We start from the raw sequence: 55,961 nt of genomic DNA on the forward strand, positions 1-55,961 counted from the left end.
GAATATACTCGACTAGTGATCTTTTCCTCACCTCGTTGTGAGATGTTGATCACTAGTCGAGTATGACCTGTCTTCCCGCACCGAGCAGCAGGCCAGCGCGCTGGAGGAAACTGCCGCCACCATGGAGCAGCTGACCAGCACCGTGCGGCAGAACGCCGACAATGCGCGCCAGGCTAACCAGCTTGCGGCTCAGGCGTCGGAAGTGGCGGCGCGCGGCGGGCAGGTGGTGTCGCAGGTGGTCGATACCATGGCCTCGATCAACAATTCCTCGCGCAAGGTGGTGGACATCATTTCCGTGATCGACGGCATCGCGTTCCAGACCAATATCCTGGCACTGAATGCCGCAGTGGAAGCGGCGCGCGCCGGCGAGCAGGGGCGCGGTTTTGCGGTGGTGGCAAGCGAGGTGCGCAACCTGGCGCAACGCAGCGCGGCGGCGGCAAAAGAGATCAAGGAGCTGATCGGCAGTTCGGTGGGCGAAGTGGAGGCGGGCAGTGCGCTGGTGGCGCAGGCCGGCACCACGATGGGCGAGGTGGTGGCCAGCGTGCGCCGCGTGAGCGATATCGTCAACGAGATCAGCGCGGCCAGCGGTGAGCAGAGCAACGGCATCGGCCAGGTCAACCAGGCCATCAGCCAGATGGATGGGGTAACGCAGCAAAATGCCGCGCTGGTCGAACAGGCAGCCGCTGCGGCGGAAAGCCTGCAGCAGCAGGCGGCAACGCTGGTGGCCCTGGTCGGTGAATTCCGCATGGGGCAAGCGGTGCGCGCTCCTGCCAGCGCGGGTACTAGCCTGGCCCTTTCCGAGAGGCGCCCAGCATGACCGGGGCAACACTAATCAGAAGCGGCTGGAGGGCCAGCTCTTCTTGTCACCCTTGTCGGCTTTGCCGGGCGCCACGAACTCGCGCACCGACAGCATGCGCTCGGCGCCGACGGTATTGACCGCAAAGCCATTGCGCCCGGCCGCCTTGACGCAGTAGAGCGCCTGGTCGGCGGCCAGCATCACCTTGTCGACATCGGCCGGCAGCTCGGTGGTGAGGGCGATGCCGATGCTGGCGCTGACGTTCAGCGGGCGGCCGTTGACTTCGAACGGCGCTTGCATCGCCGCCACGATTTTCTCGCCCAGCAGGTTGACGTCGTGGCCGGCCTCCAGGTGCTCGAAGACGATCACGAATTCGTCGCCGGCGATGCGCGCCACGGTGTCGGTGCTGCGCACCGCATCGCGCATGCGGTCGGCGAACTGAATCAGCACCGCGTCGCCGGCCTGGTGGCCGAAGTTGTCGTTGATCCCCTTGAAGTAATCGATGTCGATCACGGCCAGGCCGATCTGCTGGCCGGCGCGGATGGCGCGTTTCAGCGCTTGCGGGAAGAACTCGTCGAACATGCGGCGGTTGTGGGCCCCGGTCAGCGGGTCGGTAGTGGCCAGTCGCTGCAAGTTGCGCTCGGCCATCTGCTGCTGGCGCGCGACCTGGTAAAAGGCGCGGCTCAGGTGGCCGAATTCATCGGGCTTGCCGGAGTTGAACTGCTCGATATCGATATTGCCACGGCCGAAGGCGCGTACCTGGCCGTGCAGCGCGTACAGGGGCGCCAGCAGGGCGCGCAGCAGCAGCCAGGCGCCCAGGCCCGCCACCAGGGCCACGACCGAAGCGGCCGCCAGGGCACGCCAGCGCAGCGTGGCCATCGAAGCAAATACATCTCGGATGGGGAAGGAGACCGCGACCGTCCAGTCGGCCTTTTGCAGGCGCTTATGGGCCAGCAGGACCGGCTTGCCTTCGTCGAGGGCGTCATCGCGCCAGCCGTCCGCAGCCGCCAGCACCGCCGCGCCCAAGGTCCCCGGCGCGGCGGCCTGGGTCAGCACGCGGTTCTGGTCGGGATGGTAGAGGGTGGTGCCGTCGGCGGTCAGGATGAACAGATAGCCTTCAGCCTTGCCGCGCAGGGCGTTCAACTGGCCGGCGAAGGCTGGGCGTTGCAGGTCGACGGTGCCGACCAGCACGTAGTCAAGGCTGCCGTCGCGGCCGAACACCGGTTGCGTGATGGCCAGCACCGGACGGCCCGACAGCACGCTGCGGAACGGGGCCGAAACGATGCCTTCCTGGGCCGTCACGGTATCGCGGAAGTATTGGCGGTTTTTGCTGTTGAGCTTGCCGATCATGCGGCGGTCCTGCAGATTGGCGACCAGCTTGCCGTCGGCATCATAAGCGGTGACGTTGAAGAATTCATCGCGCAACGCCCCGCGCAGCTCGAGCTGGGCCTGGACTTTGCTGGCCGCGATCGGCTCGGCCTGCATGCTCTCGGCCAGGACGCGCAACACTTGCAATTTGGAAGTTAAATCCCGGTCAAGGTACGCCGCCGCGCTCGACAGCATCGACATCTCCTGCGCAGCAATCACCTTGCGCATCTCCTGCTCAGCCACCAGCAGTGAAACGCCGGCGATCAATGCAGTGGCAAACATGACGATCAGCACCAGCAGGGCGGTGATCTTGAATTTGAAGGTCTGGAGTCGTGGAATTTGGCGCACAACCATCTCTTGAAGAGGGAGAGTGCCAGGCGAGGGTTTGGCCAGAAGGAAACGTTGCGCGGGGTCAAGGCGCAGGCGAAGTATAAATCAAAGACAGCCGCCCAAGCTACTGCCGCGCATGCCCCGTTGTCACGTGGCAACTCAGCAATAGCAGCTTGAAAGTCGGGGTCAGCTCCGGCAATCGGACATTTTGCTCTGCACGAAGCGCAAAGCTCCTCGAGAAGCCGGAGCTGTCCCCGACTTTCATATGTTAACATCGCGGGCTTGACAGTATGGCCGGAGATCCACGTGCAGCATCCGATTCGCTTCTATGACAAACCTGCTGGCGGCCTAGGCTCGCTGAACGGCACCGCTAAAGCCCTGCGCAGCAACAGCCCGCTGCCGGCGTTGAAAGTCCTGCCGCAGCTGAACCAGCCGGGCGGGGTGGATTGCCCTGGCTGCGCCTATCCGGATTCACCCAAGGATAAGGCGGTCGATTTCTGCGAGCAGGGTGCATGGGCGGTTGCGCATGAATCGACGGCGCGCCGCGCGACGCCGGAATTTTTCGCGGCCAATCCGTTGGCAACGCTGCGCACCCGCGCGGAGTGGGAGCTGGAAGGTTTCGGCCGCTTGACCGCACCGATGCTGTACCACCGCGCCAGCGATACCTACCGTGAGATCGAGTGGGCGGAGGCGTTCAAGCTGGCTGCCGGTGCCTTGCGTGCGCTCGATGCTCCGGGCCGTGCGGTGTTCTACGCGTCCGGCCGCAGCAGCAATGAGGCGGCTTTCCCTTACCAGCTGTTTGCGCGCGCCTTCGGCACCAACAACATGCCCGACTCGTCGAACTATTGCCACGAGTCGTCCGGTATGGCGCTGGGGACCACCATCGGCGTGGGCAAGTCGACCGTCACGCGTGAGGATTTCGAACACGCGGAGGCGATTTTCGTGTTCGGCCAGAATCCTGCGACCAACCATCCGCGCATGCTCGGTGACTTGCGCGAGGCTGCGCTGCGCGGCTGCCGCATTGCTGCCTTCAACCCGATGCTGGAGCCGGGCTTGCGCGGTTTTGCCGATCCGCAATCGCCGGTCGAAACCCTGACGGGGCGCGGCACGCGCATCGCCAGCGAGTATTTCCAGGTGCGCGTCGGCGGCGACCTGGCGGCCATCACCGGCATGTGCAAGGCCGTGCTGGAAGCGGAGGAGGCGGGCGGCAAGGTGCTGGAGCGCGACTTTATCGCGCGCCATACCAGCGGTTTCGAGGAATTTGCCGCCACCGTGCGCGCCCAGTCTTGGCAGCAGGTAGAGCAGGATAGCGGCCTGTCGCGCGAGCAGATCGAAAAGGCGGCGGCAATCTATATCGCGTCCAAAGCCACCATTGCTACCTGGTGCATGGGGCTGACCCAGCATGAGTACGCGATCGAAACCATCCAGATGCTGGTCAACCTGATGCTCTTGCGCGGTAACGTTGGCAAGCCGGGTGCGGGCCTGATGCCGGTGCGCGGCCATTCGAACGTGCAGGGCGACCGCACGGTGGGCGTGACCAACCGGCCGAAAAGGGAGTGGCTGGATGGGCTTGAGCGCGTTTTCGGCTTTACGCCGCCGGCGCAGCACGGGCTCGACGCGGTGGCCGCCATCAACGGCATCATGGACGGTTCGGTGCATGCCTTCCTTGGCCTGGGCGGCAACTTTGCCGTGGCCGGGCCGGATACGCCGCGCGTGCTGCAAGCGATGGAGGGCCTGCAGTTGACGGTGCATATCGCCACCAAGCTGAATCGCACCCACCTGCATCCTGGCCAGGTCGGCTTGCTGCTGCCTTGTCTTAGCCGTACCGAGCGCGATGAGCAGGAGGGCGGCCGCCAATTCGTCAGCGTGGAAGATACGGCCAGCATGGTGCACGCTTCGGCCGGGCGCAGCGATCCGGCCAGCGCCAAGCTGCGTTCGGAGCCGCATATCGTGACCGAACTGGCGCGCCACACGCTGGCCGCAGGCGCGGAAGTATCGGGCATCGACTGGCAAGCCATGGGCCGCGACTACAGCGTTACGCGTGCGCTGATCGAGCAGGTCGCGCAGACTGCGGTGGCGGGCTTCGAAAAATACAATGACCGCATCGCGCAACCGCGCGGCTTCCACCTTCCAAACAGCGCGCGCAACCGCGACTGGAAGACTGCCAGCGGCAAGGCGCAATTCAGCGCCATTGCGCTGCCGCAGGACACAATCATGGGCCGCGCCCGCGCTGCCTTCGGCGACGATGTGCTGTGCCTGGCCACCGTGCGCGCGCACCGGCAGTACAACACCACCGTTTACCGCGACACCACGGGCGAGGTGGACCGCTACCGCGGCGTGCACCATACGCGCAAGGTGCTGTTCATTTCAGAGGGAACCGTGGCGCGCCTTGGCCTGCGCGACGGCCAACTGGTCGACGTGCATGCGGCCGCGCCGGACGGCATTGCGCGCAAATGCGCCGGCTACCAGCTGGTGCAGTACGACGTGCCGGATGGCGATGTGTTCGGCTATTTCCCGGAACTGACGCCGCTGATCTCTCCGGCGCTGGTGGCGCGCGGTTCGGCCACGCCCGCCTTCAAGGAAGTGCCGGTGCTGCTCAAACCCGCGGAATAATCGGTTCTTCGTGGTGCATCGGCGCATCCAGCGGGATGGTGATGCGGAAGGTGGTGCCCCGCGCCGGGCATTGCTGTCGACGTGGATCTTGCCGCCAAGGACGGTGGTGACTATGTTGTGCACGATGTTCAGTCCCAGTCCCCGAACTGCCTTCGCTCATGCGGGTGGTGAAGAAGGGATCGAAGATACGATTGAGGTGGCCGGACGCGATGCCGGCACCGTCGTCGCTGATGATGATTTCGGCGTGTACGCCGGCAGGGCACCGGCACCGAGATCGATAGCCGCCCGTGGTCACGATCGCGGAAGCCGTGCACGATGGCGTTGTTCACCAAGGCTGCCAGCACCTGGCCCAAGGGGCCTGGATAGCTGTCCATCGCCACCAGCGAGGGCCACGTCCACGGTAACTTCGTAAGGGGTCTTGCGCAGCACGGGAGATAGGGTGTTCAATGTTTTCCTGGATCACGGCACCGAGGTCCGAAGCGGCGGCGCTGCGAGCTGGCACGGTCCACTGCGACTTGCTTGAAGCTCGATACCAGGCTGGCGGCACGCTCGATATTGCGCGTCAGGAGCAGGCCGATGCCGTCCGCTTCGTCGAGGAACTGATGCATGTCCGAGCGGCGCAAGCCTCCTTCGAAAACGTTGGCCCAGCGCCTGGATCTTTGTCGTGCATGGTGCTGGCCGCGACCAGGCTGTTGCCGATCGGCGTATTGAGTTCATGTGCAATGCCCGCCACCATCGAGCCCAGGGCCGCCAGCCGTTCGCTGCGCGCCAGTTCATCCTGCGCGTGCCGTGCGGCTTCGGTGCGTTTCGGCCACGCGCCGTTCCAGCGACTCGTTGAGGACAGCCAGTTCCTGGTACAGCACGGCCCGCTCCGACAGGCCGGCCAGGATGTTCTCGGCGCATTTCATTGATCTTGTGTGGCCAGCAGGTCCAGCTCCGTATTGCCGCCATGTTTCAGCTCCAGCGGCTTGCTGCCAAGGTTGTCGATGTTCAGGTGGCCGACATAGTCGCTCAGCTGCTGCAGCGGCTTGCCCAGCCAGTGCCGCACCACCAGCACGAAGATGAACCACAGCGCCAGGGTCTTGATCACGGAGTTCACCAGGATCAGGACGAAGCCGTACTGCACCTGGTTGACCACGATGCGCCGGTTCGAGTAGACGGTCCATTTGCCGATTTCCTGCGCAGTGCCGTTTTCAAGCGGGTAGGAAATCGGGAATTCGCGGCTGAAGATCTGGCCGAACAGGCCGTCGTCGCGCCACCGGCGGCGCCAGTCGCCCGTCGGGTTGGGCTTGCATATGCCTGCCGCCTTCATCGAGCACGGTGCCGACCGCGCGTACCAGCTTGCCCTGGTCGTCGACCACCTTGATGCCGACCACGATCGGCAGCTCCATCATGCCGGCCAGGGATGCCGCGCATGATGTCGTCGTTGAAGCGCCACATGGCGTCGGCGATGCCGGGGCCGAAGGTGTGCTGCAATCGCTTCGATTTCGCTTTCGACGCGGCTGCGCGTATGTTTGTACTCCGCGGTGAGCTGGACGACGGTCACCACCACCGTGACGATGAAATAGCAGCCGAAGATAATGCGCAGCAGGCGCGCGGCGATCGAGCGGGTGTCATTTGAACCAGCGCTCCTCGATCTGCTATGTAGCGTGGCGAATTGAGCAGCTTGTCGTAGCCCTGGTTGAAGCGCGCCAGCATTTCGCGGCTATCCGGCGCGCTCTTGCTGAAGGCGATGAACAGGTCGGGCGTAGCGACGGTCCCCACCAGCGCGAAAACGGCCGCCGAACTCACTCGGCTTGCTGCGAAACAGGGCGTTGGCGATGCGTTCTTCGGCCGCCATGTACTCGATGCGGTCGGCCATCAGCAATGCGGAAGCCATACTCGTTCTTGTCCACCACGCGGCGCCGGATGCGGGTGTTGACGTCGAATGCCTCGCCGTACTCGTAATCGCGTTGTACGCCGACCGTGTGCCCCTCCAGGTCTTTGCTGCGCAGGCCGCGCTGGCGCGAGCCCGCCCGCGCGTAGATATTCATGCGGGTGGAAAACAGCGGCATCCGGGGCCACAGGTAGAGCGGCCTGATCAGGCTGTTCGGGGACGGCGTCGAAGCATGCCGTCAGTTGGCCGCTGCGTGTTTCGGCCAATGCAGCGGGAATAGGGCAGGGCCCGGAATTCTGCCGTGACGCCCCGCCAGGGCAAAGGCTTCGCGCACGACGTCGACTGCGAATCCCTGGGCGTGCTGCTGAGGCGCCGAAGAATAAGGCGCCCCAATCATCCTCCGCTCCGACCACCACCGTGGGGCCGGCGCATGCGTGCGATGCGGCAAGCAGTACCGCAAGAATAGAGGAGCGGAACACACGGCACATGTTGAGTGACACCGTAGGGGAGGCGGGCTGCATTCAGGCAAGTATAAACTTTGCGTTCGCTAGCGTTTAACTATTTGGGGCGCCTGTTGTAACCGAACCATAGAACGCTGCCAGGCGCCCATGGAAGATGCCTCGAGTTTAGGTTTATTGCAAAAATGTAATACAGATTAAGGAAAAATAATCGTACAATGTGAAGTTTTTCAACGATAGAAAAGTTGTAAGTTTGCCGTGTCGACAGTTGTTTTCCTACTTTCAGGCCCGTCTCGGGGGCCCACTTCTCCGTAGCGGGTTCCGCACTCACGCTGGCGCTGGCCGAAGTCCGGCCAACGGCCAATCCACAGGCTTTTTCGCTCACTTTCCAGGGGCCTGCCCGTGCCGGAACTGGAGCAGCAAACCGTCATCCTGGAACGCCCCGGTGATGACGATCTGGCCATTTTTATCGTCCCCGCCAGCCGTAACAGCGCCGGGCTGCAGTACCACGCCGTATTTAACAATTAACCGTCACCAGGGAGACCATATGGCAGAGCCATACTTGGCCGAGATCAAGCTCGTCTCGTTCAACTACCCGCCGAAAGGTTGGGCTTTTTGCAATGGGCAATTTTTGCCGATCAACCAGAACCAGGCCCTGTTTTCACTGCTGGGGACTACCTACGGCGGGAATGGGCAAACCACCTTTGCGCTGCCGGACCTGCGCGGGCCGCGTGCCCGCGCATATCGGCGCAGGCATTTACCAGGGCCAGGCCAGTGGTGGGCGTTTGCGCATACCTTGACCCAGGCGGGAAATTGCCTGGCCACATCCACCGCCTGAATGCCAGCACGGCAGTTGCAACGACCAGCGATCCGAACGGCTCACTGCTGGCGCCGCAAGGGCCGGCTGCACGCGCGGATGCCTTCAATGGCTTGCCGAACGTGGGCCTGGTGTCGAACCAGGTGTCGAGCACCGGCGGCTCGCAGCCGCACGAGAATACCCTAACCCTACCTGGGCGCTGAATTTCATCATCGCGCGCTGCAGGGCATTTTCCCTAGCCAGAATTGAACGGAGCCGACCATGTCTAGTCCTTTTATTGGCGAAATCCGCATGTTTGGCGGCAATTTCGCGCCGACCGGCTGGGGCCTTTTGCGATGGCCAGCTGCTGCCGATCTCAGAAAACGACACCCTGTTCACTCTGATCGGCACCACCTATGGCGGCGACGGGCAGTCCACCTTCGCACTGCCCGATATGCGCAGCCGCGTGCCCGCTGCATGCCGGCAGCCTGCAAGGCCGTAGTTTCGTCATCGGCGAGACGGGCGGCGCTGAGAGCGTCACCCTGACTTCGCAGCAACTCCCGAACCACAGCCACACCATCATCGGCAGCAGCGAACGTGGTAGCGGCGCCTTCACCAACCTGACCGGCTACCCCGGCAGCGACGGTGGCCGCAGGCACGGCAATGTACGGCACCACGGACAACAATGTGTTGCCGATGGCGGCAGGAGCCATCACACCGGCAGGCGGATCGCAACCGCACGACAACATGGCGCCTTACCTTGGCGTCAATTTTCATCATTTCGCTGTACGGCGTATTCCCGCAGCAGTCTTGAGGACCTTTCGATGGATTCACCATTTGTTGCGGAAATCCGCATGTTTGCAAGCAACTTCGCGCCGACCGGCTGGGCCACCTGCGATGGCCAACTGCTGCCGATCTCGCAGAACACGGCGCTGTTTTCCCTGCTGGGCACCACCTATGGCGGCGACGGCAAATCGACTTTTGCCTTGCCCGACCTGAACGGCCGCTCGCCGCTGCATCCCGGGCAAGGTACAGGCCTGTCCGCTGCGCGACCTGGGCGAACAGGGCGGCAGCGACACGGTCAGCCTGCTCGAATCGGAAATGCCGTTCCACTCCCACAACCTGCAAGCGACCACCGTCACAGCCAACCAGCTGGCGCCAGGCGCTTCCAGCGGCTTTGCCAAGTCGGGATCGATGAACCAGATCTACAGCAAAACCACCACCGGCATGCTGCCGATGCGCCCCGAAGTGCTGGCAGTGGCAGGCAGCGGCCAACCGCATAACAACCGCCAGCCTTACCTTGGCCTGTTGTTCTGCAATCGCGCTGCAGGGCGTGTTCCCGCCGCGTTCCTGATGCAGCTCACGCTGCGCAGCGAGGCTGCGGCGGACCGCGCTTTCCTGCGCACGCTGTTCGGCGCAGTCCGCGTGCGCGAACTGGGGGCTGGCCGGCATGGACGAAGCCCTGCTGCAGCCTTTGCTCGACATGCAGTTCGAGGCGCAGCGGCAGTCGTACCTGCAAGCCTATCCGGCGGCGCGCTTCGACATCATCGAAGTCGACGGGGTTGCTGCCGGGCGGCACATTGTGGCGCAAGCGGGCGACGCCCTGCATCTGGTCGACATCGCACTGTTGCCGGCATGGTGTGGACAAGGCATCGGCAGCACGCAACTGCGCGCCTTGCAGTGGGAAGCAGCCGGCGCGGGCTTGCCGCTGCGCTTACAATGTAGCACTGAATAACCGGGCCGAGGCGCTGTATTGCCCGCCTCGGCTTCAAAGAAACTGGGATGTCCGGCATGCACCGGGCCATGGAATGGGAGAACGACAATGAATGACCGAGTAACTTCGCGGACGCACCTTGCTGAAAGCAGGCGGCGGTTCTTTGCTGGCTGCGGGCCTTGGCTTGCGCGCACCGGCAGTCCTTGCTGATGAAAATGGCAACAGCTTTGGCTGGAGCCGTGCCGCTGCCGAACGCCTGGTTGGCCAGGTTTTCTGGCTGAATCATCCGGAGCATCGCGCTTTGCAAATCAAGCTGGAACGGGTGCAAGCCTCGCGGATCGCACCCAATGGCGCGGAAGTAATGCAATTCACGGTGGTGTTCTCAGCCGCCGCGCAGCCGGCTATCCAGGCCGGCAGCTACGAAAATCGAAAATGAAGCGACGGGTCGCCAGTTGGTGTTCCTGCAGCCGGGGCGCCCGCCAAGGTGCGCTGGTCACGCTGCGCCGCCGACTTCAACCTGCACGTTTAAGGAAACACAATGCACAAACACGCCTCCGCCAACCGTTTTTATCGCCTCGTCTGGAGCACGGTGCACCGCTGCTGGGTGGCCGTCGCCGAAGGCACGCGCAGTCACGGCAAAGGCGGCGCGCGCCGCCGCGCCGCCGCTGTGCTGGCGGGCAGCCTGGCCATGGCGGGGGCGGCTTCGGCCGGCGCACCGCCGGTCAATGCGCTGCCGACCGGCATGCAACTGGTGGCAGGCCAGGCTGGCGTGAATGTGCAGGGCAACAGCATGACGGTGAACCAGGCCACGCAGCAGGCCATCATGAACTGGCAGGGCTTCAATATCGGCGCCAATGCCCAGGTGCGCTTCAACCAGCCGAACGCATCGGCGGTGGCGCTGAACCGGGTGGTGGGCGGCGAGGCGAGCGCCATCTTCGGCAAGCTGTCCTCCAATGGCAAGGTGTTCCTGGTCAATCCGCAGGGCGTGTTGTTTGGCGCCAGCGCGCAGGTGGACGTGGGCGGGTTGCTTGCCTCCAGCCTCGGCATCTCGGACCAGTCTTTCCTGTCCGGCAGCTATCGTTTCAGCGGCAACGGAGCGGGCGCGGTACGCAATGAAGGCCGCATCAACGCTGCCGGCGGCGTCGTGGCCTTCCTCGCGCCGACCGTATCGAACAGCGGCAGCATTTCGGCGCAAGGCGGCAGCGTGGCACTCGCGGCAGGCAATGCCGTGGCGATGGACTTCCGCGGCGACGGCCTGATCACGCTGCGCGTGGAACAGGGCGCGCTCGATGCACTGGCCGAGAACAAAGGCTTGCTGCAGGCTGATAACGGCCAGGTGCTGTTGACCGCGAAAGCGGCCGATGCGCTGGCGCGTTCCACTGTCAATAACGCGGGTGTGGTGCAGGCGCGCGGGCTGGTGGCCGATGGCGGCACGATCCGTCTGGTGGGCGACGGGCTGGTGCAGGCAGGCCAGCTTGATGCCTCGTCCAGCAAGGGCCAGGGCGGCAACGTCAGGATTGCGGGCGGTTTCGTTGCGCTTGATGGCGCGGTGCGCGCGGACGGCGTGCGCGGCGGCAGCGTGGACGTGACGGCAGCTGGCGACTTGTCGGCTGCTGCGGCACTGTCGGCAGCCGGCATGGCAGGCAAGGGCGGTAGCATCAATCTCATCTCCGGCGCCAGCCTGGCAGAGAACACTTCGGCTTCCACCAATGTGAGCGGCGCCACCGACGGCGGCGCCGTATCGCTGCAGGCCGGCGGCAGCCTGCTGTCTTCCGGCCGGCACGATGCGCATGGCGTGGCGGGCACGGGCGGCCGGGTCGATATCAGCGGCGCCGACGTGCGCCTGATGGGCGCGAACGTCGATGCTTCCGGTGCAACCCAGGGCGGCCTGGTGCGCGTAGGCGGTGCGTTCCAGGGCGGCGCGCAGCGCACCGATGCACCGGACGCGGACCGCTTCACCGCACGCTGGGGCGCCACGGCCAGTATTGCCAATGCAGATGCCACCTTCCTCAATGACAGCACCACGCTGGACGTCTCGGCGCGCGGCGCAGCTGGACAGGGCGGCACTGCCGTCGTGTGGTCGCAGCAGCAAACCACCATGCTGGGAGCCATCAAGGCGAACGGCGCAGCCCGCGGCGGCGCGGTTGAAATCTCGTCGCATGAGGACTTGCGTCACGTTGGCCTGGAGCGGCTCGATATCGGCGCCGGCGGCCGCCTGCTGCTGGACCCGAAGAATATCGTGATCGGCAGCTTTACCAACCAGTGGACTTATGACGCAGTCATCGGCAAGGGCTTCAGCGGCGGCAAGAACCGCGACGTGGCAAGCCTGAAGGAAGGCGACTGGTTCGGCTACAGCGTGGCGCTGACGTCCGACGGCAGGGGCCTTGCGGTCGGCGCACCGCTCGACGACGGCCTTGCCGGCGCCGCCGATGCCAACTACGGCGCCGTGCGCCTGTTTACCTTTAACGATGGCCAGTTCAACGGCGGCCTGTTGGTTGGCACCATCGGCCATGGCTACACCGGCGGCAACAACTACAATTTGTCGGCCCAGTTGACCGGCGGCGACGCTTTCGGCAGTTCGGTCGCATTGAGCCGCAGCGGCAATGTGCTGGCCGTCGGCGCGCTTGGCAGCGACTACACGGGCAAGGTGTACACCTTCGGCTTTGGCACCGGCTTCACCGCACCGGCCTTGACCCAGACGATTGTCAGCAGCGGGGCCGCTTCGAATGGTTTTGGCGTTTCGGTCGCGCTGAATGGCGACGGCGACAAGCTGGCGGTGGGTGCATTGTTCGACAATAGTGTTGAACTGTTTACGAAATCGAGCGGCAATTTCTCGACCCTGCGCAAGGTGAACGGCACTGCGGACACCCAGTTCGGCAGCGCCGTGGCTCTCAATGACGCGGGCACGCAATTGGCGGTCGGGGCTCCGGCCGAGAACAATAGCAAGGGCATGGTCTACCTGTACTCCACGCCGTTTGCTTCCTTGAATAGCGAAGGTTCGATCGGCCAGGGCGGCAGCAAGCTGAACATCAGCCTGAACGACGGCGAGTTGTTCGGCTCCTCGCTGGCGATGAACGACGCCGGCACACGCCTGGCAATCGGATCGCCAACCAACGGCGGCCTTGGCAGCACCGGTACCGGCCCTGGCGCCGTGCGCATCATCGACTACTCCGGCACCTACTCGTCGCCTGCCGTCACTGCAGTGATCGGCCGTGATTACACCCAGGGCGCAAACGCCAGCCTTGACATCAACGACTACGGCAACTTCGGCTTCGCCGTGGCCATGAACGGCGCTGGCGACAGCCTGGTAGTGGCACAGCCTTTCGCCGACTCGGCCGATGGCAGCGTGTTCCAGACCGGATCGGTCAGTTTGTTCCGCCTGCTGCCGGCCCCGGCAGCCGCCTCGCTGTCGTTTGGCCAGGCCTATCCGCAAGCGAATGTGAACGCTTCGGTGGACGCGCAAAAGCTGGCCGCCGCCCTGGCAGCCGGTACCAGCATTACGCTACAAGCCAACAATGACATCACCTGGCTGGCCGGCAACGCCATCAATGCAGCCGGCACCGGCGACCTGTCGCTTCAAGCAGGACGCAGCGTCGAGCTGAACTCGAACATCACCATGGGCGGCAAGCTGAATGTCACCGCCAACGCCGGCACCGCGGCCGGCGTGGTCAGCGCCTATCGCAGCGCCGGCAACGCGGTCATTACGGTTGCCAATGGCACGGCAATCAATGCCGGCAACGTCAACCTGACCATCGATACCGGCGCAGGCCAGGCCGAATCCGCCAGCGGCGATATCACCATTGCAGGCACTGTCAATGCCAAGACGATCACCGTCGTGAACAAAGGCCCATCGGCCGGAAGCGACGTCGTGATCAACACGGGCGGCCTCCTGACTGGTTCGGGCGGCGGAGGCGCTGCCACGGTCGTAGTCGCAGCCGCCGGTGCCGGCGGCGGTACCTTTATCAATAACCCCAGCGGCGATGTGCTGCGGGGCGGGACAAATGGTTATTACCACGTGTATGCGGATGCGCCGGCCAATGCCCAGGAACGAATGACCGGCTACAACAAGCATTACAGCCAGTCGTACACGGGAGCTGCTCCTGCATATACCAATGCAGGCGGCAACTGGTTCATGTACAAGCTGTCGCCGACCCTGATCGTCACCGCGCAGAACGCCAGTAAAGTCTACGATGGCAGTGGTTCGCTGCCGGCGTTCAGCTACAACGTCACCGGCTACATCGATGGCGATTCGGGCGGCATCAGCGGGTCGGCCGCCGCCACGGGCTTCATCAAGAACGTCGGTACGTATAGCTTGAACCAGGGAAGCCTGCTCAGCGATCTTGGCTACAACATCAGCTTCGCCTCCGGCAATACCCTGACCGTCACGCCTAAAGCGCTGACCGTCACCGCTACCGGCATCGACAAGGTGTATGACGGCTTGGCGAGCGCCAACGTGACGCTGGGCGATAACCGGGTCAATGGCGACCAGTTGGGCGTGAGCGCAACGTCGAGCACTTTCGCCAACAAGAATGCCGGCAGCGGCAAGGCGGTCAATGTGAACGGCATTGCGCTGTCCGGCGCCGACGCGGTGAATTATTCGCTGGTGTCGACGACGGCGGCCACCAGCGCGAATATCATCCAGCGCACGCTGAACGTGAGCGCTACGGCATCCAACAAGGTCTATGACGGCTCCATCAATGCCAGCGCAACGCTGGGCGACGACCGCGTGGCCGGCGATACGCTGACGGTCAACCAGGCTGGCGCCACGTTTGCAGGCAAGGACGCGGGCGTTGCCAAGGCGGTGCAGGTGACGGGGCTCTCCCTGTCCGGCACGGATGCGGCCAACTATGTGCTCGGGGCGAGCACGGCTTCGGCTACAGCGGATATCACTCAGCGCTTGCTGACAGTAGGCGTGAATGGATCGGACAAGGTCTACGATGGCGCATTGGCTGCGACGGTCGGCTATACCGATGATCGCGTGAATGGGGACGCGCTGACGATTTCGGGCAGCGCCACCTTCGCCGACAAGAACGTCGGTACCGCCAAATCCGTCACGGCCACCGGCCTGGCGCTGTCGGGCACCGATGCAAACAACTACGCGCTGGCGTCGCCCACCGCCGCTACCACGGCGTCGATCACGGCGCGCACGCTGACTGTGACGGCGAGCGGCAACAACAAAGTGTACGACCGCTCGCAGGCGGCGACGGTGAACCTCAGCGATGACCGCGTGGCAGGCGATGTGCTGTCGGTCGGCGGCAATGCGGCCTTCACCGACAAGAATGCCGGCACTGCCAAGGACGTCAATGTGACCGGCATTGCAATCTCCGGGACCGATTCAGGCAACTATGTGCTGTCGTCGACCCTGGCCGCCACCAAGGCGGACATCAGCCAACGCACGCTGACTGTCACCATGACCGGCGGGAACAAGACCTATGACGGGACGACAGGTGCGACGGTGGGCCTGGCAAGCGATGTCCTGGGCGGGGACAGCGTGTCGCTCGGCAGCACAAGCGCAAGCTTCACCGGCAAGAACGCCGGCACCGGCAAGACTGTGAACGTCAGCGGCGTTTCCATCGTTGGCGGCGCCGATGCGGACAACTATGTGCTGGCCTCCAGCGCTATCAGCGGAACGGCCGATATTGCGGCGCGCACGCTGGTGGTGACGGCCACCGGCGCCAACCGCGTGTACGACGGGAGCCGTGCAGCCGGCGTGATCCTGGGCGATGACCGCGTCAATGGCGACCTGCTTTCGGTCAGCGGCAATGCAACCTTCGCTGACAAGAACGTGGGCCTTGCCAAGGACGTCAGCGTAAGCGGCATTTCGCTGTCCGGCGCCGATGCGGTCAATTACGTGCTGTCGGCCGGCCCTGTCGCCACCAAGGCCGACATCAGCGCGCGCTCCCTGAACGCCACGGCGACCGGTGCGAACAAAGTGTATGACCAGGGCACGGCGGCATCCGTGACGCTGGGCGATGACCGTGTTGCAGGCGATGTGCTGTCGCTGGCTTACGGTGCTGCGAACTTCACCAATAAGAATGTCGGCAATGGCAAGACGATCAATGTCAGCGGCATTTCCGCAGCGGGTACGGATTCCGGCAATTATGTGCTGGCATCGGCCAATGCGACTGCCAGCGGCAACATCACTCCGCGCACGCTGGTAGTCGGTGCCCAAGCTGCCAGCAAGGCATACGACGGTGGCCGGTCCGCCAGCGCGAGCTATACCGACGACCGCCTGGCCGGCGACCAGTTATCGGTGAGCGGTAATGCCAGCTTCGCCGACAAGAACGTCGGTAACGGCAAGTCAGTGACGGCCAGCGGACTGTCCTTGTCCGGAACTGATGCCGGCAACTACGCGCCGGCTTCGAACAGCGTCGGTACCACGGCCGATATCACACCGCGCACGCTGAACGTCAGTGTGCAAGGCGATAAGGTTTATGACGGCGGCACTGTGGTTTCGGCAAGCTTCAACGATGACCGCGTGGCGGGCGACGTGCTGTCCGTCAGCGGCAACGGCAACTTCAACAACAAGAATGCGGGCAATGGCAAGGTGCTGACGGCAACCGGTCTTGCCTTGTCCGGCGGCGATGCGGGCAACTACCAGCTGTCGTCGACGAGCGTGGTGGGCTCCGGTTCCATCGCCGCGCGCACCCTGACGGCTAACGTTGCCGCCGCCGACAAGATCTATGACGGCACGACCACCACCTCGGTCGTGTTGCTTGGCGACGACCGTGTGGCGGGCGACCAGTTGGTCCTCTCCGGCGGCACTGGCAGCTTCCTCGACAAGAATGCCGGCAACAACAAGGCAGTCTCCTTGTCCGGCCTCAATGTGGGTGGCGCGGATGCCGGCAACTACGACGTTTCCTTCGTTGCCAATTCCACGGCGAGCATCACCCAGCGTGCGTTGCAGGTCAGCGCAAGCGGCGTGGACAAGGTATATGACGGTTCGCTGGTTGCCGGCATGATTTACAGCGACAACCGCCTTGCCGGGGACCAGCTGCAGGTTAGCGGCAATGCCAGTTTCGCCGACAAGAATGTTGGCAATGGCAAGGCAGTTTCCGTTTCGGGTATTTCCCTGGCCGGCGCAGACGCAGGCAACTACGCCGTCAGCAACGGCACGGCAAACACTTCGGCATCCATCACGCCGAAGGCGCTGGCGGCTGTCGCGAATGGTGTAGTGGGCAAGGTGTATGACGGCGGCACGTCGGTGCAGGTAGCAGCGGGCCAGGTCGGCTTGACCGGTTTCGTCGCTGGCGAAGGCGCATTTGTCGACGCGCTGCAAGGCCAGTACAACAGCGCCAATGTGGTGGGTGCCGGCAGCGTCAAGGCTACGCTGGACGCCGCCGCGGTGAATGCCGATGCCGGCACCGCGCTGTCGAACTATGTGCTGCCGGCCGACGTTGCGCTGGCCGGCAGCATCAGCGCGCGCCAGCTGACGATCGACGGTGTCAGCGTCGCGAGCAAGACCTACGACGGCAACACCAACGCCAGCCTGTCGAATATCGGCAGCCTGTCCGGCCTGGTCAGCGGCGAAAGCCTGGTACTGCAAGGCCCCGCCAGCGTGCAGTTCGATAACCGCGATGCGGGCACCGGCAAGCAAGCCGTCGCCACCGGCTACAGCCTGGCGGACGGTAGCGGCCTGGCATCGAACTACGCGCTGGCCGGCAACAGCATCACCGCCAGCGGCACCATCAACCAGGCGAAGCTGCTGGTGAAGGCTGACGACCAGGCGCGCGCCTATGGCGGCAGCAATCCGGCCCTGACCTGGACTGCCAGCGGCTTCGTTGGCGGCGATACTTCGGCGCTGTTGAACGACGTACATGCGACCACCACGGCGTCGCGCGACTCGGCGCCTGGCAGTTATGCCATCGTCGTCGATGGCAGCCGCCTGGCCAACTACGCGGTCGATTACGTCAATGGCGTGCTGACCGTGGCGCGCCCCCTGCAGCAGTTCGAAAACGTCATTGGCAACGCGGTGAATCCGGCATTGCCTGGACAAAAGGACGTGCTGGGGCGGGGCTCAAACGTGTGGGTGCAACTGGCCGGCGACAGTGGTCCCTTGGTCGGCGTGCCTGCCGACGTTTGCCGCGGTCAATGGCGCCGCCAGCCCGGCCACATTGAACGGATGGGGATGGCTGACCGACCTGGTGCAGCGTGCCAAGGCGCCAACCGCCAGCAACGCGGCTGACGCCATGCCGCAGCAACGCATCGGCGAAACGCGCGAATACACCATTGGCGGCGGCAGCCGCGTGAAAGTACGCGACGGCGGCGTGAACGGCGCCGGCGCACCTAACTGATCAAGAGCAGGGAACAAGAAGTGCAGAAACATACCAAAAACAGCCTGGCGCTTGCCATCCTGAGCGCCCCGGCCCTGGCATTGGCACAAGCCTTGCCGGATGCCGGCCGCATCCTGGAACAGAACCGCCCGCCGGCGCTGGTGCGCCAACCGGCGGCGACCGGCAAGGTGGTGCCAGACGCGGCACCCGTGCCTGGCCTGGCGCTGGAAGGCGCCCAGAAGGTGATGGTGCGCCGCTTCGCGCTGCAAGGCGTGGGCGCATTCGATCCATCCGAATTGCAGGGCGTCCTGGCGCCATTTACCGGACGCGAACTGACGTTCGAGGAATTGCAGCAGGCCTGCAATGCGGTGACGAACTACTACCGTGCCCGTGGCTATTTCGTGGCAAGCGCCATATTGCCGGCGCAGGAAATCGGCGACGGCGAGGTGACCATCCAGGTACTGGAAGGTCGCATCTCCCAGCTGCGTGTGGTGCCGGATGGCGAGGTGCGCTTGCGTCCCGAGATCGCGCGGCGCTACCTCGATGCGCTGGTGCGACAGGGCCAGCCGGTGCAGGAGGACCGCCTGGAACGCGCACTGTTGTTGACGCAGGATTTGCCCGGCATGGGCGCCCGCGCCGAATTGAGCCAGGGGCAGGGCATCGGCGAATCCGAACTGGCCGTGCAACTGAGCGAAGGTCCATTGGCCAGCGGTTCGCTGAGCCTGGACAACTCCAGCAATCGCTACACCGGTGCCACGCGCGTGTCCGGCAACCTTGCACTGAATGACCTGGGCGGCTACGGCGGCCAGCTGTCGCTGCTCGCATCCAGCGCCGGCGATGGCTTCAGCTACGGCCGCGCGGGCTATGTCGCGCCGATGGGCTTCAAGGGCTTGAAGGCCGGCGCCGCGTTCTCGCGCCTGCGCTACAAGCTGGGCGAGGAATTCAAGTCGCTGGATGCGCACGGCACGGCATCGGTGTCGCAGTTGATCGTCACTTATCCGCTGCTGCGTACCCGCAGTACCAATATCCAGCTGCGCACCGGCTACGACGACAAGCGCTACGAGAACTTTGCCAACGGCGCCCAGACCAGCGACAAGCACGTCAAGGTGCTGCCAATGGCAGTGAGCTTCAGCCGCCAGGAACAGGATGCGATGACCCAGGCCAGCCTGGAGCTGAGCCTCGGTCACCTGGACCTCGGCGGCAACGCCGCGTCGGCGGCGGCGGATGCGGCCGGCGCACGCAGCAACGGCCGCTTTTCCCACCTGGCTTACACCCTGGGCCGCTTCCAGCGCCTGGCCGGCAACGTCGGCCTGCTGCTGAACGCCAGCGGCCAGTTCGCGTCGAGCAACCTGGAATCCGGCGAGAAATTCTCGCTGGGCGGTGCTGGCCGCGTGCGCGCCTATCCGGCTGGCGAAGCCACCGGCGACGAGGGGCATGTGCTGAGCACTGAACTGCACTACGAATTGCAGGACTTGCGTACCGACCTGTCGGCTTTCGTGGACGTGGGCCATGTGCGCCTGAACAATGGCCTGTATGCAGGCGCCCTGGCCGGAAATGGCCCAGGCAACAGCTACACCCTGAAAGGTGCTGGACTGGGCGCGACCTGGCGTGGCGCAGGCGGCATGGTGCTGCAGGTGCAGGTGGCTCGTAAGCTCGGCCATAATCCGGCGCCGGGCACCAAAGGTGAAGATGCGGACGGAAAAACGTCCAAAGTACGCGCCTGGTTCACCGCTATCGTGCCGTTCTGAACCGGCCAACCTAGCCATTTGATAGCCCGCCGTCCCTGCCGTTAAGGGCTTTCCTCCCAATGTTGCCGAATTCGAAGGCAGCCCGGATACTGGAATGCTTAACTAACAGGCGGGGATGGCCATGAGCAAATTTCATCATATTACGCACTACGGTGAGCTCGTCATGCCGGGCACCACAGTGCGCGGTGAGTTGCCGGACGACTTCACCATGAATTCCCCGGTCGGCATTGCGCGCGACCATTACGACCACGTATGGGTGTGCGATACCGGCAACAGCCGCCTGCTGGTTTTTACCGCCGACCTGAATACCCTGCTGCATGTGATCGATACGCCGGGCGAGGGTACGGAGCAGGCGCGCCGCCTGCTGATGCCCTTCCATCTTTGCCCGCATCCTGAGCAGGACTTGATGTACTGCACCGACATGGGCAATGGCCGCATCGTGGTGTTCGAATACGACGAGCACTCGGTCGACTTCCAGTTTGCCTTTGGCGACGCGGCGGACGGCATCAACGGCAAGGGCTTTGTGCCGCTGAGCGACCCGAATGGCATCACCATCGTGAAGGAAGCCGGCGGCGATCACTTTGTGTACGTGTGCGATGAATTCTTCCACACCGAGGATGATGACCGCAGCCGCTGCGTGAAGTTCACGCCGGAGGGCAAGTTCGTGCTGCAATTCCGCACCATCGACGACGCCAACAGCGTGCACGACTTGTTGTGGCCCCAGGGCCTGGCGTCGGATTCGCACGGCAACCTGTACCTGGCCAACACCGGCCACTACGAAGTGCTGAAGATCGATACCGCCTGGAAGATCAAGGACGAACGCGTGCAATGCCCCGGCGAGACTTCGCTGCTGCATAGCTTCGGCAACCCGGCAGGGATCGGCAAGTTCAACGTGATGCGCTCGGTGTGCGTGATCAACGACCGTATCTTCGTGCCGGGCCAGATGGAGGATTCGATCACGGTCTACGATACCGACGGCAAGCTGCTGACGATCGTGGAGGGCATGCTGCCGCTGTGGAACCACAAGCCGCAGGCCATGCACTCGATCTCCGACCTGGTGTACGGCTCGCTGGAAGATGCCGTCTTTGTCGGCCCCTACCAGATTTGCGCTGCGGCCGACGCCAACGTCTATTACGTGACGGAGCCGTTCGCCTCCACGGTGCTGAAGATGCGCATTGCGCCCGACCGCGACGGCGGCGACCAGGATGCGATCCTGCTCGACGCCGTCGGCCACCGGCGCGACAACCAGGCGGCGAAAGCGGTCACCTCGCAATTCAACTGCATGACGGCGGTGATCGGCGTCGATCCCAAGCGCGAGGGCAGCGGCACCTTGCCGCAGTCGAACTGGATCGACAGCTGGGCCAGCGCCACGGCCAATATCTACAAATACTGGTACGACCACCTGAAGCACCACGCACGCCTCGACCCGCTGGCGGGGGCCGCCACCTCGTCCTTCAACATCGATTCCGGCAACTGGTGCATGAAGACCTTCGACACGGCGGCCGACCCGATCTCCCAATTGCAGGACATGATGCGCGGCTTCTTCATGCCGGGCGGGCTGGCCATGGCGGTGTATTACCCTTCGCAACCGTTGCTTGGGCAGATCTGCCCCGGCACGCCGCTGGTGTTTGTCACCAACTTCAACGCCTGCACGGTGTCGATGTTCCAGTTTGGTCCCAGCGGGCACTTGCTGAATTACGGCCTGCCGTTCGCACGCGAAGGCCTGGGCGGCGATGGCACGCTGAAAGCGCCGCAGGGGTTGGAAGTGAACAGCCATGGCGAAATCTATATCGCCGATTCGCTGAACAACCGCATCTCGATGTGGCAGCTGCAGCCGACCGGACTCGTTTCCTTCGTCAAGAACTTCCAATGGGAGGAGAAGGGCGAAGCGTTGGCCAGCTTTGCGCCCTGCGACGTGACGATCGATGCCCAGGACCGCGTCTTCGTGTGCGACCAGTTCAACAACTGTATCCGCGTCTTTGACCGCCAGGGCAACAGCCTGTGGAGCTACGGCCGCGCGGGCTACTGCGACGACCTGGAAAAGGATGCGGACAAGTTCTACCTTCCGGCCAGCCTGTGCGTGGACCAGGAAGGACACCTGATTGTCAACGATTTGGTAAACCGTGCGCTGAAGATCTTCCGCATCGGCGAGGACACGCTAGAATACGTAACAGGAGAGCTTGTATTTAAAAAGTATCCCGAAGTAGGCGGCGTCTGGATGCCGTTCTTCATCTACGCGCGCGACCGGCGCGTGTACGTGCCCGACACCACGTTTAACGTCGTCAACATTTACGCCTACCAGCTTGAATGACGGAGGTGCGTCATGTGGAGAGGGTTGTTAGCCGGCTTGCTGCTGGTGAGCGCCGTGCAGGCGGCCGACAGGCAAACCTTCTCCGTAGGCGTTGAGGATTACAAGAACTGGCTGCCGTATTCCGAAGTGAGGAACGGGGTGTACGGCGGACTGGGAAGGGATATCCTCGATGCCTTCGCCCGCCAGATGGGCTATACCTTCGTATATGAGTCTTATCCCCTGAAGCGGCGCGACCGCCTGTTCGTTGACGGGCAGGTCGACCTGTCCTTCCCGGACAACCCGAACTGGGTGGTGGAGATGAAGAAGGAACTGAAAATCAGCTATGCCCCGGTACTGGAATTTACCGACGGCGTGCTGGTTCGGCCCGAGGACATCGGCAAGGGCGTAAGCCGCTTGAAAACCCTCGGCATCCCGCTCGGCTTCACGCCTTATCCATACCAGCAGCTGATGTCGGCCGGTTCGCTGCGCATCGAGGAGACGGCCGAATACGATGCCCTCTACGAAAAGCTGATCATGCGGCGCGTCGATGGCGCCTACATGAACACGCGCATCGCCCGCCATTACTGGACCAAGATCCGCAAGCTGCCGCAGGTTCCGGTGCTGTACGACCCCGACCTGCCGCATGCTTCCGGCCAGTGGTACCTGTCCTCGCACAAATACCCGAAGGTGGTGGATGAATTCCGCCGTTTCATGCAGACCAATAAGGCGGAAGTGGAGGAGTTGAAGAAGAAGTACAACTTCGTCTCCTCCGACGATCAATAATTATGCGGCTTTCAGGCCCAGCACCTCGATCGGCTCGATGCTCGGCGGCGTGGCGAACAGCTCAGGCGCCTGTGCCATGAGGGCTTGCGCGATCGGGCCGTTCAGGTGGCCCTGGCGCGCATCCTCCGTTTCAAAGGCGTCGAACACGCCGAATACGCGCTCCGACAGGCGCAGGGCGAACCAGTACTTGGTGCCCGGTTCCTGCTTGGCCAGCGCCAGGCCGGTGTGGAGGAAATCGGCGACGGCGGATTCCTTGCCCGGTTTGGCTTCGAAGCGGGCGAACAGTGCGTACTTGATCATGCTTATCTCCTTGTTGGATTGATCGCGAAGCTGCGATGGAGGTACTTTACCGGCGCCGCGCATACGGTTAAATTGGCGAGATTGACATCTTTGGTATCAATCGCGCCATGCAGATCACCGTACTCGCCCTGGATAATGTGTTCGACACCGGGCTTTCGGCCGTGCTGGACGCCTTCACCACGGCCAATGAGCTGGCGCCCATGCTGGAAGCTCCGCAGCCGGTGTTCAACGTGACGCTGGCTGGCCTCCGTCCCGGGGTGCGCAGCGCGCAAGGCATGCAATTGCCGGTAGTGCCTATGGCCTCGGCACCCGCGCCGGACCTGCTTATCCTGCCCGCCATCGGCCACAAGATGCCGGCGCCGCTGGAAGCCGCGCTAGCGTCGGCCGACGTGGCGGATGCCGGCGTGGTGCTGCGCCGGCTGGCAGGGCAGGGTGTGCGCATCGCCGCCGCCTGCATCGGCACCTTCGTGTTGGCGGAAAGCGGGTTATTGGATGGCGAAGAAGCCACGACGACCTGGTGGCTGACACCCATGTTCCGCCAGCGCTATCCTAAGGTGCGGCTGGATGCGCAGCGCATGGTGGTGGCATCGGGCCAGTTCATCACGGCGGGGGCGGCGCTCAGCCACCTCGATATGTCGCTGGCCCTGATCCGGCAATCCAGCCCGGAACTGGCGGCGATGGTGGCGCGCTACCTGGTGGTGGATGCCAGGCCGGCGCAGTCGGCGTATGTGATTTCCGACCACCTGGCACATTCCGATCCATTGGTGGCGGGTTTCGATCGCTGGGTCAGGCAACACATGGCGGAGGGATTCAAGCTGGAGGAGGCGGCGGCGTCGCTGGCCACCAGCAAGCGCACGCTGGCACGGCGCCTGCAGGAGGTGCTGGGCAAGACGCCCGTGAATTATGTGCAGGACCTGCGCATCGAACGTGCAGTCCACCTGCTCAAGACCAGCGACCAGAACGTCGATCGCATCGCCGAGCAGGTGGGCTATCGCGACGGCGTGACATTGCGCACGCTGTTGCGGCGCAAGCTTGGCAAGGGCTTGCGCGAGATACGTACCTGAGCAGAATTACTGCACGTTCAGCGTCACGTCATCCACGATGAAGGAGGTGGCGATGGTGGAGCCTTCCACGCCTTCGAAGTAGACTCGTACGGTCTGGCCTTTGTACGCGCTCATGTCGAAGGTACGCTGCACATAGCTGGAACCCTTGTTCAGGTTCGAGTAAGTGGCCAGCGTGGCCAGTACGGCGCCGTTGCTGCTGCGGACCTGGACCTTCAGCGTGTCGAAAGCCTGGGTGGTGGTGGTTTCGTCGGAAGTGACCTTCAGCCAGAAGCCCAGGGTGGCGCTGGTGGCTGTCGATGGAATGCTCACCTGCTGGTACAGCGTGTCGGTATGGGCGCTGCCGTAGCCGTTCATCCAGGCTTTCCAGGTGCCGGCATGGCCAGATACCGAGGAATCGTTGGTGATCACGCCGCTGCTCGCGCTCCAGCTGGTGCTGCCGGATTCAAAGCCGCTGTTCAGCAACAATTGCTGCGTGATGGTGGTGTTGTTCACGCTGAAGTTGACGGCGGAAGACAGAGCGCTGTTGCCGGCCGCGTCGAAGGCCTTGGCAGTCAGCACGTGGGTGCCGTTGCTCACGCCGGTGGAATTGAAGCCGTACGACCACGGCGAGGCGGTGTCGGTGCCTTTCAGCGCGCCGTCCACATAGAACTCGACCTTGGTCACGCCGACGTTGTCGCTGGCATTGGCGTTGAGGGTGATGGTGCCGCTGCTGCCGCTGCTGGATGCGCTGACGGTGGGCGCCACGGTATCGCCGCCGGTGGAACCCTGCTGCGTCACCCAGACCGGTGCCGACCACAGGATATTGCCGTCGTCCTGGGTTACCTTGGCATAGTAGAAGTGAACGCCGTCGGTTGGGGTGATCGTGGTGTTCGCGCTGGAAGCGAGCAGTGTGACAGTGCCGTTGCGGCCCGGGACGCCTTCATAGAATTCCGAAGTCGATACGTTCTTGCCGGAACTGCTGGTGAAGTTGGCCACCAGGTTCAGCGTGCCGCTGTTGGTGAAGCGCTCGCCCATGATATGGCCGTTGGCGGTCAGCACCAGCTGCGACGTCTTGTCCATGGTCGCGAACACGCGGCGGGCGCGGATCGCATCCATGAAACTGGCCGTGCTCAGGGCGGTGCCGCTCGGGATCAGCACGCCGGTGCGGTTGGTGTAGGACGCTCCCCAGTTGGCGCAGTGGTTGTCCTGGTCGGTCACGAAAGCCACGTGGAAACCGGCTTCCAGCGCCTTCTTGCAGGCGCCTTCGTAATTGCTGCGGCCCGTTTCGGTTTCGGTGGTATTGGTGGAGAAGGCGGAAGTGTTCATCACTTCGCACAGCGCCATTGCTTCGTCGCCGTCGGCCGTGTAACCGAGGGCCACGCCGTTGACCAGGAACTGGCCGCTGCTCGAAGGGTGGTTGAACTGGCCCAGCCAGCCGCGCTGGCGCATCAAGGTGTACAGGTTGGCGTAGTCGTTCTTCGCGGTGTAGGTGTCGGCAAGCAGTTGGCCGGAGCTGTTGCTCTCCCAACCCAGCAACTCGTTGGAGTTGAGGATGTTCATGTGGCCGCCGTTGTTGATGACACCCCATTCCATGCCGTAGATCGCCAGGAAGTTCGGGTTGGCGCTGTTGAAGCTGGCCGCTTCGGTCAGGCCGGACTGGTACAGGGCCTTGGCGGTGGCCGGGTTGGCGGAAGTGTTGGTGGAATCCGAGCCATCGTACATGTGGTTATGCTCGGATGCCATCAGGAAGTCCAGGCCACGGTTCTTGGCGTAGTTGAAGGCATCGGTCGGACCGTAGGCAGCCGATTGCGGGTTTTGTGCGCCGGTGCATGCGCCCAGGTCGCCGCCGCCGTCGCTGTGGTTGGTCTGGCTGTGCATATTGCCGAAGTAGACCGTGTACGGCAGGGCGGACGGCGCTGGTGCGACCGCCATCAGCGAAGGTGCAGCTGCGGCCTTGGCCTGCGGCTGCTGGCCGATTGCGATGTCCCATTCCTGGTCGTGGATTTCGCCGTCGTGGCTGGCGATGCGGCGCAGTACCGCGTCGGTGCCCGAAGCCAGGCCGCGCTGTGCATCGTCGGAAATGGCGCGCAGGCGTGCCTTGTAAATGCCGTTCTGCAGGGCGTTACGACGGTTGCGGCCGGCCCATTCGACGTTGACGGTGACTGGTTTATCTTGCAGGCGCTCGACGCCGGTCCAACGTTCCACCACGCTGCCGTTTGGCGCCACGACTTCCAGCACCCAGCTTACCGACTGGGCGTTCTTGGCGTAAGGGTAGCTGAATTCGAGTTTGAAGCTGCGCGCCTCATTGGTGCCGGCCACGGCGCGGTAAGGCGCATGCAGCGTGGCTTCGAATTCGTGGTGGTCGGCGGTGGATGCCTGGGCGGTGCCGATGGCTGCCAGTGCGGCGGCCATCGCTAGTTTGCGAAATGCGAAAGTCATGGTATTCCCCGTGCTGTGATAATGCGCGAGAATATGCGGCAGCACGGGAGCGGCGACAAATACGGAAAAGCTTTGCGATTAAGACGCAGGCCTTATATACCGGTTTGAATTGTCCCACTTTGAACAGATTCGGTGATTTGTCCAATTTTGAAAGAGTTATATGACGGGGGCGTCATAAATCTCTTGGCAACTTGTGGTGTATTTGCGTCATGTTTACTGCGGCCGGAACACCAATACCGGCACCGGTGTGTTGAGCAGCACGCGATGCGTCTCGCTTCCAAGCAGCATACCTTTCACGCCTTTGTAGCCATGGGTCGCCATCGCGATCATGTCGCAGCCGTAGTCGATGGCCGTGGCGATGATGGTTTCGTAGGGTTGGTCGGAGCGGCGTTGCACCACGTCGCATGGGACGTTGTAGTCGCTGGCGACCTGGGCCACCTCATCGAGCACCGACGCCGAGTGGACTTCGCTGTCCTTCAGGTAGACGCCGCGCGTGTCTTCCAGCATATCGGGGTGATAGGTGAAGATGTGGAATTCCGGGATCACGTGCAGCGCCGTGACACGCGCGCCGGCTTCCTGCGCGAACTTGATGGCTGAATGCAGGGCAGCGCCGGACGCCGGCGAGCCATCAGTGGGGAAGAGGATGTGCTTGAACATGGCTGGGCTCCAGGTGGAATGATGGTTCCAGTCTGGTCGCCGCAGCGGTTTGCGGCCATGACCTGCGTCAATTTTTGGCCGATGCTAAAATCGCCAGCATGCTGAAACTACTCGGAAAACCCACCTCCATCAACGTCCGCAAAGTGCTGTGGACGCTGGCCGAAACCGGCCTGGCTTATGAACGCGAGGATTGGGGCGATGGCTACCGCCCAACCAATGTGCCGGAGTTCCTGGCATTGAACCCGAACGCGATGGTGCCCGTGCTGGTGGACGGCGACTTCGTATTGTGGGAATCGAACAGCATTTGCCGCTACCTGTGTGGCAAGGCGGGCCGCCACGACCTGTTGCCCGCTGAACCGCAAGAGCGCGCGAGCGTCGAGCAGTGGATGGACTGGCAGGCCACGGACCTGAACAGCTCCTGGCGCTACGCCTTCATGGCGCTGGTGCGCAACAGCCCGGCCTTTGCCGACCCGGCCCAGGTTGCGGCCAGTGCCGCAGCCTGGAACCGTAACATCGGTATCCTTGACCGCCACTTGGCCGTCGGCGGCCCCTTTGCCACCGGCGCCAATTTCACGCTGGCCGACGTCGTCCTTGGCCTGTCGCTGAACCGCTGGCTGATGACGCCCATGGAACGGCCCGATTTCAGGGCCGTTGCGGCCTACGTCGAACGCCTGCTTGAACGGCCGGGTTACCGGGAGTTCGGCTGCAATGGCGTGGCCTGATCGTTCGCGGACGGCGCGCATAGTTCGCACAGTACCGGATTGGCACGCGTATTCGGCGCCGGCATCTTGTAGGCCTTTGCCACCTCAGCTTTGCGGAGGGTGATGATGCGCCTTTCAAGGCTTCCGTAACGCAGCGCCGCGTCGTACAGCACATCTGCCGATTCGACCGTGCCGGCAAGCAGCTCCATATTGGCCCAATCCAGCAACAGGCCGGCGACCAGGGGATTCGGTGAGTCCACAAACTCAATGCGTTCCAGCATCTGGTAGCGAAGCGCCTTCCCAACGCCATATAAACTGAGCTGCTTGCCGTCATTCCCCACTGGCAGCTTGGCAGGGCGCCGCGGCATCGCTTCGTCGCCGAAGTCAAGGTTCAGGATGGAGCGCCCATAGGTTGGTGCCGGGAGCTGCTTCAGTTTCGATTTCAGGATCTGGACGTGGAGCCACTCCGTCCCATAGTGATCGTCGGGGTTGCGCTTCAAACCCCTCGCTGATCCATTTCAAGGCCTCCTCGTTATTTCGCAGGAGTTCATACGCAGTCCCCATGTTCGAAGCCGTCTGGTAATTGCCCGGGTACTTCCGCTCCAGGAACTGAAGCAGTGTGACTGCTTCCTGGAGTTTGCCATTGCGGATCAACACGGCGGACAAGGTGATCAGGTTCTCGAAAGAGGGCGACTTTCGCACGTCTTGCGTCGCCTGCCTGGTCCAGTCATCGAGCTCTAGCCTGCTGGAGCCTTTGCGAAGGTAGTACTTCAGCGCCGGGCCGCTGTAGCCCATAGGCTCCACGTGCTCGCCACGGTGATTCCTTGTAGCCTCGTTGAGGCATGCGCTGGCGGGCAAAGCGAGAGCCAACATGGTCATGCCGGCCGCAAATAACCTGGGTAACAAAGTCTTGTTCATCAGCGATTCAATTGATTTGTTGGTTGCGAGGTTCGCACCATATCAAATTGAAGCGCCGTAAAATGCACTCATTGTCACTTGGTCTCGCGCGGCAGCCCGTCCCCATCAAGGAATGAATTGATGCTGCGGTAGAAAGCAGCCGGTTGTTCCAGCCAGGGGAAGTGGCCGCTTTGTTCGACGAAGACCAGGCGCGCCGTACGGCATGCATCGCGGATCTGGTATTGCGTTGTTTCGCCAATCGGGTCCTGGCGCCCCATCAGCTCATTCTTGACGCCGGGCGCACCCAGGTCCTGGTGGAACGCGAGGCTGTTCTTGCGGTCGTAGAAATAGGCGGGCAGGATGGCGCGCAATCGTTCGACGCTGACCAGCCGCGAACTGTCCTTGTGACGTTGGGGATCCATCCAGTACGCCTCGGCTTCCAGATCGGATGGCAATAGGCGGGAATGGATATTGTCCTCGAAATAGCGGTCGAATTCCGCTCCCATGAACATTGGCCCGCTACCTACCAGCACCAGGGAATTTACAGCCGCTTGATGCGCAATCCCATAGCGCATGGCCAGCATGCCGCCCCAGCTATGGCCCAGTACATTCCAGCGCTGGATTCCAATGTGCTTGCGCAGCACCTCCAGGTCTTCCACCAGCAAGCGGCTGCTGATCGTGCTCTCGTCCAATGGCGCGACCGTCGACTTGCCAGTGCCGCGCTGGTCGACCATGATCGCCTGATGACCGGATTTGGCCAATTCGGCCATGACAGGATGCAGGTAGCTGGCGAAGCCCGGCCCGCCCGACAGCAGCACTATGGGCGAACCGTGGCCCTGTGACCAGTAGTGCAGGGTGGCAGCACCGGATTTGACATCGCCCTCGATCGTTTCCGCTGCGTAGGATGGCAGCGTACAGATACAAACCAGCAAAAATGCGAACACAGATTTCACCGTCAACTCCTCCAGTGCGTTAAGTTAGCCTTCCCTGAGTAAGAGGCGATACTCACTTGGCGTCACGCCAACGGTGGCTCGGAACTGGCGGGTAAAGGCGCTGTGGTCGGCGTAACCACAAGCCTGGGCAATGTCGGATACGCTGGCGTCGCCGGCCAGCAGGCGCGAGGCGGCTTCCAAGCGGGTCTTGATGATCATCTGGCGCGGCGTAAGGTGAAAGATGCGCTCGAAGTAGCGCTCGATCTGCGCCACCGACATATTGGCGGTGCGTGCCAGCTGAGGCAAGGTCAGGGTCTCGCCGTACTTCTCGTGGATCAGGCGGACCGCATCGGCGACCTTGTGGTACGCGGGGTTCTTGTGGTCGGCCATGGCCAGGTCGCGCGATACGCCGGCCAGGCCGACGATCGCGCCTTGCGCATCGCGCAAGGGCCGCTTTTGTGTCAGGCACCAGCCCGGATCACGGTTGGGATAGAGATGCAGCTCGAGCTGGTCTTCGATCTGCACGCCCTCATCCAGCACCGACTGGTCCTGGGCCTGGAAACGCTGGCCGAGCGGTGCGGCGAAAACTTCGTTGGCAGTTTTGCCCAGTAGGCTCGCCTTGTCCTTCATCCCGCAGCGCCGGGCCAGGGTCTGGTTCACCACCACATAGCGCCCCGCACGGTCCTTGACGAAAAACACCACGTCCGGCAGCGCATCGAACAGGGGCTCCGCAAAGAAAACATCCTCGATCCGGGCTCCCAGATCGTTGCGCGCCGTGCTGTGTAAAAGATGTACTGACATGCGGTTCTCCCAGTGAGTTTGTCTATTTTTACACGGTTATGCAGATTTCGTCACCTTCGGCAGCCAGGCGATGCAAGACGGCGGCCCTGGGAAGGCATAAGATGGCAAGCATGAAAACCATAGCCATTATCGATTCCCACACCGGCGGCGAACCGACCCGCCTGGTGATTGACGGCGGCCCTGACCTGGGCGCCGGCCCCCTCAATGAACGCCTGGCGCGCTTCCGCAGCGAGCATGACGGCTTCCGCTCCGGCGTGGTGTGCGAGCCACGTGGCTCGGACGTGCTGGTGGGCGCGCTGCTGTGCGAACCGCATGCTCCGGATTGTGCCGCAGGCGTCATCTTCTTCAACAACGTCGGCTACCTCGGCATGTGCGGTCATGGCACCATCGGGCTGGTGGCATCGCTGGCTTTCATGGGCCGCCTGAGCGCGGGCGTGCATCGCATCGATACGCCGGTTGGCGTGGTGGAGGCGCAGCTGCATGAAGATGGCAGCGTGACCGTGAATAATGTGCCTTCCTGGCGCAAGGCGACTGGCGTGCCGGTCGAGGTGCCAGGCTATGGTGTTGTGCGCGGCGATATCGCCTGGGGCGGCAACTGGTTCTTCTTGGTGTCCGACCATGGGCGCGACCTCGAACTTGGCAATGTGCGCGAGCTGTCGGCGTACACCACCGCGATCAAGGATGCGCTGGAAGCGCAAGGCATCACCGGCGATAACGGCGCGCTGATCGATCATATCGAGCTGTTTGCCGATTCCCGCAGCGGCTTGGGCGACAGCCGTAACTTCGTTCTGTGCCCGGGCAATGCCTACGACCGTTCGCCTTGCGGCACCGGCACCAGCGCCAAGCTGGCCTGCCTGGCGGCAGACGGCAAACTGGCCGAAGGCGAAGTCTGGCGCCAGGAAAGCATCGTCGGCAGCGTGTTCGAAGGTTCGTATCGCCGCGATGGCGACCGCGTACTGCCCAGCATTCGCGGCAAGGCATGGGTGAATGCAACGTCGACCCTGGTGCTGGACCCGAGCGATCCATTTGTCTGGGGAATTCGTTGAGCATGAAACCGGACGTCCTGATCGTCGGCGCGGGAATTATCGGCGCTGCTTGCGCCGATGCCTTGTCGGCGCGGGGCTTACGCGTGACCGTCGTCGAGCGCGATGCGGTCGGTAGCGGCGCAACGGCCGCCGGCATGGGGCACCTGGTGGCCATGGACGATAACGCGGCTGAACTGGCCCTGAGCTCCCATTCGCTGGAGCTATGGAAAGAGCTGGTGGAAGGCCAGGCGCAGCGTCATGAGTACAGCCGTTGCGGCACGATCTGGGTTGCCGCTGACGATGAAGAACTGGAAGCTGCGCGCGCCAAAGCCGTCACCATGAAGGCCCATGGGCTGGAATGCGATGTGATCGGCGCGCAGGAGCTGTACCGGCTGGAGCCGAACTTGCGGCCACACCTGGCCGGCGGCTTGCTGGTGCAGGGCGATGGCCTGGTCTATCCGCCAAAGAGCGCGCGCATCCTGCTGGCACGCGCAGTGGCGCGCGGTGCGTCGCTGGTCATGGGCGAGGTCGTGGCGTTGGAAGACGGCGGTGTCTTGCTGGCGGACGGCTCGCGCCTGTCGGCTGGACAGGTAGTGCTGGCAGCGGGCACGCGTTGCCTGTCTCTGGCACCGGACCTGCCGCTGCGCCCGAAGAAGGGTCACGTCATGATTACCGACCGCTATCCGGGATTCATTCGCCACCAATTGGTGGAACTGGAATATATCAAGAGCGCACACGCGTCGGAAGGCGAGTCGGTAGCCTTCAACCTGCAGCCGCGGCCCACCGGCCAGGTGCTGATCGGTTCTTCCCGGCAGTTCGATACCGTCGACCTGGCAGCGGAGCCGTCGATGATGGCGCGCATGCTGGCCAGGGCGGTCGAATACACGCCGGCACTGGCAGGCCTAAACGTATTGCGCTGCTGGACGGGCTTGCGCGCGGCGACACCGGACGGCTTGCCGCTGATCGGCCCGGACCTGTCTCGCCGCAACGTGTGGCTGGCAACCGGCCACGAAGGACTTGGCATTACGACCTCGCTCGCAACCGCGGAATTGCTGGCGGCGCAAATGGCCGGCGCAAAGGCGGGAATCGATTCGCGCCCGTACCTGCCGAGCCGCTTTGATGCGCAGGGGAGGGCATATGGCTGACTCCATCACCTTGACGATCGACGGCCATGGCATCACCGTTGCACCCGGCACCACTGTCGCCGCTGCCATCGCAGGCGTGACGCGGCGCTCGGTCAGCGGACAACTGCGTGCGCCATTGTGCGGCATGGGCGTTTGCCAGGAGTGCCGCGTGACGATTAACGGTCGGGCGCATTTGCTGTCCTGCCAGACGCTTTGCCGCACAGGCATGGACGTGCAGACGGGAGCGGCCGCATGACGCAATTCTTCGACATCCTGATCGTCGGTGCCGGCCCGGCCGGCCTGGCAGCAGCGCACGCCGCGGCGGGCACTGAAGGCAAGCGCAGCATCGCTATCATCGACGACAATCCGCTGGCCGGCGGCCAGATCTGGCGCGGCGGCCCGGCGAAACAGCAGGACCAGCGCGCACGCCAGCTCTGGCAAGCGTTGGAATCTGCAAACAATGTGACCATGCTGCCCGGTACCCGGGTACTGATGCAAACCCAGGCCGGTGAATTGCTGGTGCAGGACGCCGAACAGGCCCGCACCATCCGCTACAACCAGTTGATCCTGGCCACCGGCGCGCGCGAACTGCTGTTGCCGTTCCCCGGCTGGACACTGCCCGGCGTGACCGGTGCAGGCGGACTGCAAGCGCTGGCAAAAGGCGGCTACCCCGTGCAGGGCAAGCGCGTGGTGGTGGCCGGCACAGGCCCGCTGCTGCTGGCCGTCGCTGCGACCTTGAAAGAGCGTGGCGCGATCGTCGCCGCCATTGTCGAGCAGGCGGGCATGCCAGCCCTGGCGCGCTTTGCTGCCGGACTGGCGCTGACGCCAAGCAAGGCAGTGCAGGCGGCCAGGCTTAGCGTAGACCTGCGCCGTATCCCGTATTTGAGCAACAGCTATGTGACGACCGCCCGTGGCGACCTGCAATTGACGTCCGTGCAGGTCCAGCGCAAGGGTGCCAAGCTCGATATCGATTGCGACTATCTCGCTTGCGGTTATGGACTGCTGCCTAACACCGAACTGGCGCGTGCACTTGGCTGTGAGATTGAGCATGGCGCGGTGAAGACCGATCCATGGCAGCGTACCTCGGTGCCGAACGTGCTATGCGCAGGCGAGGGCACCGGTGTCGGCGGCGTCGACCTGGCCCTGGTCGAGGGCCGTATCGCCGGCATGGTCGCTTGCGGCCAAGGCATGGCGCAGGAACTGTTCACCGAGCGCACCCATTGGCAAGGCTTTGCCGCCCGGCTGGCGCGCGCCTTCGCCCCGCGCAAAGAACTGCGCAAGCTGGCGCAAGCGGACACCATCGTCTGCCGCTGTGAAGACGTCTGCCACGAAGAGCTGCGCGAACAGCCAGGCTGGCGCAGCGCCAAGCTGCATACCCGCTGCGGCATGGGCCCTTGCCAGGGCCGCATCTGCGGCAACGCAACCGATTTCCTGTATGGATGGCGTCCGGACGCTGTGCGTACACCGATCTCGCCGGCACGTGCCGGCAGCATTATCACCCTCGAACCTCACAAGGAGACTTGAAATGGCAGCAATCAAATGGGAAGGCGTATTCCCTGCAGTAACCACCAAATTCCACGCGAATGAGGAGCTGGACCACGCAGAAATGGAGAAGCACTTCTCCTTCATGATCGACAGCGGCTGCCACGGCCTGGTGACCTGCGGTTCCCTGGGCGAAGCGAGCACCCTGTCCTTCGAAGAGAAGCTGGCTGTCGCCAAGACCGCCGTCAAGGTAGCCAATGGCCGCGTGCCGGTGCTGGCCAATGTCAGCGAAACCCGCACCGCCAACGCCGAACGCTATGTGCAGGAAGCGCGCGACCTGGGCGTGGACGGCTTCATGGTGATGCCTTCGGTGCTTTACGCAGCCGACGCTTTCGAAGCCAAGGCCAACCTGCGCGTCATCGCCAAAGCCGCCAAGCTGCCGATCATGGTGTACAACAACCCGGTGACCTATAAAGTCGACCTGACCCCGGCCGATTTCAAGGAACTGTCGGACTGCGAAGAACTGGAAGCGATCAAGGAATCGACCGACAACATCCGCCGCGTGACCGACCTGCGTAACGTCGTGGGCGACCGCTATGCCATCTTCATGGGCGTGGACGACCTGGCCTTCGAAGGCCTGGCACTTGGCGCCGACGGCCTGCTGGCAGGCCTGGTGGTGGCTTTCCCGAAAGAGACCGTGGCCCTGTACAACCTGGTCAAAGCCGGCCGCCTGGCCGAGGCGCTGAAACTGTACCAGTGGTTCATGCCGCTGCTGCACCTCGACGTTTCGACCAAGCTGGTGCAAAATCTGAAACTGGTGGAAGCACTGGTCGATGTCGGCAACGAGAACGTTCGCCGTCCACGCCAGCCACTGCGCGGCGCTGACCGCGAGTTCGTGGTGCAGGTGGTGCAGCAGGCACTGGCAACCCGTCCCGACGTCAGCGCTTACCTGTAACAGGTTAGAGCCCATGCCGAGGACGAATGCCGATCAATTATGTAAGAAGGCTGACAGGGCGGCAGCGCGCCGCCCAGGCTAATCGCCACCTCGGCATCGCCCTGGCTTTTGTGGCCGGGGCGGCCAACGCCGGCGGCTTCCTCGCCGTCAAGCAGTACACCTCCCACATGACAGGCATCCTGTCATCCGCCGCCGACGACATGGCGTTGGGCGCCGTCGACGCGGCCCTCGATTGTGCCGGCGCCTTGCTGGCATTCATCGCCGGCGCGGCCTGTTGCGCCATCATGGTCAATTTCGCCCGGCGCCACCAGCTTCACAGCGAGTTTGCTTTGCCGTTGCTGTTGGAAGCAATCCTGCTGCTGGCGTTTGGCGTGATGGGGACCAGCCTGCAGGCGATCGATGTGATCGTGCTGCCAGCCACCGTGATGCTCCTGTGCTTCATGATGGGTTTGCAGAACGCTGTGATCACCAAGCTGTCTAATGCGGAGATCCGCACTACCCATATGACGGGCATCGTGACCGACCTTGGCATCGAGACCGGCAAAGCGCTTTACTGGAACCGCGACGAGCAGGCCGTGCCGCGCGTGGCTGCCGACTGGAAGCGGGTGCGTATCCTGGCTTCGCTGCTGTTTTCCTTCTTCATTGGTGCGCTGGCCGGCGCATTCGGCTTCAAGGCCGTGGGCTTTGGCGCCGTGCTGCCGCTGGCCTGCGTGCTGCTGGCCCTGGCGGCAGTGCCGATTTACGACGACCTGGTTGCCGTTCGCCGCTAGCCTTCGCGGAACACCAGAACCGGGATCTTGCTGTGCGTGAGCACTTTCTGCGTCTGGCTGCCCAGCATCAGGCTGGCCAGGCCGCTGCGGCCGCGCGAGGCCATCGCGATCAGGTCGCAGCCGCGTTGCAGGGCGGTGGCAATGATCGCGGCGTGCGCCTGTTCGGCATGCACTTCCAGCGTGGTGCAGTTGACGTGCAGGGTGGTGGCCTGGCGCGCGATATCGGCCAGGATCGTGTTCTCGGCTGGCGCTGTAGCCAAGCTGGCCAGCACAGGTTCTTCTGGAAGCACGTGAACCGCCGTGACACGGGCGCCGCTTTCGCGGGCCATGCGCAGGGCGGCGTTCACGGCCAGTTGCGAAGCGGCAGAGCCGTCGCTTGGAATCAGAATGTGGCGAAACATCTCTTGAAATCTCCTTCAGTTGCCGCAGTCTAAAGCGTTCCGCCACATGCCTGCAACTACTCAGGCGGTGTGCAGTGCCGTGACGCCGCGGCGTGCGTCCAGGCTCAGGCTACCGGCACCGAAGGCAGCGATCTGCAGCAGGCCCCCAGCCATCGCCAGGTTCTTCATCAGGTGGATCATCTGGTTCTGGTCAGCGATCGCGCTGTGGAAGATCAGGCCGGTCACGACCGAGAACGCTGCCAGAGCCAATGCGACGGGGCGCGTGTACAGGCCGGCCACCAGCAACAGGCCGCCAACCACCTCGATGCCGATGGCTGCTGCCAGCCCCAGTTCAGGGAAGGGCAGGCCCATGGCACTGATATAGCCGATGGTGCCGGCCGGATTGGCGATCTTGCCGATGCCGCTCATGACGAAAATGGCAGCCATCAGGATGCGGCCGACGAGTGGCAGGTAAGTTTTATTGAAATTCATGGTGTGACTCCTTTGGGGAATGTGTTGTTGATGGAGTCATCTTATGCTGCACCAATGTATTCCGGAAGCCAATATATTTAGATGTAATGTATCGTCAAATCAGATGGACTGCTCCTGCAACAGTTGCGCCAGCTGCTGTCTCAGCTTGGCGGAGGAGGGCTGGCTGTGCGGGTGGCCGGCGTTTTCGACCGCCACCGCCAGCGGCAAATCCATGGCGCTCAGGTGGCCGAGAAACCAGCGCGGCAGGCGCTCGAGCAATGCCCTCGCGCCAGTGGGGTCGACCTGCGCTACGGGCAGGGCATGCTGCAGCGCGGCCAGCGCCCGGCGGTGGGCGGCGCGGTGTTCGTGATCGGTGGGATAGTAAAGCTGGTCCATCAGCGCTTCTTCCTCGGCGAAGTCGAGGGACAGAGCGCTCAACAGCTCGGCAATGCGGCTAGATAGCGAGTTATCGTCGGCGTCGATGGTGGCGTGAATGGCTTGCAGCAGGGCGCGGTGGGAAGCATCCATCTCGGCCACGCCAGTTTCCAGCAGCGGACTCCATTCGAGGCGTTGCATGGCGGTCTCCTTGTCTATTTCGCCAGTTTCGCCCGGCGGAGGCAGGGATTCCATGACACAGATCAACCGGCGCCTCGTTCGCTTGCCCTACCAGTAAGTCGTTTTACCTGTTTGCTTGTTTATGGAAACGTACAAGTTCGAGCCCGGTACGGCGGTTGCGCGGCGTATTCAATCAGACCGCACAACCGCTTCGTACCAGCTTCCCGATGATGTGCATGAGCGCGCAGCCCTAGTGACGCCCACTCGATGGAAGGGTTCGGCGCCATTGCTCACCCCTGTACGACTTTGTATTGCTCCCACGGGAAGCCTCTTGTGTGCGGAATCCAATACGGAGACGAGATTGGAGCCCCCAGGTATGCAAGTGCTTCGGACAAAAGGTCAGCTTCTCGTTGCTGAACATTGCCACCCACCGTTACCTGAACTACCTTTGACTTGACTCCTGGTTCTAGCACTTGAGAGGCTTCCTCTCTCTCTCCGAAGAGCCACAAGTGCTCAAACTCTGTGTCCCCGCCCCACATGAAGCAGTAGAAGAAGGCGAGCCGTGCATTCGTTGTGGCAGACAACGTCTTCAGATAAGAAAAGAAGGCAGCTGGAGGAAACACATGGAGCATTTCATCATCAACATGGGAGCCGAGCGCTTTAGGTGAGATCGTCCTTATATCGCTTGGGCCAACCAAGGAGTGCCAAGAAACGACGGGCTCTTCATGCCAATCCGCACAATGCTCGTCGGGATCGCAGACCGGGCGAATGACTAGCAAGCCGCCTTTGGGCGGAATGAACGAATATTCGGATCCATTGAGCTCGAATTTGATCGGCTCTCGTATCAGATACGAATGCGCGGCTAGAGCCGGATCACCTTTTACTGCCTCGAGGAGCAGCGGATTGCATGTCGCAAGAATTTCTGCCGCGTACCAAGTCATTTGTGGTGCCTCAAACGTCTAAAATCAGCAGCGCGCCGTAGTGGGTCGTAACAATGGTTCCCGACGTCATCAATCGTCAATGTATCAGGCGATCGTGAATGGAGCAGTTGGTCATGATCCATGCACTCAGGATCACCATCTTCAACGGTGAAGCGCTGCGGGCGCGGTACAGAGCCAAACGCCCTGTCGATTGCCTTCAGTATTGTATAGTCAGTGTTCATTAGTCCAACGTGTTCTAGATCGCAATGCAGCGAGTTAACAGGGGCGTCTGCGATTTTTGAGTCGCTATTGTGGCTCCGCCCAATAGAGACGTTAAGTTTCTTCAGCGCGTTCAAGCTCCAGAAGGGCTTCGATGGCGGCCATGCGCCTTTGCATGGCCCAAAGCTGCGCAATGGCAATGACCAGACCGGTGAACATGCCAATGAGCAGCCCAACGGTCATATCCGGAGCCTCAAAGCCCTCGAACGCGAACTGCGCGATTGTCGGCGCCGCGACTGCGCAAACCAAATAGAGCCATCGAGGCTCAGCCGGTGCAGCGAGCACTTCTTTGGCTCGGTGCTTCCGATCGAACTTCCGGAGCATCGCCTGCGCCTCAAGTTCAGCAAGCATGGTTGATTTCGGTTTCGCGCTAGATTCAGCATTCATTAGAATTTTACTTGTTGCCAATTAAAGATTGGCAATATAGCATTGTTGATCACGATATTGCATCCATCGTTGCGAGGTTGCCGAGTCGCTGCACATTTCGACCAGGCAGTACGCACGTATCGTCAACCAATGGATTGCCATTGGATCCTGCTTGAGATGATGGAGTAGATATAGATTTTTCCGTTCGGCCTACGCATTACGATTTTCCGGAAATCGGGTGCGACAAGGCTTCATCGAAGAAGAACGCGCCGCTACTCATCAAGACCACTGATAGACAAGTCCCGGCCGAGTAGCGAGAGCCTACCCAACGCTCTCGCGAGATATCATCGCTTCAGTAACGCTATACCTGGCTGTGTCCCCCGTCGACCACCAGCTCAGTGCCGTTCACATAGCTGGCCGAAGTGGATGCCAGGAACAGCACGGCCGCGGCGATTTCATTGGATTCGCCCATACGGCCAGCAGGAGAAGCCTCGCCAAGGAATTGCTCGACACCGTCGATTTGCGCGTCGTTCATGCCCAGGCCCGATTCGAGTATCGGCGTGCGCGTTACGCCGGGGCTGATGGCATTCACGCGGATGCGGCGCGCTTTAAGATCGCTGGCCCACGAGCGCGCGAATGAACGCACCGCCGCCTTGGACGCGTTGTACAGGCTCAGGTTCGGCATGCCGAGATTGGCGGCGATCGAGGCATTCAGAATAATCGAGCCTCCATCGCTGACCAAGGGTAGCAAAGTCTGCACTGTAAAGAACACGCCTTTCACATTGGTGTCGAACAGACGGTCGAAGGTGACCGGCGTGGTATCGCCGAAGGCGTTATGGAATGCCATGCCAGCATTGGCGAACAGGATGTCGAGGCGGTCGCCGCGCAACGCAATCTCGCTGTGCAGCGCCGCGAGACTGGCAACGTCGGCGCTGTCGCAAGCCACGGCAATGGCACGCTCTCCCAATTGCTCACGCGCAGCAGCCAGTTTCGTGCGGTCGCGGCCAGTGATATAGACGCGGCGCGCGCCTTGGGCCAGCAGTGCATGTGCGGTGGCCAGGCCTATGCCGGACGATCCCCCTGTGATCAGCGCAGTGTTTTGCTCAAACGTCGTCATGATGCTTCCTTTGCAGTCGTGATGGTGAAAGCGGCCAGTATCGCGTGTGCAGATTGTGCAAACAATCGTCATAATGCTCATCACGTTAATGAGCAGATTTCAATAATGGATGCAGACTTCGATAGCCTGGCCGCTTTTGTGCGCGTCGCCCAGGGACGCAGCTTTCGGAAAGCGGCCACCGGCATGGGCGTTTCACCCTCGGCACTCAGTCACGCAATTGGCAAGCTGGAACAGCGCCTCGGAGTACGGTTATTGAACCGCACCACCCGCAGCGTCAGTCCGACTGCAGCGGGGGCACAATTACTGGAGCGGCTGGCGCCAGCCTTTGCGGAAATCAGCGACGCACTGGATACGTTGAACGACGAACGCGCGCTGCCACGAGGCCATCTGCGGCTGAATGTGCCGCGTCCCGCAGCGCATCTGGTGCTGGCACCGTTGCTGGCCCGTTGGCGCGCAGCGTATCCGGATGTGATTCTCGATGTCGTCACCAACGACGCTGTAGTCGATATCGTCGAACAGGGATTCGATGCAGGCATGCGCTTTGGCGAACTGCTGCAACAAGACATGATCGCTTTGCCGGTGGGGCCCGAGATCCGCTTCACCGTTTGCGCGTCGCCGGATTATCTCCATCGTTTTGGCGTACCGGAAACACCGCACGCAATGGCCAGCCACGAATGCCTGCAACTGCGCTTCCCCAGCGGCGCTATCTTTAAATGGCAATTCCAGCGCGACGGCGAAGAAGTTGCCGTGGCAACCAATGGCAGCCTTGTGCTGGACGACTTACCTGCGATCCTGCTGGCGGCGCAGCAGGGAGCCGGGCTATGCTACACCTACGCCGACTATGCGGCGCCGCTGGTTGCGAATGGTCAGCTTGTCCCTGTGCTGGAAGGCTGGATGCCGCCACCGGAGCGCTTCTACCTGTATTACCCGAGCGGACGCCATATGGGAGCGGCCCTGCGGGCACTGGTGGACTTCCTCAAATCGTAAGGGGTATCTACAATACGGCAGAACAATAGCTCTCTCCCAGGAATATGGAAAAGATACTGATCGTAACAGGCGCCAGCCGAGGCATTGGCGCTGCCATTGCGCGCCGGGCCGCTGCAGATGGATGGGTGGTGGCTGTGAATTACCAGCGTGATGCCGATGCGGCCACGCGGGTAGTGGCGGACATTCAGGCGGCTGGTGGCCGGGCGTTGGCGGTGCAGGCGGATGTGGGGCACGATGAAGATATCGAGCGTCTATTTGTCACCGTCGAACGGGAACTGGGACCGGTGTCGGGACTGGTGAATAATGCTGGCATCACGGGCGGCCTGGGTACCTTCGCCGATACGAAGCCGGCGATCGTGGAGCAGGTGTTCCGCACCAATGTGCTTGGCCTGATGCAGGCCAGCCGCCGCGCACTGGCGGCATTCCGGGCGCATGGGCAGGGCGGGGTGATCGTCAACATCAGCTCCACCGCAGCGACGGCGGGCAGCCCGAACGAATACGTGACCTATGCGGCCAGCAAGGCGGCTGTCGATACCTTCACCATGGGTCTCGGCAAAGAGGTCGCGCCTGAGGGCATCCGTGTGTGCGGCGTGGCACCGGGTACCACGCAGACCGATATCCACGCCACTTCGGGCGACGCGGGACGCCCGGCGCGCGTGGCTGCCCGCATCCCCATGGGGCGTGTGGGCGAGCCGGAAGAAATCGCGGAAGCTGCGGTCTGGCTGTTGTCGCCGGCGGCACGCTACGTCACAGGCACCACGATCCGCGTTTCCGGCGGCGCCTGAGTTTTCCTAGTACCAGTCGGCGGGGAATAGCTGGCCGGAGGTGACGTCCAGGTGCTTATATAACGGTACGCCGGTCCAGTCGGTAAGGTTGAAGACAGTACTGGAGTCGCTCAGTTTTCTTACCTCGACGGTGGAGATGGTCAGCGGTGCTTTGGGCTTGCACATGCTTGGCGGAACCGAGGGGCGAACAAAATAGACTGCGCTTTCAGTCGCTGTCGAAGCGTTGCTAACCCTTGTCGCAGTGACGGGATTCCCATCGCCATTTCCCTGGACTAGTAGTGCGGTCTCGACGCTGATGCCGATACCCCGGGCGGTCTTGTTTCCGCTGGCGGACGCTGGGAGTACGCCGCCGCTGCATCCCAAGGTTCCGCCTGGGGTGATTGTGGGAGCGACGATCCGGGAAATAAAGGAAATGAAGCGGCCCATGCGATCGCGGCTGTCGAAGTGGGAATCAAAAATCAAACTCTCCAATGCTGGTGGTGCGAGAAAGCCTCCTTGCAGGCTCAAAGGAGATGGGTCGAACGTGATGTCCTTATAGTAGGGATCAAGCATCGCGTCCTCCGAAGTGGCGGACTTATACAGCGCGGAATAGTCGAATTGACCAAGTACTGCCAAACCGGCGCTTGTGCCGCCAATGGGAACGTTCTTGTTCATCAATGCTATCAAGGTCCGCTCAAGCAAAGTGCCTTTCCAGAAGCGGATGTAGTGACTCTGGTCGCCACCGGCGATAAAGACGACGTTGGCCTTGGATACGATGGCATTGACAGCCTCGCTATTGGCGGCCTTCACACTTGGGATCACCAGCGTCTCGACCGACGTCAGGCCCAAAGAGGCGCCACCCACCCACATGTCAGCGACGTTGCCGGAGGTCGATAAGGCCTCATCACTGTAATAGATGTATGGGTTGTAGCCATCTGTGCCGGTTGCCCGAATGACGACAAACCGTCCTCCGCTGCCCGGTTCAATGCCGGCTCGCTTGATCAACCAGCGAAAAGCTGGGTCGACGTCAGGGCCGCCACCCATCAATACGAATGACGGCGTCGGGCGGGACGAAGGTGCGCTGACTACGGCATTGGGGTTTCCCGTGGCGAAATAGGAATAGAGCGCGATGGGTTTCGCCGGTTCAAAAACAGGCTCCGCTACAGCTGAACTGACAGAAAGAAGCGACACTAAAGCAAGCACGATTTTGCTTGTCGCGCTTTGGCGGACTTCGCGCCGCCGCGTGGCAGCGATCGCGAGTAACAGTAAACCGCCGAGTATCAAGGCGCTGGTTGGTGGCTCAGGCACTGCAGCAACACCGAAAGTCAGCGTGCCGAAATTCCAAATACCTTCAGGCTCGTCAAATCCAAGATCCTTGAAGCCATCATGAAACTCAAGGCGCAGGATGCCATCGATCCCAACTTGAAAAATCAAACCCAAGTCGCCCAGATCCTGGAATCCAGCGTAATCCACGGTGCCGTCAAAATCGTCGCCGCCACCAGGGGTAAAAGTCACCCCGTTGCCCAGCGAATCGCTAAAAGTCACTTGCATTTCGGACAGATAACTGCCAGCGAAACTCGTCAGGTTAATATCCCATTTGAAACTCGTAATCGACGCCCGGGTTCCAACATAAAAATCCCGAACGATATTACTTGCCGCTCCTCTCTCATCATTGTCCAGTACGCCCGCAACGTTCACCTCCAGGCTCAAGGGGTTGGCTTGTGCCAAGCCAAGCCCCATCGCTGTAGAAACCACAATCAAGACTAGCAAGCGTTGCAAGCACTTTACGATCATCATGATTTCTTCCCCAAATGAATAGACGTCGATGTGGGCAAACTCTAAGCATCAGCTGTTGTATGGTGCATACGCTACCATATGTATAACATTTGATGTCAAATTAATAAATTTGCCTGGGGCGAGACGGATCAGCCGGGGGCGTTTGACCCGTTTACCAGTCAATCGATAGCAGCCGCGACGCCATCCGTGGCCAGCACAAGGAACTCAGTTCCTCGCGCGAAGCCCAGCGGAAGCCATCCGCTTCCGGCGTCGGCTCGCCGGTACGCTGGTGGGGGAAGAAGCTGGTGCAGCGCAGGTGATCGAGGTTGCACAATTCCTCGCCGACCTCAACCTTGAACAAGTGCAGGCGCTTGTCGGGGCGGTAGGCGAATTCGCCCAGGTCTTCAAACAGGCCGGCATCGAAATCCAGCCCGGCTTCTTCGAACAGTTCACGCTGTGCCGATTGCAATGGCGTTTCGCCGGGATCCTGCAATCCTTTGGGAATGTCCCAGCTAGCGGTCCCGGTGACATGGCAAAGCAGTACTTGGCGGGCCGAATTGAGCACCAGGGTGCCGCATGAAACTTGCTGCATGTCCTTGTTTCCTTTGCTTTTTGCTACATTTTACTATTCCCTAACTGCTAGTAACAGTACTCTAGGGAAACTTCTCGACAGTCACAAAACACTGTTATAAAGTGTGAGAATTCAGAGGCGTGCCCCAACGCCCAGTCTTGTTACCCAACCCCAAAAACAATCGCGCACGCATGCCAACAAGGCAAGCGACGCTGTGATATTGCCGACGTTTCTTGCCAAGAGGGCCATTATGCCAAAGCTGCACCAGACGCCTGTCCTGTTCGCCCTTGCCGGAGCACTGCTCGTGCAGCCGGCCGCGCATGCCGGGCACACGACAGCGCAGGAAAGCAGCTGGACCTTCGGCGGCTTCGGCACCTTGAGCGCGGTTCACTCGAGCGAGAAGCAGGCCGACTATGCGGCCAATCCGCTGAACCCGGGCGAGGCCGGCGCCACGCGCGACTGGAGTTATGCGGTGGATAGCCGCCTCGGCGCGCAGCTTTCTTACAATGACGGCGGCCATTGGTCGGCCGTGCTGCAGGTCGTGGCGGAACGCAACCTCACGCATTCATGGACGCCCAAGGTCGAATGGGCCAATGTGCAATACCAGGTATCGCCTGAGCTGAGCCTGCGCGTTGGCCGCATTGCGCTGCCGCTGTTCCTGTCGGGTGATTACCGCAAGGCCAGTTATGCGCTGACCTCGGTGCGCACCCCGGTCGAACTGTATGCGGCGATCCCGATCAGCAATAGCGACGGCATTGATGCCAGCTACCGCTGGAACTTCGGCAACGTGAAGAATACGACGCAAGTACTGTTTGGCGGCACCAGCGTGCCGCTGTCCGACGACACCCGCGTCAAGGCGCACAGGCTGGCGGGTGTTTCCAACACCAGCACGTCCGGAGCGCTGACAGTGCGCGCCACCGCCATCGAGGGCGAGCTGGAAACCCCGCTGCTGCAGGAGCTGTTCTCCGCCATCCGCCAGTTTGGCCCGCAGGGCGAGGTCCTGGCGCGCCGTTATGAACCGGACCGCAAGCGCGCGACGGTGCTCAGCATCGGCGCTTCCTATGATCCTGGCAACTGGTTCGTGATGGGCGAAGTAGGGCGCGTCAACGCCCGCTCCATGCTGGGCGATAAGACCGCAGGCTATGTCAGCGGTGGTTATCGCCTGGGCAGCTTCACGCCGTATGGCACCTTCAGCAAGGTGGTCTCGAACACCCCGAACCAGGTCGCTGGCCTGGACTTGTCGATGCTGCCGCCTCCTTATGCGCCGGCTGCCCAGCGCCTCAACATGGAACTGAATGGCTTGCTCAGCATGATTGCGGAACAGGACAGCACCAGCCTGGGCCTGCGCTGGGACGCCACCAGCAACGCCGCCGTCAAACTGCAGTTCGATCATGTGCGCCCACGCAGTGGCACCAGCGGCACGCTGTCGAACATCCAGCCCGGTTACCGTTATGGCCGCAGCTTCGGCGTCTTTAGCGCCTCGGTGGACTTCGTGTTCTGATGGGGAAGTTCTCAATGATCAGGAAACTCCTCTGCTGCCTGCTATTGGTGCTGCTTGCCGGCACCACCGCCGCTGCCGAACTGGTGGTGGTGGTGTCGGCGCGCAGCCCCATCACGACCCTGCGCGCGGAGCAGGTGGCCGATATCTTTCTCTCCGAAGCGACGCGCTTCCCCGATGGCGGCGAGGTGGTGGCGCTCGATTTGCCGATCGGCTCCCCGCTGCGCGATGACTTTTACCTGAAGGTTGCCAACCGCAGCCCGGCCCTGATGAAGGCCTATTGGACCAAGAGGATTTTCACCGGCCGTGGCCAGCCGCCACGCGAACTGCCCAACAGCCAGGCTGTGCGCAAGCTGGTGGCCGATAACCCAACCCTGATCGGCTACATCGACCGCAACGCGCTCGATGCCAGCGTGCGTCCAGTGCTGGTGGTGCATTGAATATGAAACGCTGGCTGCGCATGTGCCTTGAGACTCAAGTCTCGCTGCCCCTGTTCACTATCGTCCTGTTGGCTGTGGTGTGGGGCACCACCTTGCATTTCATCGACAGCGAAGCTGCCGCCTCGCGCGAACTGGCCGCCGAATCGGCCGGCGAACTGATCGCCACGTATGAAGCGCAGGTGGCGCGCAGCATCAACGGCATCGAACAGACCTTGCAAGTCCTGAAGTACAGCGCCGAAATCCAGGGCGCGAGCGGGGCGTTGCCGGAGCTGCAGGCGCATGGGCTGCTGCCATCGGGCCTGGTTTTCATCGTCAGCATTGTCGACGCACAGGGGAACACGGTTGCCAGCAACCCGGCTGCGCCTGCGATCAATGTTGCGCAGCAGGAGTACTTCAGCTTCCACCAGCAGCACCGCAGCAATTACACCTTCATTGCCCAGGCCATGCGCGACGAGGCGAATCCGGACTGGCACTTGCACTTCACGCGCCGCCTGGACGGCAAGGACGGCGAATTTGCCGGCGTGGTCATCGTGGAAGTCGATCCAGCATATTTCACCAGCGGTTATGAACGCAGCCGCCTGGGCGAACATGGCATGCTGGGCCTGGTCGGCGACGATGGCGTGGTGCGTGCGCTGCGTGTCGGCGACACGCAATCCTTCGGACAGAAGCTTGACATGGCGGCGCTGCAGGCGCGCCGCGGCGTGCCCGTCGCCAGCCAGATTGATGGCGTCAATCGCTATGTGGCAGTACGCCAGCTGGCAGGCCTGCGGCTGAGCGCCGTGGTCGGCCTGGCGGAACAGGAACAGATGGCCGGTTTCGCGGCCCAGCGCCGCCAGTTGCTGTGGGAAGCCGGCGTCGCCAGCGCGGTGCTGATCCTGCTGGCGGCCCTGGTCTGGGCCTGCGTCTGGCAGGGCGCCAAGGCGCGCCGCCGCATCCGCCGTGCGCAGGAAACCTATGCCGCCGCTTCCGAATCGAATATGGACGCCTTTTTTGTCCTGCGCGCCATCCGCAGCAAGGATGGCACGGTCGTGGACTTCAAATTCGCCGCTGTCAACTCGCGCGCCGAGCAACTGACTGGCCGCAGCCGCGGCGAACTTCGCGCGCAGACGCTGTGCGGCTGGATGCCGGCCGCACGCCACAACGGCATGTTCGAGCGCCTGGCACACGTCACTTTGAACGGCGGCGTGCACCAGGAAGAGGGCCCGAACATGGTGCCGCAGCTGCAGGCGGAATGGCTGCACTGGCAGGTGGTGGGCGTGGAAGGCGGCGTGGTCGCAATCGTGCGCGATATCACTGAGCGCAAGCGTGCCGAGGAGCGCATCTACCACATGGCGCACCACGACACGCTGACCGGCCTGCCGAACCGCAGCCTGGTGTGCGACCGCCTGGGCCAATCGATCGCGCACGCGGAGCGGAACAAGGAGTCGGTGCTGGTGGCCTTCATCGACCTCGATAGCTTCAAGCTGGTCAATGACACGCTGGGCCACAACGCGGGCGACGAACTGCTGAAGGAAGTGGCTGACCGCATGGTGGGCTGCGTGCGCCGCGAGGACACCGTAGGCCGTTTTGGCGGCGACGAATTCGTACTGGTGCTGCCGCACGTGAACGACAACCCGCAGGTGCTGGTGCCGCTGCTGAACAAGATCCTGGAATCCGTGGTTCAGCCGATCATGCTGGAGGGGCAGAAAATGCAGGTGAGCTGCTCGATCGGCGTTGCGGTCTATCCGCGCGATGGCCGCGACGCCGATACGCTGATGAAACATGCCGACGCCGCCATGTACCGTGCCAAGGACAGCGGCAAGAACAACTGCCAGTTCTACAACCACGAAATGAACGCCGGGCTGGAAGAAAAGCTGGCGCTGACGGAAGGCTTGCGCAAGGCGCTGGAGGAGCGGCAACTTTCGCTGGCCTACCAGCCCAAGGTGAACCTGGAATCGGGCCGCATGTTCGGCGTCGAGGCTTTGCTGCGCTGGCAGCATCCGCAGCGCGGCGCGGTGTCGCCGGCCCAGTTCATTCCACTGGCGGAAGAGCATGGCCTGATCATCCCGATCGGCGAATGGGCCTTGCGCGAAGCGTGCCGCCAGGCCTGCGCCTGGCAGGATGCCGGCTTGCCGCCGCTGGTGGTGTCGGTCAATGTCTCGGCGCGCCAGTTCGACGATCCGCGCCTGGTTGAGCGCGTGGCGGCGGCCCTGGAGTGGAGCGGGCTGGACCCGCGTTGGCTGGAGCTGGAAGTCACCGAGAGCATGATCATGCGCGACACCGCGGAGTCGGTGGCCAAGATGCGCCAGCTTGAAGCGATGGGCATCACGCTGGCGATCGACGATTTTGGTACCGGCTACTCCAGCCTCGCTGCACTGAAGTCCTTCCCGATCAGCCGCCTGAAGATCGACCAGAGCTTCGTGCGCGACCTGGTCAGCAACCCGGACGACCAGGCCATCACCTGCGCCATCATCTCCTTGTCGCACCAGCTCGACATGCGTGTGATTGCGGAAGGGGTGGAGACGGAACAGCAGCGCAGCTTCCTGCAGCAGCACGGCTGCGACGAGATGCAGGGCTATCTGTTCAGCCGCCCGGTGCCGCCGCAGGAAATCACTGCCATGCTGCTCGGCGAAGATTCCGGCGCCAAGGTTACAATGCTTGCTCCCTGATTAATGAGCAAGCATTCAATGAGCGAATACAGCAACGACATCTACACCGAACCTTCCAACCTCGACCTGGACACGCTGGCCAATCTTGGCCCGCTGACCGCCATGGCGGGTATCTGGGAAGGGCAGCGCGGCCTCGATATCAAGCCCAAGGCCGATGGCCCGCGCAAGCAAGCCTATGTCGAGCGCATCGAGCTGCAGCCGATCGATCCCGTCACCAACGGGCCGCAACTGTTCTACGGCCTGCGCTACGTCCTGAACGTCAACAAGCCTGACAACATCAAGACATACCATGAGCAGGTCGGCTACTGGCTTTGGGAACCGGCCACCAATACCGTGATCCAGACCCTGGCCATCCCACGCGGCCAGATCGCCATGGCATCCGGTACCGCGGCGCCGGATGCCAAGTCCTTCGAGCTGGTGGCCCAGCGCGAGCAGAATACCTACGGCATCTGCTCCAATCCATTCCTGGAATTCGGCTTCAAGACCACCGAGTACCGCATCAAGGTCACCATCAACGACGACGGCACCTGGGGTTACGAGGAAGACACCGTCATGCTGTTACGCGGCAAGGAATCGGAGCCCTTCCACCACGTCGACCGCAATGTGCTGCACAAGGTGGCGGAGCCGACACCGAATCCCCTGGCACGCAAGTAATCAGGCGCGTTCCGCCTGGTTTGCCAAGGCAGGCAACTGCCACACGCACCAGGCGGCGGCAATGCCGATCGAAGCCACCACCAGGCCGACGCCGGTCACCACCTGGTCGTTCAGCGAATAGGCATTGCACAGTCGCTGCGCCATGTCCTGGTACAGCAGGCCGGCGATGGCCATCATGGCGCAGAAATTCCCGAGGAAGAAAAGCTGGATGACTGCCGCTGCCCGCGCCAGTGCGCCCGGCAGCAGGAAGCCGAGCAGGAACAGGCTGGCAAACTTTCCCGCTTCGGCCAGCGGCATCGTCAGCGGCTGCTCCAGCGCCCGCGGCACCATCCAGTAGGCGCTGGCCAGCAGCAGCCAGACCAGGCCCGCCAGCCCGTGCGCATCCCAGCGCGCCAATGCGCCCGCCAGCCGCTCCGAACTGCCTGCAAGGGCGCGCCCGGCCAATGCGCCGCCGACCGCGATCATTGGCAGCTGGACCACCATATGCAGGGCCATCGACGCCTCCAGTGGCCCGCGCAGCAGCAGCGCGGCCGCTACCAGCGTAGCTCCCGCCAGGGCAAGCCCGCCCGCGCCGCGAACCGGTGTGCTCATCGCGTGGCCTCCAGCGCTGCCGCCAAAGCCGCTTCCGGTTGCTCATAGTCGACCACCTGCGCCAACCGGCCATCCGGCGTTACGATATGGAAGGCGGCGTTGTGCTGGAACTCCCCCATTTCCGCCGGCAGCACGATGATCCCGACCTGATCAAGCAAAGCCTGGCGCTGCGCCGCATCGGGTACCGCGGCGAACTGCCAAACCGCCGGCGCAGCCCGCATGCGGGCCGCATAATGCGCCAGGTCGTCCAGTGAGTCGCGCGGATCAAAGGAAATCGTCAATAGCCGCAGCTTGTCCTGCAGGCCGCGCGCAAGAATTTCACGCTGCATCTGCTGCAGTTCGGTGCCCTGCACGGAGCACACGGCATTGCAGCGCGCATAAAAGAACGTCACGATCGCTGGCCGCCGGTCGCCGGCCAGCAGTGACGGCAGCGGTACCTTCGTTGCGCCAGGCAGCGCAAGATCGACACGGGGCAGGGCCAGCGGCGCCTCGGCAACCGCCAGGCGCCGCCCCTCTTCGGTGGCGACCACCCGGAACCCCATGGTGGCCTGCCACAGCGCCGCGCCGGCAAGCGCCGCCATGCAGCCGACCAGCGCCAAGGTGCGCGTCAAATCTCCTTTAATTGGCTGGCTTGGCGAGTTTGGCGAGATCTTCGTCTCCATTGAACGGGTCCTTGCGCGCGGCAGTCGCATCACGCGCCGCCTTGACCGTGTCCGGCGCCACTTTGGCTGCGCTATTGCCGAAGTTACTGCGGATATGGCTCAACACCGCCGCAATCTCCGCGTCGCTCAACTTATCCTTAAACGGCGGCATCTGTCCGTTATATGCCGAACCTTTCACCGTCAGCTTGCCCGTCACACCGTGCAGCAGGATCGAGGCGGCGACGTTTTCCGCGCCTGTCACCCATTCCGAGCCCGCCAGCGGCGGAAACACACCCGGCAGGCCGGCGCCGCTCGCCTGGTGGCAAGCCACGCACTGCGCCGCATACACCTGGGCCCCGTCGACAGCGCCGCCGGCGCCGGCCGTACCGCCAGCCTTGGCTTGCAGCGTCGAGATCGTGCGCCGGTCGCCCAGCGCCGGGTCATCGTCCCGCACCGTGAGGATATAGCTGATCGCCCACGCCAGCGCCACGCCAACGCCAAGCAGGACATACCAGGGAATTGGCCGGTCCTTCTCGGTCGGATCGGGATGCTCGCGCTGCTGCGCGCCAAAATCATTTTGCGGCATTGGGCGCTCCTTCCTTCCTGGCCTGCGGCGCCGGCAGCACAGGATAAGTATGGTCCAGCGACTGCAGGTAAGCCACCAGGTCCAGCACCTCAGGCTTGGCCACCACCACCTTGCCCAGGGGCTTGAAGCCCGGCGGCAGGTTCACCACGCGGTCGCCTGGTTCAGCGGCCTCCTTGTAATCGAACAGGTAGGGGTAGGAAGGCATGATCGATCCCGGCACATAAGCGCGCGGCTGGAACATATGCCCCAGGTGCCAGTCGGCGCTCGGCTGGCGTGCACCGATATTGAACAGGTCCGGCCCGGTGCGCATGGTGCCCAGCAGATGCGGCGTATCGTAGTAATAGTCGGCCGCCACCGAGGCCCGTCCCCAGCCGCGCTGGTCGTCCGGCGCCTGCGCCTTGTCGCGCGGCTGCTGCGAATGGCAATACACGCAGCCATTCTTGATATACACCTCGCGCCCGCGCAGTTGCTGGGCGGTGTAGGGCTTCAGGCCGGCCGGCGCCTCGCCGGCGCGCAACTGCACATGCGGCACGATCACCAGCGCGGAGGTGGCGAGGGCCAGCGTTACCATCGCGCCGCCCAGGAGTTTGAGTTCGTCTTGCATATCAGGCTCCCGCCAGGTTGCTGGCCGGTGCGGGCGCATCGCTGCGCGTGTGCAGCAGCGCAGCGCCAACGCGGCGCGGGCCATGACGCAGGGCCATTGCGGCGAAATGCCAGGCAAAGACCAGGTGGCCGATGGTCATGATGGCGCCGCCTAGCGAACGGCTCTTCAGCCACGCGATCGTCACATTGACCGAATCCATGAAGGGGCGCGCGGCGTCCAGCATGGCCAGGCCCTGCAGCCAGCCGCCAATCGTCAGGCCGACGAAATAGATGCCGAAACCAATCACCACCAGCCAGAAATGCCAGGCAATCAGCTTGGGATAAGGCCACTCCCAGGCCATCACGCGCGGCATGACGAAGTAGATGGCGCCGAACATCACCATCGAGAAGAAGCCATACAGCCCGAGGTGGGCGTGCGCCACAGTGAAGTGGGTAAAGTGCGCGACGGTGTTCACGCTGCGCAGGGCTTCGATCGAACCCTGGATCGAGCTGAGGGTGTACATCATGCCGCCGAGGACGATAAAGCGCAGCGTCGGCGAATACACCAGCTTGGAGAAATGACCGCGCATGGTCATGTGCTGGTTGATGGAGAACGAGATTACCGGGATCACCATCATCACGCTCTGCACGATCGATAGCGTGATCAGCCAGCCCGGCACAGGTCCGCCGATCAGGTGGTGGCCGCCGACCTGGCCGTAGAAGAAGGCCAGCGTCCAGAATCCCAGCAGCGACAGGTTGTACGACTGCACCGGGCGCCCGATAATCTTGGGCAGGAAGTAGTACACCGACGCCACCGCCATCGGCGTGTAGAACAGCCCCAGCACGTTATGGCCGAACCACCAGTTCATCGCCGCCTGCTGCACGCCGAAATGCACCGCCGGCAGGTTCCCGATCAGGAACAGGATAGGGAACCAGAACAGGGCGGCGCCCATATACCAGATCGACACATACAGGTGCTGCACCTTGCGGCTTTGCAGGGTGTACACCAGCGGCAGGCCAACCAGGGCGCCGCCGGCCACCAGCAGCAAGTCCACCTGCCAGGGAATCTCCAGCCACTCCAGGCCATCGCTGATGCCGGCCGCAATGCAGCCCAGGCCCGCGATCAGGCCCGCATTCCACAGCATGGCGCCAAAAATGGCAAAACGCCCGCCGACCAGATGGGTTTTCAGCAGGCGTGGAAGGAGCCAGATCGCAATGCCTAGCGCCGCCATCGGCGCCCAGCCATAGGCGACTGCATTGAGGTGAATGGTGCGGATGCGGCCGAAGGTCAGCCAGGGATACTGCACCAGCCAGTCCGGCTCATGCAGCTTGATGGAGCTGGTAAGTCCTGCGGCGGTGGCAACCAGCAGCCACACCACGGCGCAGGACAGGAAAATAAAGGTGACAAAAGCACTCGACCGGTCCGCCTCCACCCGTTCCGCCAGCTCTTGCTGCATGGCGGCTTGCTCGGCGGCGCTGGACTGCCGCCGCTCCTGTCCCTCCACCGGCAGCGCCAGTCCGGCGCGCTGCTCCGGGCTGGCCGCGGGTTCTTCACCGTGGCCAATCTCGCCCGGCGAGAAGATCACATTGGCGGCCGCTGACGTGGCGTTGAACAGGCGATGCCGCAGCGACCAGATGAAGACCAGCAGGCCGGTGACCGATAGGATGAAAGAAGACAGGAGTATGGTGACGGTATCCACATTTAACCTTCCCGCCCGTCGATGCGGGCCTGGCTTAAGTAAGGCGCATACACCAACAGGTAGAGAAGGAAGGCGACCGACCAGGCCAGTGCCGAGCCCAGCAACAGGAAGTCACGAATTCCAGCGGGAACTATATTGGCACACAAACGGGCCACTGCGCCAGCCTGCAGCAAAAGATACATTGCGCTTTCAGCACGGCCGGCGCGCAGCATGCGGCCCGTGTGGCCCAGCGCGGTGCGGGTGATCATGCCAAGGATCAGGCCCGACATGCCGCCCACTGCCAGCGCGTGGAAGGCGCTGCTGGAGGAGCCAATCCCCAACGCCGCAAAGCCCAGCAGCACCAGGCCGGCCACAATCCAGGCGTAAGCCAGGTGCAGGATCCACAGCAAAGGCACACGCACAGTGGCGAATGGCGCCCAGCCTACCAGCCGAATGGCATTCACCGCCGCCGCTGCGAACGCCGCCAGCGCCACGACGAAGCCTGGCAAGCCGGTCACCCAGGCCAGAGCGGTCGCCAGCAGCAGGGCGATACTGGTCTTTTCGCGCCACGCCACGGTAACCGGCTGGCTGCCCGGCGCGCCGTTACGGGTGAACATCGGTATCACTCGGCCGCCGATCACGGCCTCCAGCACCGTGATCATCAGGATCGCGCCGTGCACAGGCGTCAGCGGCGACAGGGAAATCCAGCCATTGGCCGCGGCGTGGAACAGCAGGTTGGCCACCGACAGCAAGGCCAGGATGCCGCAGATCGGGTAGTTGCGCTTGCTCTGTGCCAGGTAAAGCACGCGGCCGAACGCTGCCGCGCACAGCGGCAGGAACAAGCCATCGACAATCAGCGCCGGCACTCCGGGCGCCAGCAGCATGGCGATGCGGCCGGCGATCCACAGCACGGCCAGCGCCGCAAGCTGGCCGCCGGCCGGCGTTGGCAGGTTGGTCCAGTTGCGGCCCGCGGTAAACAGGAAGCCGACAATTACCGCGCCGCCAAAGGCGAATACCATTTCATGCATATGCCACAGCATGTTGGCGGAGGGCAGGGCGGGCAGCATGCCCTTGTAGGCCAGCAGCCACAGTGGCACCGACAGCATCGCCAGCGCAGCCGCCAGCAGGTAGAAGGGGCGGAAGCCCAGCCGCAGCAGGGGATGCGGTTGCCCGGCTGGCGTGGGTTCGGTGGGAAGATGGATGCTGCGCATGGCTGGCCTCATGTTCTTAAGATGTATAATGAATGCTACATTAGGCCCGAGGCCAAAGCAATATTTCGAATGCATCTTTATATGACGTAGATCATGAGACTCACATCCTTCACCGACTACACCCTGCGTTCGCTGATGTACCTGGGCATGAACCGCGACAAGCTGGTCACGATCCAGGAGATCGCCGACCTGCATGACATCTCGAAAAACCACCTGACCAAGGTGATCCACCAGTTGGGCGCCAGCGGCCTGGTGGAAACCGTGCGTGGCCGGCACGGTGGACTGCGCCTGAACCGCGAGCCGGAAGATATCAATATTGGCGAAGTGGTACGCGACAGCGAATCGGATTTCCACATCGCCGAGTGCTTCGAAGCCGATGCCGGCAACTGCGCCTTCCTGCGCGATTGCGCCCTGAAACGCAAGCTGGGCGAGGCCACGGATGCCTTCCTGCACGTGCTGGATGGCATGACGCTGGCTGATATCCTGCCCGGCCCGCATGGCGGCAAAAGCGGCAAGGGCGGGGAGAAAACCATTATCCTTCAGAAAATGCGCATTTGATTTGCATCTTTATTGACGCAGATTAAGGTAAACATGTATTATGAGTGCATGTTTATCCGAGAAGGAGCCATACCCATGCCGTCCGCAGAACATCGTGCCATTGTCACCGCCACCGTCCCTATCCTGGAACAAGGCGGCGAAGCCCTGACCCGCCACTTCTACCAGACCCTGTTCACCGACTTCCCGCAGGTGAAGCCGTTCTTCAACCAGTCCCACCAGCATAGCGGCGACCAGCAGCGCGCCCTGGCCAACGGCATCCTGATGTACGCCAAGCATATCGAGCGCCTGGAGGCGCTGGGCCCGCTGGTGAATACCATCGTCACCAAACACGTTGCGCTGCATATCCAGCCGGAGCACTACCCGATGGTCGGCGCCAGCCTGCTGAAAGCTATCCGCGAAGTGCTCGGCGCTGAAACCGCGACCGACGCCGTGCTGGAAGCGTGGGGCGCAGCTTATGGCCAACTGGCCGAGATCCTGATCGGCGCTGAAGGCAAGACTTATGAGGCCGCGGCGGCC

At 62.8% G+C, this 55,961-nt stretch carries 55 protein-coding genes and 2 pseudogenes (1 of these 57 running past the window's edge); 29 read left to right on the forward strand and 28 right to left on the reverse strand.

Going from position 1 to position 55,961, the window contains the following annotated elements; genetic code table 11:
* Positions 1-64: 64 nt before the first annotated feature.
* Positions 65-817, forward strand: a pseudogene (locus ACQ4MM_RS21185) (methyl-accepting chemotaxis protein); the annotation flags it as partial.
* 15 nt (positions 818-832) lie between these two features.
* Here ACQ4MM_RS21185 and ACQ4MM_RS21190 read toward each other — a convergent pair.
* Positions 833-2,512 carry a diguanylate cyclase domain-containing protein gene (locus tag ACQ4MM_RS21190; protein ID WP_431479214.1) on the reverse strand — a complete coding sequence of 560 codons (1,680 nt, stop codon included), beginning with the start codon at positions 2,510-2,512 and terminating at the stop codon, positions 833-835.
* 288 nt (positions 2,513-2,800) lie between these two features.
* On the opposite strand from ACQ4MM_RS21190, the gene ACQ4MM_RS21195 reads away from it, so the two are divergent.
* The gene (locus ACQ4MM_RS21195; RefSeq protein ID WP_431479215.1) at positions 2,801-5,107 is read left to right on the forward strand and encodes an FdhF/YdeP family oxidoreductase; all 2,307 of its coding nucleotides are present in this window, start codon (positions 2,801-2,803) and stop codon (positions 5,105-5,107) included.
* Here the strand turns inward: ACQ4MM_RS21195 and ACQ4MM_RS21200 are convergent.
* The 6 genes from ACQ4MM_RS21200 to ACQ4MM_RS21225 form a co-directional block, all read right to left on the reverse strand.
* Positions 5,091-5,402: an ATP-binding protein gene (locus ACQ4MM_RS21200; RefSeq protein ID WP_431479216.1), complete on the reverse strand. Its 312-nt coding sequence runs from the start codon at positions 5,400-5,402 to the stop codon at positions 5,091-5,093. The genes ACQ4MM_RS21195 and ACQ4MM_RS21200 overlap by 17 nt on opposite strands.
* Positions 5,403-5,550: 148 nt before the next feature.
* A complete protein-coding gene (locus ACQ4MM_RS21205) occupies positions 5,551-5,730 on the reverse strand; it encodes a hypothetical protein (RefSeq protein ID WP_431479217.1) in 180 nt (59 codons plus the stop codon).
* A gap of 150 nt (positions 5,731-5,880) precedes the next feature.
* Positions 5,881-6,015 carry a hypothetical protein gene (locus ACQ4MM_RS21210; protein ID WP_431479218.1) on the reverse strand — a complete coding sequence of 45 codons (135 nt, stop codon included), beginning with the start codon at positions 6,013-6,015 and terminating at the stop codon, positions 5,881-5,883.
* A complete protein-coding gene (locus ACQ4MM_RS21215; protein WP_431479219.1) occupies positions 6,012-6,419 on the reverse strand; it encodes a hypothetical protein in 408 nt (135 codons plus the stop codon). The genes ACQ4MM_RS21210 and ACQ4MM_RS21215 overlap by 4 nt, the downstream gene beginning before the upstream one ends.
* 230 nt (positions 6,420-6,649) lie before the next feature.
* Positions 6,650-6,898, reverse strand: a complete 249-nt coding sequence (locus ACQ4MM_RS21220) for a hypothetical protein (protein WP_431479220.1) — start codon at positions 6,896-6,898, stop codon at positions 6,650-6,652.
* A complete protein-coding gene (locus tag ACQ4MM_RS21225) occupies positions 6,895-7,161 on the reverse strand; it encodes a hypothetical protein (RefSeq protein WP_431479221.1) in 267 nt (88 codons plus the stop codon). The genes ACQ4MM_RS21220 and ACQ4MM_RS21225 overlap by 4 nt, the downstream gene beginning before the upstream one ends.
* Positions 7,162-7,843: 682 nt before the next feature.
* Here ACQ4MM_RS21225 and ACQ4MM_RS21230 point away from each other — a divergent pair.
* From ACQ4MM_RS21230 to ACQ4MM_RS21280, 11 genes and pseudogenes are all read left to right on the forward strand, one after another.
* The gene (locus tag ACQ4MM_RS21230; protein ID WP_431479222.1) at positions 7,844-7,969 is read left to right on the forward strand and encodes a DUF6916 family protein; all 126 of its coding nucleotides are present in this window, start codon (positions 7,844-7,846) and stop codon (positions 7,967-7,969) included.
* A gap of 34 nt (positions 7,970-8,003) precedes the next feature.
* Complete coding sequence (locus ACQ4MM_RS21235; RefSeq protein ID WP_431479223.1) at positions 8,004-8,279, forward strand: phage tail protein; 276 nt, start codon at positions 8,004-8,006, stop codon at positions 8,277-8,279.
* Positions 8,255-8,461 (forward strand): hypothetical protein, encoded by a 207-nt coding sequence (locus ACQ4MM_RS21240; RefSeq protein WP_431479224.1) that lies wholly within the window; start codon positions 8,255-8,257, stop codon positions 8,459-8,461. The genes ACQ4MM_RS21235 and ACQ4MM_RS21240 overlap by 25 nt, the downstream gene beginning before the upstream one ends.
* Before the next feature lie 92 nt (positions 8,462-8,553).
* Positions 8,554-8,739, forward strand: coding sequence for a phage tail protein (locus ACQ4MM_RS21245; protein WP_431479225.1), 186 nt, complete (start codon positions 8,554-8,556; stop codon positions 8,737-8,739).
* A gap of 322 nt (positions 8,740-9,061) precedes the next feature.
* Positions 9,062-9,591: pseudogene (locus tag ACQ4MM_RS21250) on the forward strand (phage tail protein).
* Between the two features lie 96 nt (positions 9,592-9,687).
* Positions 9,688-9,972: a GNAT family N-acetyltransferase gene (locus tag ACQ4MM_RS21255; RefSeq protein ID WP_431479226.1), complete on the forward strand. Its 285-nt coding sequence runs from the start codon at positions 9,688-9,690 to the stop codon at positions 9,970-9,972.
* 118 nt (positions 9,973-10,090) lie between these two features.
* On the forward strand, positions 10,091-10,387 hold the full coding sequence (locus ACQ4MM_RS21260; protein ID WP_431479227.1) for a DUF6916 family protein: 297 nt from the start codon (positions 10,091-10,093) through the stop codon (positions 10,385-10,387).
* 102 nt (positions 10,388-10,489) lie between these two features.
* Positions 10,490-18,136, forward strand: coding sequence for a YDG domain-containing protein (locus ACQ4MM_RS21265; RefSeq protein ID WP_431479228.1), 7,647 nt, complete (start codon positions 10,490-10,492; stop codon positions 18,134-18,136).
* A 129-nt stretch (positions 18,137-18,265) separates the two neighbouring features.
* Positions 18,266-19,972 carry a ShlB/FhaC/HecB family hemolysin secretion/activation protein gene (locus ACQ4MM_RS21270; protein ID WP_431479229.1) on the forward strand — a complete coding sequence of 569 codons (1,707 nt, stop codon included), beginning with the start codon at positions 18,266-18,268 and terminating at the stop codon, positions 19,970-19,972.
* Between the two features lie 121 nt (positions 19,973-20,093).
* Positions 20,094-22,283, forward strand: coding sequence for an NHL repeat-containing protein (locus ACQ4MM_RS21275; protein WP_431479230.1), 2,190 nt, complete (start codon positions 20,094-20,096; stop codon positions 22,281-22,283).
* A 12-nt stretch (positions 22,284-22,295) separates the two neighbouring features.
* Positions 22,296-23,045: a substrate-binding periplasmic protein gene (locus ACQ4MM_RS21280; protein ID WP_431479231.1), complete on the forward strand. Its 750-nt coding sequence runs from the start codon at positions 22,296-22,298 to the stop codon at positions 23,043-23,045.
* Here ACQ4MM_RS21280 and ACQ4MM_RS21285 read toward each other — a convergent pair whose 3' ends face one another.
* The gene (locus tag ACQ4MM_RS21285) at positions 23,046-23,345 is read right to left on the reverse strand and encodes a putative quinol monooxygenase (RefSeq protein WP_431479232.1); all 300 of its coding nucleotides are present in this window, start codon (positions 23,343-23,345) and stop codon (positions 23,046-23,048) included. It lies immediately after the preceding gene.
* A 107-nt stretch (positions 23,346-23,452) separates the two neighbouring features.
* Here ACQ4MM_RS21285 and ACQ4MM_RS21290 point away from each other — a divergent pair, with 107 nt between their 5' ends.
* Positions 23,453-24,409: a GlxA family transcriptional regulator gene (locus ACQ4MM_RS21290; RefSeq protein ID WP_431479233.1), complete on the forward strand. Its 957-nt coding sequence runs from the start codon at positions 23,453-23,455 to the stop codon at positions 24,407-24,409.
* Between the two features lie 6 nt (positions 24,410-24,415).
* Here ACQ4MM_RS21290 and ACQ4MM_RS21295 read toward each other — a convergent pair whose 3' ends face one another.
* Both ACQ4MM_RS21295 and ACQ4MM_RS21300 read right to left on the reverse strand, forming a co-directional pair.
* On the reverse strand, positions 24,416-26,827 hold the full coding sequence (locus ACQ4MM_RS21295) for a CehA/McbA family metallohydrolase (protein WP_431479234.1): 2,412 nt from the start codon (positions 26,825-26,827) through the stop codon (positions 24,416-24,418).
* A 213-nt stretch (positions 26,828-27,040) separates the two neighbouring features.
* Entirely contained in the window at positions 27,041-27,484 is a 444-nt protein-coding gene (locus ACQ4MM_RS21300; protein ID WP_431479235.1) for a universal stress protein, read from the reverse strand.
* A gap of 98 nt (positions 27,485-27,582) precedes the next feature.
* Here ACQ4MM_RS21300 and ACQ4MM_RS21305 point away from each other — a divergent pair, with 98 nt between their 5' ends.
* The gene (locus ACQ4MM_RS21305; protein ID WP_431479236.1) at positions 27,583-28,206 is read left to right on the forward strand and encodes a glutathione S-transferase family protein; all 624 of its coding nucleotides are present in this window, start codon (positions 27,583-27,585) and stop codon (positions 28,204-28,206) included.
* On the opposite strand, the gene ACQ4MM_RS21310 is transcribed toward ACQ4MM_RS21305, so the two are convergent.
* From ACQ4MM_RS21310 to ACQ4MM_RS21325, 4 genes are all read right to left on the reverse strand, one after another.
* The gene (locus tag ACQ4MM_RS21310; protein WP_431479237.1) at positions 28,173-28,553 is read right to left on the reverse strand and encodes a hypothetical protein; all 381 of its coding nucleotides are present in this window, start codon (positions 28,551-28,553) and stop codon (positions 28,173-28,175) included. The two genes, ACQ4MM_RS21305 and ACQ4MM_RS21310, sit on opposite strands and share 34 nt — an antisense overlap.
* 16 nt (positions 28,554-28,569) lie before the next feature.
* The gene (locus ACQ4MM_RS21315) at positions 28,570-29,103 is read right to left on the reverse strand and encodes a hypothetical protein (RefSeq protein ID WP_431479238.1); all 534 of its coding nucleotides are present in this window, start codon (positions 29,101-29,103) and stop codon (positions 28,570-28,572) included.
* A 74-nt stretch (positions 29,104-29,177) separates the two neighbouring features.
* Positions 29,178-30,035 carry an alpha/beta fold hydrolase gene (locus ACQ4MM_RS21320; RefSeq protein ID WP_431479239.1) on the reverse strand — a complete coding sequence of 286 codons (858 nt, stop codon included), beginning with the start codon at positions 30,033-30,035 and terminating at the stop codon, positions 29,178-29,180.
* Between the two features lie 24 nt (positions 30,036-30,059).
* The gene (locus ACQ4MM_RS21325) at positions 30,060-30,815 is read right to left on the reverse strand and encodes a helix-turn-helix domain-containing protein (RefSeq protein ID WP_431479240.1); all 756 of its coding nucleotides are present in this window, start codon (positions 30,813-30,815) and stop codon (positions 30,060-30,062) included.
* A gap of 101 nt (positions 30,816-30,916) precedes the next feature.
* Between ACQ4MM_RS21325 and ACQ4MM_RS21330 the strand changes: the two genes are divergently transcribed.
* The 6 genes from ACQ4MM_RS21330 to ACQ4MM_RS21355 are packed head-to-tail and all read left to right on the forward strand — an operon-like array spanning position 30,917 to position 36,171.
* Entirely contained in the window at positions 30,917-31,861 is a 945-nt protein-coding gene (locus ACQ4MM_RS21330; protein WP_431479241.1) for a 4-hydroxyproline epimerase, read from the forward strand.
* A gap of 2 nt (positions 31,862-31,863) precedes the next feature.
* Complete coding sequence (locus tag ACQ4MM_RS21335; RefSeq protein ID WP_431479242.1) at positions 31,864-32,985, forward strand: NAD(P)/FAD-dependent oxidoreductase; 1,122 nt, start codon at positions 31,864-31,866, stop codon at positions 32,983-32,985.
* Positions 32,978-33,220, forward strand: coding sequence for a (2Fe-2S)-binding protein (locus ACQ4MM_RS21340; protein ID WP_431479243.1), 243 nt, complete (start codon positions 32,978-32,980; stop codon positions 33,218-33,220). The genes ACQ4MM_RS21335 and ACQ4MM_RS21340 overlap by 8 nt, the downstream gene beginning before the upstream one ends.
* A complete protein-coding gene (locus ACQ4MM_RS21345; protein ID WP_431479244.1) occupies positions 33,217-34,488 on the forward strand; it encodes an FAD-dependent oxidoreductase in 1,272 nt (423 codons plus the stop codon). The genes ACQ4MM_RS21340 and ACQ4MM_RS21345 overlap by 4 nt, the downstream gene beginning before the upstream one ends.
* A gap of 1 nt (position 34,489) precedes the next feature.
* On the forward strand, positions 34,490-35,401 hold the full coding sequence (locus tag ACQ4MM_RS21350) for a dihydrodipicolinate synthase family protein (RefSeq protein WP_431479245.1): 912 nt from the start codon (positions 34,490-34,492) through the stop codon (positions 35,399-35,401).
* A gap of 26 nt (positions 35,402-35,427) precedes the next feature.
* Positions 35,428-36,171: a YoaK family protein gene (locus ACQ4MM_RS21355; RefSeq protein WP_431479246.1), complete on the forward strand. Its 744-nt coding sequence runs from the start codon at positions 35,428-35,430 to the stop codon at positions 36,169-36,171.
* On the opposite strand, the gene ACQ4MM_RS21360 is transcribed toward ACQ4MM_RS21355, so the two are convergent.
* From ACQ4MM_RS21360 to ACQ4MM_RS21385, 6 genes are all read right to left on the reverse strand, one after another.
* Entirely contained in the window at positions 36,168-36,572 is a 405-nt protein-coding gene (locus ACQ4MM_RS21360; RefSeq protein WP_431479247.1) for a universal stress protein, read from the reverse strand. The genes ACQ4MM_RS21355 and ACQ4MM_RS21360 overlap by 4 nt on opposite strands.
* A 60-nt stretch (positions 36,573-36,632) precedes the next feature.
* Positions 36,633-37,043, reverse strand: a complete 411-nt coding sequence (locus ACQ4MM_RS21365; protein ID WP_431479248.1) for a DoxX family protein — start codon at positions 37,041-37,043, stop codon at positions 36,633-36,635.
* Positions 37,044-37,142: 99 nt separating this feature from the next.
* Positions 37,143-37,598 carry a bacteriohemerythrin gene (locus ACQ4MM_RS21370; protein WP_431479249.1) on the reverse strand — a complete coding sequence of 152 codons (456 nt, stop codon included), beginning with the start codon at positions 37,596-37,598 and terminating at the stop codon, positions 37,143-37,145.
* Positions 37,599-37,867: 269 nt separating this feature from the next.
* Entirely contained in the window at positions 37,868-38,518 is a 651-nt protein-coding gene (locus tag ACQ4MM_RS21375) for a hypothetical protein (protein ID WP_431479250.1), read from the reverse strand.
* Between the two features lie 312 nt (positions 38,519-38,830).
* On the reverse strand, positions 38,831-39,127 hold the full coding sequence (locus ACQ4MM_RS21380; RefSeq protein ID WP_431479251.1) for a hypothetical protein: 297 nt from the start codon (positions 39,125-39,127) through the stop codon (positions 38,831-38,833).
* Positions 39,128-39,503: 376 nt separating this feature from the next.
* Positions 39,504-40,262, reverse strand: a complete 759-nt coding sequence (locus tag ACQ4MM_RS21385) for an SDR family oxidoreductase (protein WP_431479293.1) — start codon at positions 40,260-40,262, stop codon at positions 39,504-39,506.
* 102 nt (positions 40,263-40,364) lie between these two features.
* Between ACQ4MM_RS21385 and ACQ4MM_RS21390 the strand changes: the two genes are divergently transcribed.
* Positions 40,365-41,246, forward strand: a complete 882-nt coding sequence (locus tag ACQ4MM_RS21390; protein ID WP_431479252.1) for a LysR family transcriptional regulator — start codon at positions 40,365-40,367, stop codon at positions 41,244-41,246.
* A gap of 44 nt (positions 41,247-41,290) precedes the next feature.
* Positions 41,291-42,031: an SDR family oxidoreductase gene (locus ACQ4MM_RS21395; RefSeq protein ID WP_431479253.1), complete on the forward strand. Its 741-nt coding sequence runs from the start codon at positions 41,291-41,293 to the stop codon at positions 42,029-42,031.
* 6 nt (positions 42,032-42,037) lie between these two features.
* On the opposite strand, the gene ACQ4MM_RS21400 is transcribed toward ACQ4MM_RS21395, so the two are convergent.
* Positions 42,038-43,807 (reverse strand): cyanophycinase, encoded by a 1,770-nt coding sequence (locus ACQ4MM_RS21400; RefSeq protein WP_431479254.1) that lies wholly within the window; start codon positions 43,805-43,807, stop codon positions 42,038-42,040.
* A 151-nt stretch (positions 43,808-43,958) separates the two neighbouring features.
* Entirely contained in the window at positions 43,959-44,378 is a 420-nt protein-coding gene (locus ACQ4MM_RS21405) for an NUDIX hydrolase (protein ID WP_431479255.1), read from the reverse strand.
* A gap of 229 nt (positions 44,379-44,607) precedes the next feature.
* On the opposite strand from ACQ4MM_RS21405, the gene ACQ4MM_RS21410 reads away from it, so the two are divergent.
* From ACQ4MM_RS21410 to ACQ4MM_RS21425, 4 genes are read left to right on the forward strand one after another with little or no spacing between them, the layout of a single operon-like run.
* Positions 44,608-45,858 carry a hypothetical protein gene (locus ACQ4MM_RS21410; RefSeq protein WP_431479256.1) on the forward strand — a complete coding sequence of 417 codons (1,251 nt, stop codon included), beginning with the start codon at positions 44,608-44,610 and terminating at the stop codon, positions 45,856-45,858.
* Between the two features lie 14 nt (positions 45,859-45,872).
* Positions 45,873-46,295 (forward strand): phosphate ABC transporter substrate-binding protein, encoded by a 423-nt coding sequence (locus ACQ4MM_RS21415; protein WP_431479257.1) that lies wholly within the window; start codon positions 45,873-45,875, stop codon positions 46,293-46,295.
* Between the two features lie 2 nt (positions 46,296-46,297).
* Positions 46,298-48,943 carry a bifunctional diguanylate cyclase/phosphodiesterase gene (locus tag ACQ4MM_RS21420; protein WP_431479258.1) on the forward strand — a complete coding sequence of 882 codons (2,646 nt, stop codon included), beginning with the start codon at positions 46,298-46,300 and terminating at the stop codon, positions 48,941-48,943.
* Between the two features lie 18 nt (positions 48,944-48,961).
* Positions 48,962-49,597, forward strand: coding sequence for an FABP family protein (locus ACQ4MM_RS21425; protein WP_431479259.1), 636 nt, complete (start codon positions 48,962-48,964; stop codon positions 49,595-49,597).
* On the opposite strand, the gene ACQ4MM_RS21430 is transcribed toward ACQ4MM_RS21425, so the two are convergent.
* The 6 genes from ACQ4MM_RS21430 to ACQ4MM_RS21455 are packed head-to-tail and all read right to left on the reverse strand — an operon-like array spanning position 49,598 to position 54,887.
* A complete protein-coding gene (locus ACQ4MM_RS21430) occupies positions 49,598-50,188 on the reverse strand; it encodes a hypothetical protein (RefSeq protein ID WP_431479260.1) in 591 nt (196 codons plus the stop codon).
* On the reverse strand, positions 50,185-50,799 hold the full coding sequence (locus ACQ4MM_RS21435; RefSeq protein ID WP_431479261.1) for an SCO family protein: 615 nt from the start codon (positions 50,797-50,799) through the stop codon (positions 50,185-50,187). Before ACQ4MM_RS21435 ends, ACQ4MM_RS21430 begins: the two co-directional genes overlap by 4 nt.
* 7 nt (positions 50,800-50,806) lie before the next feature.
* The gene (locus tag ACQ4MM_RS21440; RefSeq protein WP_431479262.1) at positions 50,807-51,415 is read right to left on the reverse strand and encodes a c-type cytochrome; all 609 of its coding nucleotides are present in this window, start codon (positions 51,413-51,415) and stop codon (positions 50,807-50,809) included.
* Positions 51,402-52,019 (reverse strand): cbb3-type cytochrome c oxidase subunit II, encoded by a 618-nt coding sequence (locus ACQ4MM_RS21445; RefSeq protein WP_431479263.1) that lies wholly within the window; start codon positions 52,017-52,019, stop codon positions 51,402-51,404. Before ACQ4MM_RS21445 ends, ACQ4MM_RS21440 begins: the two co-directional genes overlap by 14 nt.
* A 1-nt stretch (position 52,020) precedes the next feature.
* Positions 52,021-53,697 (reverse strand): cbb3-type cytochrome c oxidase subunit I, encoded by a 1,677-nt coding sequence (locus tag ACQ4MM_RS21450; protein WP_431479264.1) that lies wholly within the window; start codon positions 53,695-53,697, stop codon positions 52,021-52,023.
* A 2-nt stretch (positions 53,698-53,699) separates the two neighbouring features.
* Positions 53,700-54,887: an NnrS family protein gene (locus ACQ4MM_RS21455; RefSeq protein WP_431479265.1), complete on the reverse strand. Its 1,188-nt coding sequence runs from the start codon at positions 54,885-54,887 to the stop codon at positions 53,700-53,702.
* Between the two features lie 93 nt (positions 54,888-54,980).
* On the opposite strand from ACQ4MM_RS21455, the gene ACQ4MM_RS21460 reads away from it, so the two are divergent.
* Positions 54,981-55,445 carry an RrF2 family transcriptional regulator gene (locus tag ACQ4MM_RS21460; RefSeq protein WP_431479266.1) on the forward strand — a complete coding sequence of 155 codons (465 nt, stop codon included), beginning with the start codon at positions 54,981-54,983 and terminating at the stop codon, positions 55,443-55,445.
* A gap of 75 nt (positions 55,446-55,520) precedes the next feature.
* Positions 55,521-55,961: the beginning of an NO-inducible flavohemoprotein gene (gene hmpA, locus ACQ4MM_RS21465; protein WP_431479267.1), read on the forward strand. The gene runs 741 nt beyond the window's last position; 441 of the gene's 1,182 nt are visible here — the first part of the coding sequence; its start codon is at positions 55,521-55,523; its stop codon lies beyond the right edge, outside the window.

The organism is Massilia eburnea (assembly GCF_050709955.1).
GTDB classification, from domain to species: domain Bacteria; phylum Pseudomonadota; class Gammaproteobacteria; order Burkholderiales; family Burkholderiaceae_D; genus Rugamonas; species Rugamonas eburnea_A.

Excerpts from the sequence above, each read along its gene's own strand:
- ACQ4MM_RS21210 (WP_431479218.1), bottom strand. The coding sequence starts at position 6,015 with ATGAAATGCGCCGAGAACATCCTGGCCGGCCTGTCGGAGCGGGCCGTG.
- ACQ4MM_RS21215 (WP_431479219.1), bottom strand. The coding sequence starts at position 6,419 with ATGAAGGCGGCAGGCATATGCAAGCCCAACCCGACGGGCGACTGGCGC.
- ACQ4MM_RS21225 (WP_431479221.1), bottom strand. The coding sequence starts at position 7,161 with ATGCCGCTGTTTTCCACCCGCATGAATATCTACGCGCGGGCGGGCTCG.
- ACQ4MM_RS21255 (WP_431479226.1), top strand. The coding sequence starts at position 9,688 with ATGGACGAAGCCCTGCTGCAGCCTTTGCTCGACATGCAGTTCGAGGCG.
- ACQ4MM_RS21265 (WP_431479228.1), top strand. The coding sequence starts at position 10,490 with ATGCACAAACACGCCTCCGCCAACCGTTTTTATCGCCTCGTCTGGAGC.
- ACQ4MM_RS21275 (WP_431479230.1), top strand. The coding sequence starts at position 20,094 with ATGAGCAAATTTCATCATATTACGCACTACGGTGAGCTCGTCATGCCG.
- ACQ4MM_RS21280 (WP_431479231.1), top strand. The coding sequence starts at position 22,296 with ATGTGGAGAGGGTTGTTAGCCGGCTTGCTGCTGGTGAGCGCCGTGCAG.
- ACQ4MM_RS21285 (WP_431479232.1), bottom strand. The coding sequence starts at position 23,345 with ATGATCAAGTACGCACTGTTCGCCCGCTTCGAAGCCAAACCGGGCAAG.
- ACQ4MM_RS21290 (WP_431479233.1), top strand. The coding sequence starts at position 23,453 with ATGCAGATCACCGTACTCGCCCTGGATAATGTGTTCGACACCGGGCTT.
- ACQ4MM_RS21295 (WP_431479234.1), bottom strand. The coding sequence starts at position 26,827 with ATGACTTTCGCATTTCGCAAACTAGCGATGGCCGCCGCACTGGCAGCC.
- ACQ4MM_RS21300 (WP_431479235.1), bottom strand. The coding sequence starts at position 27,484 with ATGTTCAAGCACATCCTCTTCCCCACTGATGGCTCGCCGGCGTCCGGC.
- ACQ4MM_RS21305 (WP_431479236.1), top strand. The coding sequence starts at position 27,583 with ATGCTGAAACTACTCGGAAAACCCACCTCCATCAACGTCCGCAAAGTG.
- ACQ4MM_RS21310 (WP_431479237.1), bottom strand. The coding sequence starts at position 28,553 with ATGCCGCGGCGCCCTGCCAAGCTGCCAGTGGGGAATGACGGCAAGCAG.
- ACQ4MM_RS21315 (WP_431479238.1), bottom strand. The coding sequence starts at position 29,103 with ATGAACAAGACTTTGTTACCCAGGTTATTTGCGGCCGGCATGACCATG.
- ACQ4MM_RS21325 (WP_431479240.1), bottom strand. The coding sequence starts at position 30,815 with ATGTCAGTACATCTTTTACACAGCACGGCGCGCAACGATCTGGGAGCC.
- ACQ4MM_RS21330 (WP_431479241.1), top strand. The coding sequence starts at position 30,917 with ATGGCAAGCATGAAAACCATAGCCATTATCGATTCCCACACCGGCGGC.
- ACQ4MM_RS21335 (WP_431479242.1), top strand. The coding sequence starts at position 31,864 with ATGAAACCGGACGTCCTGATCGTCGGCGCGGGAATTATCGGCGCTGCT.
- ACQ4MM_RS21340 (WP_431479243.1), top strand. The coding sequence starts at position 32,978 with ATGGCTGACTCCATCACCTTGACGATCGACGGCCATGGCATCACCGTT.
- ACQ4MM_RS21345 (WP_431479244.1), top strand. The coding sequence starts at position 33,217 with ATGACGCAATTCTTCGACATCCTGATCGTCGGTGCCGGCCCGGCCGGC.
- ACQ4MM_RS21350 (WP_431479245.1), top strand. The coding sequence starts at position 34,490 with ATGGCAGCAATCAAATGGGAAGGCGTATTCCCTGCAGTAACCACCAAA.
- ACQ4MM_RS21355 (WP_431479246.1), top strand. The coding sequence starts at position 35,428 with ATGCCGATCAATTATGTAAGAAGGCTGACAGGGCGGCAGCGCGCCGCC.
- ACQ4MM_RS21360 (WP_431479247.1), bottom strand. The coding sequence starts at position 36,572 with ATGTTTCGCCACATTCTGATTCCAAGCGACGGCTCTGCCGCTTCGCAA.
- ACQ4MM_RS21365 (WP_431479248.1), bottom strand. The coding sequence starts at position 37,043 with ATGAATTTCAATAAAACTTACCTGCCACTCGTCGGCCGCATCCTGATG.
- ACQ4MM_RS21370 (WP_431479249.1), bottom strand. The coding sequence starts at position 37,598 with ATGCAACGCCTCGAATGGAGTCCGCTGCTGGAAACTGGCGTGGCCGAG.
- ACQ4MM_RS21375 (WP_431479250.1), bottom strand. The coding sequence starts at position 38,518 with ATGACTTGGTACGCGGCAGAAATTCTTGCGACATGCAATCCGCTGCTC.
- ACQ4MM_RS21380 (WP_431479251.1), bottom strand. The coding sequence starts at position 39,127 with ATGCTTGCTGAACTTGAGGCGCAGGCGATGCTCCGGAAGTTCGATCGG.
- ACQ4MM_RS21390 (WP_431479252.1), top strand. The coding sequence starts at position 40,365 with ATGGATGCAGACTTCGATAGCCTGGCCGCTTTTGTGCGCGTCGCCCAG.
- ACQ4MM_RS21395 (WP_431479253.1), top strand. The coding sequence starts at position 41,291 with ATGGAAAAGATACTGATCGTAACAGGCGCCAGCCGAGGCATTGGCGCT.
- ACQ4MM_RS21400 (WP_431479254.1), bottom strand. The coding sequence starts at position 43,807 with ATGATGATCGTAAAGTGCTTGCAACGCTTGCTAGTCTTGATTGTGGTT.
- ACQ4MM_RS21405 (WP_431479255.1), bottom strand. The coding sequence starts at position 44,378 with ATGCAGCAAGTTTCATGCGGCACCCTGGTGCTCAATTCGGCCCGCCAA.
- ACQ4MM_RS21410 (WP_431479256.1), top strand. The coding sequence starts at position 44,608 with ATGCCAAAGCTGCACCAGACGCCTGTCCTGTTCGCCCTTGCCGGAGCA.
- ACQ4MM_RS21415 (WP_431479257.1), top strand. The coding sequence starts at position 45,873 with ATGATCAGGAAACTCCTCTGCTGCCTGCTATTGGTGCTGCTTGCCGGC.
- ACQ4MM_RS21420 (WP_431479258.1), top strand. The coding sequence starts at position 46,298 with ATGAAACGCTGGCTGCGCATGTGCCTTGAGACTCAAGTCTCGCTGCCC.
- ACQ4MM_RS21425 (WP_431479259.1), top strand. The coding sequence starts at position 48,962 with ATGAGCGAATACAGCAACGACATCTACACCGAACCTTCCAACCTCGAC.
- ACQ4MM_RS21430 (WP_431479260.1), bottom strand. The coding sequence starts at position 50,188 with ATGAGCACACCGGTTCGCGGCGCGGGCGGGCTTGCCCTGGCGGGAGCT.
- ACQ4MM_RS21440 (WP_431479262.1), bottom strand. The coding sequence starts at position 51,415 with ATGCCGCAAAATGATTTTGGCGCGCAGCAGCGCGAGCATCCCGATCCG.
- ACQ4MM_RS21445 (WP_431479263.1), bottom strand. The coding sequence starts at position 52,019 with ATGCAAGACGAACTCAAACTCCTGGGCGGCGCGATGGTAACGCTGGCC.
- ACQ4MM_RS21455 (WP_431479265.1), bottom strand. The coding sequence starts at position 54,887 with ATGCGCAGCATCCATCTTCCCACCGAACCCACGCCAGCCGGGCAACCG.
- ACQ4MM_RS21460 (WP_431479266.1), top strand. The coding sequence starts at position 54,981 with ATGAGACTCACATCCTTCACCGACTACACCCTGCGTTCGCTGATGTAC.